Source organism: Streptomyces sp. NPDC088910 (genome assembly GCF_044749865.1).
GTDB lineage: Bacteria > Actinomycetota > Actinomycetes > Streptomycetales > Streptomycetaceae > Actinacidiphila.
On the sequence record NZ_JBIVIV010000003.1, the window covers coordinates 170,757 to 227,176 of the forward strand.

The 56,420-nt window shown below is 72.0% G+C and carries 50 protein-coding genes (2 of these 50 cut by a window edge); 13 read left to right on the forward strand and 37 right to left on the reverse strand.

Annotation, left to right across the window (positions count from 1 at the left end; all coding sequences use genetic code 11):
- Both ACIP4Z_RS09155 and ACIP4Z_RS09160 read right to left on the reverse strand, forming a co-directional pair.
- Positions 1–839: the 5' portion of a CoA ester lyase gene (locus ACIP4Z_RS09155; RefSeq protein ID WP_355349394.1), read on the reverse strand. The gene continues 31 nt to the left of window position 1, outside the view; 839 of the gene's 870 nt are visible here — the first part of the coding sequence; it begins with the start codon at positions 837–839; its stop codon lies beyond the left edge, outside the window.
- Complete coding sequence (locus ACIP4Z_RS09160; protein WP_401306165.1) at positions 836–1,954, reverse strand: HpcH/HpaI aldolase/citrate lyase family protein; 1,119 nt, start codon at positions 1,952–1,954, stop codon at positions 836–838. The genes ACIP4Z_RS09155 and ACIP4Z_RS09160 overlap by 4 nt, the downstream gene beginning before the upstream one ends.
- Before the next feature lie 211 nt (positions 1,955–2,165).
- Between ACIP4Z_RS09160 and ACIP4Z_RS09165 the strand changes: the two genes are divergently transcribed.
- A complete protein-coding gene (locus ACIP4Z_RS09165) occupies positions 2,166–2,381 on the forward strand; it encodes a type II toxin-antitoxin system VapB family antitoxin (RefSeq protein WP_355349388.1) in 216 nt (71 codons plus the stop codon).
- Positions 2,378–2,800 (forward strand): PIN domain nuclease, encoded by a 423-nt coding sequence (locus ACIP4Z_RS09170; RefSeq protein ID WP_401306167.1) that lies wholly within the window; start codon positions 2,378–2,380, stop codon positions 2,798–2,800. The genes ACIP4Z_RS09165 and ACIP4Z_RS09170 overlap by 4 nt, the downstream gene beginning before the upstream one ends.
- Positions 2,801–2,834: 34 nt before the next feature.
- On the opposite strand, the gene ACIP4Z_RS09175 is transcribed toward ACIP4Z_RS09170, so the two are convergent.
- From ACIP4Z_RS09175 to ACIP4Z_RS09185, 3 genes are read right to left on the reverse strand one after another with little or no spacing between them, the layout of a single operon-like run.
- Positions 2,835–3,875: a hypothetical protein gene (locus tag ACIP4Z_RS09175; protein ID WP_401306169.1), complete on the reverse strand. Its 1,041-nt coding sequence runs from the start codon at positions 3,873–3,875 to the stop codon at positions 2,835–2,837.
- Entirely contained in the window at positions 3,872–4,435 is a 564-nt protein-coding gene (locus tag ACIP4Z_RS09180) for a sigma factor-like helix-turn-helix DNA-binding protein (RefSeq protein ID WP_391161472.1), read from the reverse strand. The genes ACIP4Z_RS09175 and ACIP4Z_RS09180 overlap by 4 nt, the downstream gene beginning before the upstream one ends.
- Positions 4,432–4,683 (reverse strand): hypothetical protein, encoded by a 252-nt coding sequence (locus tag ACIP4Z_RS09185; protein ID WP_355349376.1) that lies wholly within the window; start codon positions 4,681–4,683, stop codon positions 4,432–4,434. Before ACIP4Z_RS09185 ends, ACIP4Z_RS09180 begins: the two co-directional genes overlap by 4 nt.
- A 140-nt stretch (positions 4,684–4,823) precedes the next feature.
- Here ACIP4Z_RS09185 and ACIP4Z_RS09190 point away from each other — a divergent pair, with 140 nt between their 5' ends.
- From ACIP4Z_RS09190 to ACIP4Z_RS09220, 7 genes are all read left to right on the forward strand, one after another.
- A complete protein-coding gene (locus tag ACIP4Z_RS09190) occupies positions 4,824–5,645 on the forward strand; it encodes a helix-turn-helix domain-containing protein (protein WP_401306171.1) in 822 nt (273 codons plus the stop codon).
- Positions 5,642–5,980, forward strand: a complete 339-nt coding sequence (locus ACIP4Z_RS09195; protein ID WP_401306173.1) for a DUF397 domain-containing protein — start codon at positions 5,642–5,644, stop codon at positions 5,978–5,980. The genes ACIP4Z_RS09190 and ACIP4Z_RS09195 overlap by 4 nt, the downstream gene beginning before the upstream one ends.
- A gap of 78 nt (positions 5,981–6,058) precedes the next feature.
- Positions 6,059–6,535 (forward strand): SRPBCC domain-containing protein, encoded by a 477-nt coding sequence (locus tag ACIP4Z_RS09200; protein ID WP_391050378.1) that lies wholly within the window; start codon positions 6,059–6,061, stop codon positions 6,533–6,535.
- Positions 6,536–6,617: 82 nt separating this feature from the next.
- Positions 6,618–7,196, forward strand: coding sequence for an RDD family protein (locus tag ACIP4Z_RS09205; RefSeq protein WP_355349367.1), 579 nt, complete (start codon positions 6,618–6,620; stop codon positions 7,194–7,196).
- A gap of 69 nt (positions 7,197–7,265) precedes the next feature.
- Positions 7,266–7,796 (forward strand): hypothetical protein, encoded by a 531-nt coding sequence (locus ACIP4Z_RS09210; RefSeq protein WP_401306175.1) that lies wholly within the window; start codon positions 7,266–7,268, stop codon positions 7,794–7,796.
- Positions 7,797–7,860: 64 nt separating this feature from the next.
- A complete protein-coding gene (locus tag ACIP4Z_RS09215) occupies positions 7,861–8,808 on the forward strand; it encodes an RHS repeat-associated core domain-containing protein (protein WP_391161480.1) in 948 nt (315 codons plus the stop codon).
- 26 nt (positions 8,809–8,834) lie between these two features.
- Positions 8,835–9,335 (forward strand): hypothetical protein, encoded by a 501-nt coding sequence (locus ACIP4Z_RS09220; RefSeq protein WP_401306177.1) that lies wholly within the window; start codon positions 8,835–8,837, stop codon positions 9,333–9,335.
- On the opposite strand, the gene ACIP4Z_RS09225 is transcribed toward ACIP4Z_RS09220, so the two are convergent.
- The 7 genes from ACIP4Z_RS09225 to ACIP4Z_RS09255 all read right to left on the reverse strand — a co-directional run bounded on the left by ACIP4Z_RS09225 (position 9,328) and on the right by ACIP4Z_RS09255 (position 16,906).
- Positions 9,328–9,831 carry a YfbM family protein gene (locus tag ACIP4Z_RS09225; protein WP_401306179.1) on the reverse strand — a complete coding sequence of 168 codons (504 nt, stop codon included), beginning with the start codon at positions 9,829–9,831 and terminating at the stop codon, positions 9,328–9,330. The genes ACIP4Z_RS09220 and ACIP4Z_RS09225 overlap by 8 nt on opposite strands.
- A 51-nt stretch (positions 9,832–9,882) precedes the next feature.
- Positions 9,883–10,341, reverse strand: coding sequence for a GNAT family N-acetyltransferase (locus ACIP4Z_RS09230; protein ID WP_355348151.1), 459 nt, complete (start codon positions 10,339–10,341; stop codon positions 9,883–9,885).
- 209 nt (positions 10,342–10,550) lie between these two features.
- Positions 10,551–11,489 (reverse strand): hypothetical protein, encoded by a 939-nt coding sequence (locus ACIP4Z_RS09235; protein ID WP_401306181.1) that lies wholly within the window; start codon positions 11,487–11,489, stop codon positions 10,551–10,553.
- 317 nt (positions 11,490–11,806) lie between these two features.
- Positions 11,807–12,325 (reverse strand): hypothetical protein, encoded by a 519-nt coding sequence (locus tag ACIP4Z_RS09240; RefSeq protein ID WP_355348146.1) that lies wholly within the window; start codon positions 12,323–12,325, stop codon positions 11,807–11,809.
- 229 nt (positions 12,326–12,554) lie between these two features.
- Entirely contained in the window at positions 12,555–14,168 is a 1,614-nt protein-coding gene (gene cimA, locus ACIP4Z_RS09245; protein ID WP_355348143.1) for a citramalate synthase, read from the reverse strand.
- Between the two features lie 362 nt (positions 14,169–14,530).
- Entirely contained in the window at positions 14,531–15,619 is a 1,089-nt protein-coding gene (locus tag ACIP4Z_RS09250; protein ID WP_355348140.1) for a branched-chain amino acid aminotransferase, read from the reverse strand.
- Between the two features lie 243 nt (positions 15,620–15,862).
- Positions 15,863–16,906: a 3-isopropylmalate dehydrogenase gene (locus ACIP4Z_RS09255; protein WP_401306184.1), complete on the reverse strand. Its 1,044-nt coding sequence runs from the start codon at positions 16,904–16,906 to the stop codon at positions 15,863–15,865.
- Positions 16,907–17,071: 165 nt separating this feature from the next.
- Between ACIP4Z_RS09255 and ACIP4Z_RS09260 the strand changes: the two genes are divergently transcribed.
- The gene (locus ACIP4Z_RS09260; protein WP_391161488.1) at positions 17,072–18,685 is read left to right on the forward strand and encodes a fibronectin type III domain-containing protein; all 1,614 of its coding nucleotides are present in this window, start codon (positions 17,072–17,074) and stop codon (positions 18,683–18,685) included.
- A gap of 87 nt (positions 18,686–18,772) precedes the next feature.
- On the opposite strand, the gene ACIP4Z_RS09265 is transcribed toward ACIP4Z_RS09260, so the two are convergent.
- The 3 genes from ACIP4Z_RS09265 to ACIP4Z_RS09275 all read right to left on the reverse strand — a co-directional run bounded on the left by ACIP4Z_RS09265 (position 18,773) and on the right by ACIP4Z_RS09275 (position 21,797).
- A complete protein-coding gene (locus tag ACIP4Z_RS09265) occupies positions 18,773–18,916 on the reverse strand; it encodes a hypothetical protein (RefSeq protein ID WP_188284990.1) in 144 nt (47 codons plus the stop codon).
- Between the two features lie 234 nt (positions 18,917–19,150).
- A complete protein-coding gene (gene pruA, locus ACIP4Z_RS09270) occupies positions 19,151–20,782 on the reverse strand; it encodes an L-glutamate gamma-semialdehyde dehydrogenase (RefSeq protein ID WP_391044767.1) in 1,632 nt (543 codons plus the stop codon).
- Between the two features lie 85 nt (positions 20,783–20,867).
- A complete protein-coding gene (locus ACIP4Z_RS09275) occupies positions 20,868–21,797 on the reverse strand; it encodes a proline dehydrogenase family protein (RefSeq protein WP_355348129.1) in 930 nt (309 codons plus the stop codon).
- A gap of 132 nt (positions 21,798–21,929) precedes the next feature.
- Here ACIP4Z_RS09275 and ACIP4Z_RS09280 point away from each other — a divergent pair, with 132 nt between their 5' ends.
- Complete coding sequence (locus ACIP4Z_RS09280) at positions 21,930–23,126, forward strand: helix-turn-helix domain-containing protein (RefSeq protein WP_355348126.1); 1,197 nt, start codon at positions 21,930–21,932, stop codon at positions 23,124–23,126.
- A 73-nt stretch (positions 23,127–23,199) separates the two neighbouring features.
- Here the strand turns inward: ACIP4Z_RS09280 and serA are convergent, their stop codons facing one another.
- From serA to ACIP4Z_RS09310, 6 genes are all read right to left on the reverse strand, one after another.
- On the reverse strand, positions 23,200–24,792 hold the full coding sequence (gene serA, locus ACIP4Z_RS09285; protein ID WP_355348123.1) for a phosphoglycerate dehydrogenase: 1,593 nt from the start codon (positions 24,790–24,792) through the stop codon (positions 23,200–23,202).
- A gap of 266 nt (positions 24,793–25,058) precedes the next feature.
- Positions 25,059–26,057, reverse strand: coding sequence for a ketol-acid reductoisomerase (gene ilvC, locus ACIP4Z_RS09290; protein ID WP_355348120.1), 999 nt, complete (start codon positions 26,055–26,057; stop codon positions 25,059–25,061).
- Between the two features lie 117 nt (positions 26,058–26,174).
- Positions 26,175–26,702 (reverse strand): acetolactate synthase small subunit, encoded by a 528-nt coding sequence (gene ilvN / locus ACIP4Z_RS09295; protein ID WP_188284938.1) that lies wholly within the window; start codon positions 26,700–26,702, stop codon positions 26,175–26,177.
- A 36-nt stretch (positions 26,703–26,738) separates the two neighbouring features.
- A complete protein-coding gene (locus ACIP4Z_RS09300; RefSeq protein ID WP_355348116.1) occupies positions 26,739–28,616 on the reverse strand; it encodes an acetolactate synthase large subunit in 1,878 nt (625 codons plus the stop codon).
- A 216-nt stretch (positions 28,617–28,832) separates the two neighbouring features.
- Complete coding sequence (locus ACIP4Z_RS09305; protein WP_401306189.1) at positions 28,833–31,661, reverse strand: putative bifunctional diguanylate cyclase/phosphodiesterase; 2,829 nt, start codon at positions 31,659–31,661, stop codon at positions 28,833–28,835.
- A gap of 419 nt (positions 31,662–32,080) precedes the next feature.
- Positions 32,081–33,025 carry an NAD(P)-dependent oxidoreductase gene (locus ACIP4Z_RS09310; RefSeq protein ID WP_391044844.1) on the reverse strand — a complete coding sequence of 315 codons (945 nt, stop codon included), beginning with the start codon at positions 33,023–33,025 and terminating at the stop codon, positions 32,081–32,083.
- A 92-nt stretch (positions 33,026–33,117) separates the two neighbouring features.
- Here ACIP4Z_RS09310 and ACIP4Z_RS09315 point away from each other — a divergent pair, with 92 nt between their 5' ends.
- On the forward strand, positions 33,118–34,110 hold the full coding sequence (locus tag ACIP4Z_RS09315) for an aldo/keto reductase (RefSeq protein WP_355348110.1): 993 nt from the start codon (positions 33,118–33,120) through the stop codon (positions 34,108–34,110).
- A gap of 163 nt (positions 34,111–34,273) precedes the next feature.
- Complete coding sequence (locus tag ACIP4Z_RS09320; RefSeq protein ID WP_401306191.1) at positions 34,274–35,428, forward strand: PQQ-dependent sugar dehydrogenase; 1,155 nt, start codon at positions 34,274–34,276, stop codon at positions 35,426–35,428.
- Between the two features lie 15 nt (positions 35,429–35,443).
- Here ACIP4Z_RS09320 and ACIP4Z_RS09325 read toward each other — a convergent pair whose 3' ends face one another.
- From ACIP4Z_RS09325 to ACIP4Z_RS09400, 16 genes are all read right to left on the reverse strand, one after another.
- Positions 35,444–38,455, reverse strand: a complete 3,012-nt coding sequence (locus ACIP4Z_RS09325) for an AAA family ATPase (protein ID WP_401306193.1) — start codon at positions 38,453–38,455, stop codon at positions 35,444–35,446.
- A gap of 544 nt (positions 38,456–38,999) precedes the next feature.
- A complete protein-coding gene (locus ACIP4Z_RS09330) occupies positions 39,000–39,626 on the reverse strand; it encodes a hypothetical protein (protein ID WP_401306195.1) in 627 nt (208 codons plus the stop codon).
- A gap of 219 nt (positions 39,627–39,845) precedes the next feature.
- A complete protein-coding gene (gene gatB, locus ACIP4Z_RS09335; protein ID WP_355348095.1) occupies positions 39,846–41,354 on the reverse strand; it encodes an Asp-tRNA(Asn)/Glu-tRNA(Gln) amidotransferase subunit GatB in 1,509 nt (502 codons plus the stop codon).
- Between the two features lie 29 nt (positions 41,355–41,383).
- Positions 41,384–41,608 carry a hypothetical protein gene (locus tag ACIP4Z_RS09340; RefSeq protein WP_355348092.1) on the reverse strand — a complete coding sequence of 75 codons (225 nt, stop codon included), beginning with the start codon at positions 41,606–41,608 and terminating at the stop codon, positions 41,384–41,386.
- Complete coding sequence (gene gatA, locus ACIP4Z_RS09345; protein WP_355348089.1) at positions 41,605–43,098, reverse strand: Asp-tRNA(Asn)/Glu-tRNA(Gln) amidotransferase subunit GatA; 1,494 nt, start codon at positions 43,096–43,098, stop codon at positions 41,605–41,607. Before gatA ends, ACIP4Z_RS09340 begins: the two co-directional genes overlap by 4 nt.
- A 4-nt stretch (positions 43,099–43,102) precedes the next feature.
- Positions 43,103–43,399 carry an Asp-tRNA(Asn)/Glu-tRNA(Gln) amidotransferase subunit GatC gene (gene gatC, locus ACIP4Z_RS09350; RefSeq protein ID WP_355348086.1) on the reverse strand — a complete coding sequence of 99 codons (297 nt, stop codon included), beginning with the start codon at positions 43,397–43,399 and terminating at the stop codon, positions 43,103–43,105.
- Positions 43,400–43,611: 212 nt separating this feature from the next.
- Positions 43,612–45,750, reverse strand: a complete 2,139-nt coding sequence (locus ACIP4Z_RS09355) for a putative bifunctional diguanylate cyclase/phosphodiesterase (protein WP_401306198.1) — start codon at positions 45,748–45,750, stop codon at positions 43,612–43,614.
- A gap of 222 nt (positions 45,751–45,972) precedes the next feature.
- Positions 45,973–48,279: an NAD-dependent DNA ligase LigA gene (gene ligA, locus ACIP4Z_RS09360; protein ID WP_401306200.1), complete on the reverse strand. Its 2,307-nt coding sequence runs from the start codon at positions 48,277–48,279 to the stop codon at positions 45,973–45,975.
- A gap of 25 nt (positions 48,280–48,304) precedes the next feature.
- Complete coding sequence (locus ACIP4Z_RS09365) at positions 48,305–49,315, reverse strand: methionine synthase (protein ID WP_355348077.1); 1,011 nt, start codon at positions 49,313–49,315, stop codon at positions 48,305–48,307.
- Between the two features lie 94 nt (positions 49,316–49,409).
- Positions 49,410–50,624, reverse strand: coding sequence for a hypothetical protein (locus ACIP4Z_RS09370; protein WP_401306202.1), 1,215 nt, complete (start codon positions 50,622–50,624; stop codon positions 49,410–49,412).
- Positions 50,625–50,996: 372 nt separating this feature from the next.
- Positions 50,997–51,686: an SDR family oxidoreductase gene (locus ACIP4Z_RS09375; RefSeq protein ID WP_355348071.1), complete on the reverse strand. Its 690-nt coding sequence runs from the start codon at positions 51,684–51,686 to the stop codon at positions 50,997–50,999.
- Positions 51,683–52,213, reverse strand: coding sequence for a TIGR00730 family Rossman fold protein (locus ACIP4Z_RS09380; protein ID WP_355348068.1), 531 nt, complete (start codon positions 52,211–52,213; stop codon positions 51,683–51,685). The genes ACIP4Z_RS09375 and ACIP4Z_RS09380 overlap by 4 nt, the downstream gene beginning before the upstream one ends.
- Complete coding sequence (mnmA, locus tag ACIP4Z_RS09385; protein ID WP_391044842.1) at positions 52,210–53,394, reverse strand: tRNA 2-thiouridine(34) synthase MnmA; 1,185 nt, start codon at positions 53,392–53,394, stop codon at positions 52,210–52,212. The genes ACIP4Z_RS09380 and mnmA overlap by 4 nt, the downstream gene beginning before the upstream one ends.
- An 83-nt stretch (positions 53,395–53,477) precedes the next feature.
- Entirely contained in the window at positions 53,478–54,644 is a 1,167-nt protein-coding gene (locus ACIP4Z_RS09390; RefSeq protein ID WP_401306205.1) for a cysteine desulfurase family protein, read from the reverse strand.
- 448 nt (positions 54,645–55,092) lie between these two features.
- Entirely contained in the window at positions 55,093–55,956 is an 864-nt protein-coding gene (locus tag ACIP4Z_RS09395) for a thioesterase family protein (RefSeq protein ID WP_401306207.1), read from the reverse strand.
- A gap of 222 nt (positions 55,957–56,178) precedes the next feature.
- Positions 56,179–56,420 carry the 3' portion of a trimeric intracellular cation channel family protein gene (locus ACIP4Z_RS09400; RefSeq protein ID WP_355348059.1) on the reverse strand. Its footprint extends 418 nt past the window's final position, so 242 of the gene's 660 nt are visible here — the last part of the coding sequence; its start codon lies beyond the right edge, outside the window — the gene reads right to left on this strand; it ends in the stop codon at positions 56,179–56,181.

A 56,420-nucleotide genomic window follows, 5' to 3' on the forward strand; every position in this document is an offset into this window, starting at 1 on the left:
AGGACCCTGCGGGCCTCTTCCACGTGCAGATTCTCGATCATCCTGCCGTCCACGGTGACCACGCCTCGCCCCTGTGACGTGGCCTCTTCGAAGGCTTCGACGATCCGGCGGGACCTGTCGATCTCCTCCTGCGCGGGGGCGAAGATCCGGTTGCACGGTTCGAGCTGTGTGGGGTGGATCAGCGTTTTGCCGTCGAAGCCGAGCTGCCTGGCTTGTCGGGTCTCGGCTTCGAAGCCGGGCAGATCACGTACGTCGTTGTAGACACCGTCCAAGACGGCCTTGCCGCTGGCGCGGGCCGCGAGCAGGGCGAGCGACAGACCGGTGAGCAGCGGGGCCCTGCCCGGTACGTGCTCGGCGCGTAGTTCCTTGGCGAGGTCGTTGGTGCCCATGACGAGGACGGTGAGCCGCGGGGAGGCCGCCGCGATGGCCGCGGCGGCGAAGACGGCCCGCGGGGTCTCGATCATCGCCCAGATCGCGGTGCGGTCCGGGGCCCCGGCCCTCACCAGGGCCTCCTCGACCTCCCGTACGGTCTCCGGGGAGTCGACCTTCGGTACGACGACGGCGTCCGGGGCCGCTTCCGCCGCGGCCTTCACGTCGTCGGCGTGCCAGGGGGTGCCGGGCGCGTTGACCCGGACGGTCACCTCGCGGTAGCCGTACTCGCCGCTCGCCGCGGCCTCGGCGACGCGCTTGCGGGCGTCGGCCTTGGCGTCGGGGGCGACGGAGTCCTCCAGGTCGAGGATGAGGGCGTCGGTGGGGAGGGTCTTGGCCTTCTCCAGGGCGCGGTCGTTGGCGCCGGGCATGTAGAGGACGGAGCGGCGGGGGGTGATCCGGTCGTTCATCGGGTGTCCTCCTTCTCGGCCTGCTCGGCCCTCTCCACTTGCTCGGCCTTCTCCACTTGCTCGGCCTTCTCCGCCGCCGCGTAGGCGTCGGCCAGCTCCGGGTCGCGGGCGGCGAGGGCGTCCGCCAGTTCCGACACCACCAGGCACTGCTTGTACGTGGCGTCGTCCTGCATCTTGCCGTCGATCATCACCGCGCCCGTACCGTCGCCCATGGCGTCGATCACCCGGCGCGCCCAGGCCACGTCCTCGGGGGCGGGCGAGAAGACCCGCTTGGCGACGGCGATCTGCACCGGGTGCAGCGACCACGCGCCGACGCACCCGAGCAGGAAGGCGTTGCGGAACTGGTCCTCGCAGGCCGTCACGTCCTGGATGTCCCCGAAGGGCCCGTAGTACGGCAGAATCCCGTGCGCGGCGCAGGCATCGACCATTCGGGCGATCGTGTAGTGCCACAGGTCCTGCTGGTACGTCGCCCGGGGCGCGCCGTCGCCCTTCGGGTCCTCCCGCACCAGGTAGCCGGGGTGTCCCCCGCCGACCCTGGTGGTCTTCATCCGGCGGCTCGCGGCGAGGTCGGCCGGGCCGAGCGACAGCCCCTGCATCCGGGGGCTCGCGCCCGCGATCTCCTCCACATTGGCCACGCCGGTCGCCGTCTCCAGGATCGCGTGCACCAGGATCGGCCGTTCGACGTGTGCCTTGGCCTCGAGCTGCGCCAGCAGCCGGTCCACGTAGTGGATGTCCGCCGCGCCCTCCACCTTCGGCACCATGATGACGTCGAGGCGGTCGCCGATCTCCGTCACCAGCGTCAGCAGGTCGTCCAGCGCCCACGGCGAGTCCAGGCTGTTGATCCGCGTCCACAACTGCGTGTCGCCGAAGTCGTTCGCCTTCGCGACCGCCACCAGGCCCTCGCGCGCCGCCACCTTGCGGTCCGCCTGTACGGCGTCCTCCAGATTGCCCAGCAGCACGTCGACCTGCGGCGCCAGCGTCGGCACCTTCGCCGCCATCTTCTCGTTGCCGGGATCAAAGAAGTGGATCATCCGCGAGGGCCGGAACGGCACCTCCCGCACGGGGGCCGGTGCCCCCACGGCCAACGGCCGAAAGAAGTCCTTCGCCGAGCGCATTCCATCTCCCGTTTCATCGATCGAGGGTGGGGAGCCTACGTCTGTGCCCGCACGTATGAGCCCGCCCGCGCCCATCCGTACGCCGCTCACCTTATGACCGCGCCCCTCTCCGGGTTACCCGACAGTACGTGTGCCGTTCGTCACCGGCCCATTTTCGATATCGAGCGAGATATACTCGACACCTGAGTTGATATCACCGGAGGTGCATCCTATGAGCCGGACCGTGATCGACCTGGACGACGAACTGCTCGCCGATGTGGCCCAGGCCCTTGGCACGGGCACGAAGAGAGAGACCGTCAACACAGCCCTGCGTGAGGTTTTGGAGAACCGGAGACGAGCGCTCGCCCTCACGCGTTTGCGTGCCCAAGCCGCCAACGGGGCCTTCGACTTGGAGATCTTCGAGGACAAGACGAACTACCGCCGGTGAGCGCGGCGCAGTTTCTGATCGACACCAGCGCCCTCGCACGGATCATGCGCGCCGACGCGGAGCAGTTCGGCTGGGACCAAGCGGCAGCGGCCGGTCTGATCGCCACCTGCCCGATCACCGAGTTGGAGTTCTTCTACAGCGCACGGTCGGCCGCCGACCGTGCGCAAGCCACCGCGGACATGCGCATGCTGTTCGGCTGGGTGCCCGTGGACGACCGCGCGTACGACCGCGCCTGGCAGGTGCAGGGCCTCCTCACGGAACGCGGAGAGCACCGCAGCACCGGCGCCGTGGACTTGGTGGTCGCCGCCACAGCGGAACTGCAGGGCCTCACCCTCCTGCACCGCGACCGCGACTTCGAGCGCGTCGCGGCCGTTACCGGCCAGGCACTCCAGTGGTACGGGCCTCCGGCCGGGAAGTAGTCGGCCCCAGGGCAAGCCGGGCGCTGGGGGCCTCCTACGGGTCCACGGAGTCGGAGACGGTGGCCGAGTCGCCTCGGACGACGTAGATGGCGCTGCCCGGCGGGGACTCGTCCGAGCGGGAGCGGAGGTCGGCGAGGTCGAAGCCGGGGGGCCAGCGGGTGCCGGTCTCGGTCCAGCGGACGGCGGTGAGGTCGGCACCGCGCAGGTCGACCGAGGTGAGGTCGGTGACGGTGAAGTCGTCCAGGAGCAGCGCCATCCGCTGGTCGTCGTGGGTGACCAGGTGAGTGGCGAACTGGCGCCGCACCAGGGCGATCCGGACCGCGTCGAGGATGCGGGCGGCGCGTTCGGCCAGGGCCCGGTCGAGGCCGGGGGCGGCGGCGATTTCGTAGGCCAGATCAGCCGTCCGCGACAGGTAGGAGTCTCCTCCGGCGGCCATCCCGTGCGTCGCCTCGCGGGCGAGTCGCAGAGCCTCCCTGAGATAGCCGTCCGCGGTCAGGGGCCGGCCGGGCGCCGGTTCAGCGCGCCCGAGGAAGGTCGCCGCACGGCGGAAAGCGCTGACGAACTCGGGTTCCCTGACCATATGCCGGGCGAAGTCGAGGACCGCCGCAAGCAGGTCGACGCGGTCGAGGGCGCGCCCCCAGTCTCCGCCGTCGTCGTCCGCGAGGCGCTGTGCCAGGAAGACGGCCCGCGTACCGGCGGCGATCTGCGGCTGGCTCCGCACTTCCATGCGCCCGACGGCCGGGGTCAGCGTGGATTCAGACTTGGCCATGCCAGCAGGGAAGTTGACGTGCAGCATCGCCTCCACGAGGTTCGGACTCCTGGGCGGGGCGTACTTCGTGGTCGGGGCGGGTGGCGGCGGCGCGCCGGGAATCCGGTCCGGGTCCGGCGCGGGGAGTACGGACGCGAGGCCCGCGTCGACGTCGAGGGGCACGTCCTGCGTGAGAGCCGCGTGGCGGGACTGGAGCAGCACCTCGGACAGACCCGCCTCGATGTCGAGGACGCCGTCGAGGTCCCCGGCGAGGGAGCGGGCGCGCTCCGCGAGCAGCCGCTCGTCGTGGTGGTGTTCAGCCGTCACCGGTCGTCCTCCTCGGCGAGGAGACGCACGGCGGCGCGCCGCGCCTTCTTCAGACTGGCGCGTACGGCCTCGGGAGTCATCGTCAGTTGCTCGGCGATCTCGGCGGGCGCGTATCCGTCCAACGTCCAGGCCAGGATCTGCCGTTGGCGCGGCGGAAGACTCCTGAGCAGGGCGAGCGTCACATGCCGCTCCTCCCAGTCGGCGTACGCGTCCGGACGCGGCAGCAGCGAGGTGGGTTCCGGCACCTCGTCCACCGGGTCCTCGCGGACCGCCGCCGTCTTGCGGGCGAGCGCGCGGGCGGCGACGGTGCGGACGTACGCGCGCGGAGTGCGGACCGTGGTCCAGTAGCGGTGGACCTGGATCATCGCCTCCTGCGCCATGTCGGCCGCGACGGCCAGCGCGGCCCCGTGGTGCAGCAGAAAGACGACGAGGCCGCGTATCTCGGCGCGGTAGAAGTCCGAGAACTCCTCGTCCACGGTGCCGCGTACGCGCTCGGGGGCGCCGGTCTCCCCCGGTAAGCGCTGTGCCGACGCGGTGGTCGGCGGTTCATGGTCGGTCACGTGCTCTCATCGTCCCTTCGGCCCGCCGCGCGGCTGATCGTCAGGTGGAGCCGGTGGCCGCCACCGCGTGCGTCGTCCAGTTCCAGCCGGTCCCCCGCCCCGAGGCCATTGACGGCCTCGGCGAGATACGCGGCGCGCGCGTGCTCGTAACGCGCCCGCCAGCGCAGCCGCAGCCAATACCCCAGCAGCGCGCACCCCTTGGCCGTGAGAACCGAGAGAACGGTGACGGCAAGCGTGGCCCGGTCCATGGTGTCCCTCCCCGAGGGGCCGTGGATTTCGGCCCGCTACAGAAGAAGAGGCGCGGGACCGTACCCCGCGTGAACCCGTACAACCGGACTGTACGAGCCGGACGAGGGTGGCGCGGGTTTGGGACGGAAATAGAGATCGCATGCCCTACGGAAAGCGACCACGAAAAAACTCAGCGTGGCGCGTCATCGGCGCCACGGTCGGCCAGTTCAGGCGTGCGAGCGGTATGTCGCAGCAGCGGCTCGCCGACGAGGTGAACCTCAGCCTGGACCAGATCGCATCGATCGAGCAGGGCCGCAGACCGCTCGGCCTGCGGCTGGCCCGCCAGCTCGACCAGTTGCTCCGCACGAGCCAGACGCTGGAGGTGGCCGTCGCCGAAGTCCCGCAGGCGGAGCGGTATCCGCTGTTCGCGCAGGACTACATGGAGGAGGAGCCGCTGGCGCTGAGCCTGATGTCGTACGAGACGGTCGTCGTCCCCGGCCTGCTCCAGACCGAGGAGTACGTCCGAGCGGTGATCAACCAGGTCTACCCGCCCCTGAGCCCGGACGAGATCGAGGAACGGATCGCGGACCGCTTGGCGCGGCTGAAGGTCTTCGACCGCAAGCCCCCGCCGAACATGACGCACGTCATCGAGGAGTCGATCCTTCACCGTCCGATCGGTGGAAGGACGACGCTGCGCCGCCAGATCCAGCACCTGCGGGCGCTGGCCGATTTACCCTTCGTCACGATCCAGATCATGGCGACTGACTGCGAGCATCATGCGGGGCTGGCCGGGCCCATGGTGCTGCTGGAGACGCCCGCACACGAACACTTGGCGTACATCGAGGGACAGCGCGTCAGCGTCCTCGTCGATGATCCAGATGAAGTCAGCGTGCTCCAGCAGAAATATGGGATGCTGCGTGCGCAGGCCCTCACTCCCGAGGAGAGCAAGCGCCTGCTGGACGATCTGCTAGGAGAGCAATGAACCGCGCAGCACGGCCGAGCCCCTCCCCCGACCTCGTCTGGGTCAAGTCCAGTTTCAGCAGCGACGAGGGCGGGAACTGCATCGAATTCGCCTACGACTGGCGCAAGTCCTCGTACAGCGGCAGCGAGGGCGGGAACTGCGTCGAGGTCGCGTGCGACTGGCACAAGTCCTCACACAGCACCGGCGAAGGCGGCAACTGCGTCGAGGTCGCCGCGCATCCGCAGGCGATTCACATCCGCGACTCGAAGGACCCCGAGGGCCCGGCGCTCACCGTCACGCCCGCCGCGTGGTCGGCGTTCGTGACGTTCGCCGCCGCGCAGCAGCCCGCGCTCTGACGTATCGGGCGACACGTCCGACGGATCGCCCGCACGGCGTGAGTGCGGGCGCCGCCGTTGCGGTCCTAGACTCGGCTCATGGGTAGGACCGACCGCGCCAGCCGGGTGATCGCGGCACCACCGGCGACCATCTACGGCGCCCTCATCGACCGCGACTCCCTCGAAGCCTGGCTGCCGCCTGACGGTATGCGCGGCCGGATCGAGCACTGGGACCCCCGCCCCGGCGGCGGCTTCCGTATGGTGCTCACGTATCTCGACGCGGCCGACAGCCCGGGCAAGTCCTCGGACGCGACGGACGTCGTCACGGTCGCCTTCACGCAATTGGTCCCGCACCGCCGCGTCGTCCAGCAGGCCGTCTTCGAGGCGGACGACCCTTTGTATGCGGGCACCATGACGATGACCTGGTCTCTCACGCCCACCGACGACGCCGGCGACGCCACCGAGGTCGCCGTCACCGCCACCGACGTACCGCCCGGTATCGACCAGGCCGACCACGAAACCGGCATCGCTTCCTCGCTCGCCAACCTCGCCACGTACGTCGAACCGATCGGCTGACCGGCCCCGGCTGGGCGAGTGGTACGCAATCGTTGCAGGTAGAGGGTTGTCTCCTGCCGGTAGGCCCTGTGTACTCGGCGGCATGAGTGACAGACAGCCACCTCCATACGACGGCGACAACGGCGGACAGTCCGGCCCCTGGGAGCACAACCCGCAGGGGCAGCAACAGCCCAACCCCTATGGCCAGCCCGGCCCTTACGGGCAGGGACCCATACCGTCCTACCCCGGCGGCGGCCAGCCTGACGTCGCGAACTACGGTCAACAGCCGACCGGAATGCCCCCGTTGGCCAACTGGGGGGCGCGGGCGGGTTCGTATCTCATCGACGCGCTCATCCTCGGTGTCCCGTACGCGATCCTGCGCTTCGGCATCGGCGGCACGGCCGGGGCCCTGCTGGGCGCGGTCGTCGCCCTGGCCGGTTCGATCTACTTCTCCTACATGGAGGGTACGACCGGGCAGACGCCGGGCAAGAAGGTCGTGGGCACCCGCACGCTGCGCGAGGCGGACGGCCAGGTCCTCGGCTTCGGTCTGGCCTTCGGCCGGCGCCTGCTGCACATCCTGGACGCTCTGCCCTGCTACCTCGGCTTCCTGTGGCCCGCCTGGGACGCCAAGAAGCAGACCTTCGCGGACAAGATCGTCCACTCCGTCGTCATCAAGCCCTGACCCGCACCCTGTTGTCCGTGTGCCCCGGCCCTGCCGCCGGGGCGCCCGGACACGGATAGGCCCGCCTCCATGGACTGGGACCGCGAACGTCCCTGGCGCGACAACATATGGGTCCGCCTCGCGCCCGCCGTGCTCTACGTCGCCGTGTGCCTGTTCTGGCTGCCCGCCCCCACCGTCCCGCTCGTCGGCGGCATGGCCGGCGGCTTGGCGTTTGCGTGGCGAGACCTGAGAAGCCGGCGGCGCATCGCCTCAGAGACCGGGCTCACCCCCCGGCAGGTCGCCGTGGCCGCCCGCCTCATGCGCAAGGAGGTCATCCCCTCCGACCCCGCGGCCCGCCACGCCATGACCCTCCTCCTGCACCGCCAACGCCGGGCAGCCCGCACCACCCGCCGCCTGGCGCTCGCCCTCGCCACCCTCTTCGCCGCCCTGGGCGCCGCCGTGCTCCTGTGGGGCCCCACCGCCAAGGACCTCGCCGCCATCTACCTGGCCCTCGCCGCCCTCCTTCTCCTCACCACCCTCCCCTCCACCCGCCGCACCACCCACCGCCTGGCCCGCACCGAAGCCCACCTCACCCCGCCCCCTCCCCTGCTGGAGCAGTGATCCGCAGGCCGCGACCACCTGTTCCGGTCATCGGGAACCCCGCCGCAGTTCCCACACGTCACTCATGACCGAGGTGAAACAATGCCCCGGAGCTGACGGGGACCACGGGGGGACGGGCGTCACCACGCCGGACGGCAGCGTCTGGCGCTATCTGTACGACGCGCTGGGCCGTCGGATCGCCAAGCAGCAGTGGGGCGACAGCGGCCTCATCGCGGAGACCGTGTTCGTCTGGGACGGCGCGCGCATGACGGAAGAGGTGACGGGGCAGGCCGCCACGACCTGGGAGTACGCGCCTGGCACACACCGTCCGCTGGCCCAGATCGACGAACGCTTCTACGCCATCGTCACCGATCTCATCGGTGCCCCCAGCGAACTCATCGGCTCCGACGGCGATGTGGCGTGGCGGAGCACGCGCACGGTATGGGACCGGCAACCAGCCGTCGACGGGCAGACCGACTGCCCGCTGCGCTTCCCCGGCCAGTACGCCGACGCCGAGACCGGACTCCACTACAACCATCTGCGGTATTACGACCCGGTCACCGCCCGCTACCAGAGCCCCGATCCCCTCGGCCTGGTCCCGGCTCCCAACCACCACACGTATGTGGAGAATCCATACGACGAGATCGACCCGTTCGGCCTGAGTCCCTGTACGGAACTGGGTCGCGCCCTCAAGCCGGGCGAGATCTTCATCTACCGTGCCGTCCAGGCCAAGGAGCTGGCACAGCTGCTCAAGACGCGGCGGTTCGAGAATGTCCTCGGCATCGAGACCAAGTACTTCTCGACGACGATGGAGGGCGCGGCGGCTTATGCCCGGGCCGCGTTCAAGGCGTACAAGGAAGAAGGTCCTTATACCCTGGTCAGATCGGTGATCCACAAGGACGCGATCAACCCCGAGAGCCTGATCGACCACCTGGCGGACGCGGGCGGCGGAATCGACGCTCTGGCCCTGTCCGTGGAAGAGATGGCCCACGCGGGACGAGTTCGCATCCTTCCCTTCATGCCCCTGCCCTGATGCACCCCTTCTGAGTGGAACGCGACGTGGACATCATCATCGTTTCGGACAACGCACGGCTTCTTGAGGTGTGGCGGCGGCATTTGGGGGATGGTCTGCCGGTGGAGTTGTGGGAGGCCGAGGCCCGGGATGTGGGCGCTGATGCCGTGGTGGTGGCCGGGGTGTTCGCGCACGGGCGGTACGGGGGGAGGCCGACGCCGGGGCGGGCGCAGATTTTGCGGAACGTGCGGGGGGACGGTTATCCGGGTCTTGTCGTGGTGCCCGCCACGCGCCCGGCGATGCTGGACGGCGAGGGGCGACCGGTGGTGCGGCCGGAGTACGCCGACGTCAGCCCCGCGTATTTCGGGGTGTCGCGGGCGCTCGAGGCGGTGCGGGAGTGGAACGCGGGCGGGGAGGTGCCGCGAGTGGACGTACTGCTGTTTCCGCTCGGGCTGTTGGGAATGGAGTCCGTCGAGGACACGGCTACGCCGGAGGCCGTGGGGAGGGCGGTGCGTGAGGGGAGGGAGGCGCTGGGAGGGGCTAGCTGAGCCAGAGGGCTATCGCGTCGCCTTCGGCGGCTGCCGCTTGGAAGAAGGGGACGAGGGCCTCGTAGTGCTGGGTCGCGTATTCGAGCGTTTCGAGGGCCTCGCCCTCGACGCTCGGGTAGAGGACGCCCTCTTCGACCTCGGCTTCGGTGAGGTCCTTGGTGAGGGCGGCGGCGGGGAGTGCGGTCAGGGCGGCAGCGGCCGTGCGGACCTGGTCGGGGGTGAGGTAACGGGGCGGGCCGTAGCCCCAGTCGCCGGCGCCGGGTATCGGCTGGCCGCCGTGGACGATGTCGAGCGGGAACTCGACCCGCCGGAACAGGAAGTCCAGGGCGTCCCACGCCTTGTCGATGTCGAGACAGCGCGGCTGACCCGCGCCCGTGGTCTCCTCCGACTCGGCGTACATCAGGTCGAAGACGAACTCCTGCGTCCAGTCCGGTTCCCGGACGGCGCGGTCGAGTTCGGCGGGTGTCAGACGTGCGTAGTTCTCGATCATGCCCATGCGTCGCATGCTAGCGCCGGGGTCTGACACCCGCCGCCCCTGGAAAGGGGGTTACGGCCAGCGCATGGAGAGGTCGGGCTCCTTCTCCATGTTGCGGGAGCCGTCGTTGGTGTCGACCAGCGTGAAGCCGTGGTGCTCGTAGAAGGCGCGGGCGTCGGTGTTGCGCTGGAAGGCGAAGAGGGTGAGGCCGGCGGGGCTGTGCGCCTTGGCGCGGGCGAGGAGGCGGCTGCCGATGCCCTGGCGGCGCACCTCCGCCAGGAGGTAGAGGGCGTCGAGGACCCCGTCCTCGACGGACGCGTAGCCGACGACGGCGCCGCCCTGCTCGGCCACCCACACCGCCGAGCCGGGCAGCACGATGTCCCGCACCCACGCCTCCACTTGGGCGTCCGTCCGCTTGCGCGGCGGCAGGTACGGCATGGTCACCTCGCGCGAGGTGACGTGGACGTGCGCGATGGCGGCGGCGTCGGCCGCCACCGCGTCCCTGACGATGGTCTCGGGGGTGTCTGTCACCCGCGTGACCTTACGTATCGGGGGCCGTGGGCTCGACCCATTTTCCGTCACCCCTGACAGGACGGCCCCGCCCGGGACGGCCCCGCCCGGGACGGCTGCCGCCGTGGGCGGGGCTCGGGGTGCTGGCCGCGTGGGCGGGGGCGGCCCTGCTCGGGGGCGGGGTGCTGCTGCGGGGACGGGACGCGTGACGGAGCAGGGGGGCGCGCTCCTCACAGGGCGGGCAGGTGCAGGCGGCCCCGGCCCTCCCGCACGTGGGGCAGGACGGTCGGGTCGCCGACCAGCGCGCCGTCCAGGTCCGTCGTCACGCGCAGGGCGTGTTTGCCCAGGTAGACGGGGCCCGGCTCGGGCTCGTCGCGGTAGAGGACGAAGCCGGTGACGCGGTCGACGCGGTTCGGGAGCAGCCGCCACACGCCGGTCGCGGAGCACACCGTCGCTTCCGGGACCGCCTCGGCCAGCCACGCGGCGGCGCTCGCCTCCACGGCGGCGGCGAAGCGCTGGCTGTCGTCGAAGGGGCGGACGAGGTCGAGGCGCCCCGAGCCGGGGACGGGGACGCCGTCGCGCCATTCGAACCAGGCGCGGTAGTACGGGCGTTGGCCGGACAGGGCGGCGAGCCGCCGTCTCGCGGTCACCCGCAGCAGCGTCGGGGCGCTCGGGTCGCGGTCCTTCAGGCCCGCCACCAGGTCGGGGTGGGCGATCAGTACGGTCGTGGGCGTGGCGCCGGACCAGCGGGTCAGGCACGCGGCGATACGGGTGAGGAGGTCGTCGACCGTTCCGTTACGGGGGTCGGCCGCGATCCACGGCTCGGCGACGACGTTGCCGAGGGCGTACACCTCGTAACCGCCTGCGCGGAACGCCGCGTCGAGGCCGCGCCAGGTCCGCGCCCGGTCCAGGGCGTCCGCCACCGCCTTGCGCAGCTCGTCCTCTTCCGGCTCCGCCCGGTCCACCCTCAGCCGCACGACGGCGTCCGGGTCGTCCGTCACCCGGAACATCACCTCGGCGCCGCCGGCCGCGGGGAAGCGGGAACGCGCGCCGTAGACGGCCAGTCGGCCGGGGAAGAGGCGGTCGCCCATGCGGGCCGCCGTGCGGCGCTGCCGCCGCGTGCCGAGCAGACCTGTCGCCGCTCCGAGCAGCATCACCAACCACAGCACGGGGGGCTCCTTTCGCCTACCCCGACGCTAGCCGTCCGCCTCCGGCGCGGGCCTGAGCATCCGTACTCATCCTTCCCGGGGCGCGGCCCCGTGCGGTTCCTCTGCTGTGGGGCGGTTCGCCGATCTTTTGAGGGGCACGGGGAACCGCGCGCTCAGCCGCCGACGGTGGCGCGGCCTTTTGAAGACCGGCGCCAGCGGGGCAGATGCCGTTGTCTTCGGGCTGACAGCCCGGTGGGGGCTGGTCGCGCGGTTCCCCGCGCCCCCGAGAACAAGGCCCCGCGCTGCGGCAGCGCACGTTCCCCGCGCCCCGGAGGGGGTCAGCAGCCGCCGCAGGTGTAGAAGAGGGCGTCCCAGTGGCTGCCCTCGTCGGCGTAGATGTTGCCGGAGGCAGCCTGGTACTGGGGGTAGCCGTCACCGCGGAGACCGATGTAGGTGAAGGCGCTGTGGATGTAGTTGGTGATGCAGGTGTTCTTGCCGAAGTCGAGCTTGTAGCCGTTCCAGTGGGAGTACGTGCCGCTGGCGTGGCCGGTCTCGGTGCCGCCGGTGATGTTGAGGGCGCAGCCGCTGGCGTGCTTGAGGGTGACGGCGCCCTGGGCGGTGGTGAGGTTGAGCTGGTCGAAGGACGTACACGTCGAGACGTTGCGGTTGGAGCAGCCGCCGGAGGACGACCAGGTGATGCCCGCGCCGCTGAACATGCTCGTCGCCTGGGCGTGGGTGAGCTTGGTGACGGCGAACGCGTCGGTGGAGCTGGCCAGTCCGATGCCGGGGGCGAACACCGCGGTGAGGACGAGAGTCAGGACACTGAGCACGGATCGGGCGCGCAGACGTAGCGTCATGCGATTCCTCCTGCTGTTTCCGCTGGGGTGGGTGGTGTGCGGGTGACCGGTGTGCAGGTGGCGCAGGAGGAGTGTGCCCGAGCTCTACGCGCGTCCGCCAGTGTCCGCACATGAACGGTCCCGGTCGCGGGGAACACGACCGGGACCCGGAGCACGGCAAAGACCGGTAAAGGCCGGTAAAGGCCGGTAAACGGCCCGCGAGGGGTGACGCCCAGGGGGCGAAATCCCGCTACTGCTCCTGGGGTTCGAGGCCCGCGCGCAGCAGCCCGTACGTGTACGCGTCGTCAAGTGCCGCCCAGGACGCGGCGATCACGTTGTCCGCGACGCCGACCGTGGACCACTCGGCGGCGCCGTCCGTGGTGGTGATCAGGACGCGGGTGGTGGAGTCGGTGCCCGAACGGCCTTCGAGGATACGGACCTTGTAGTCGACCAGCGCGAAGGCGGCGAGCTGCGGGTAGATCCGGCCGAGGGCCGCGAGCAGGGCGCGGTCCAGGGCGTTGACCGGGCCGTTGCCTTCGGCGGTGGCCACGATGCGCTCGCCCTTGGCCCACATCTTCACCGTCGCCTCGTTGGCGTGGGTGCCGTCAGGGCGGTCCTCGGTGATGACGCGCCAGGACTCGGTGCGGAAGAAGCGGCGCGGGCCGCCGTTCTCAGCGCGTTCCAGCTCCTCGCGCAGCAGCAGCGCGAACGACGCGTCGGCGGCCTCGTAGGTGTAGCCCTTCAGCTCGCGTTCCTTGACGCGCGCGACGACCCGGCCGACCAGCTCGCGGTCGCCGCCGAGGTCGATGCCGAGTTCCTTGCCCTTGAGCTCGATGGAGGCGCGGCCCGCCATGTCGGAGACCAGCATCCGCATGGTGTTGCCGACCTGCTCGGGGTCGATGTGCTGGTAGAGGTCGGGGTCGACCTTGATCGCGGAGGCGTGCAGACCGGCCTTGTGCGCGAAGGCGGAGACGCCGACGTAGGGCTGGTGGGTGGAGGGCGGCAGGTTGACGACCTCGGCGATGGCGTGCGAGATGCGGGTCATCTCGCCGAGCGTGCCGGGCGGCAGGACGCGGCGGCCGTGCTTGAGCTCCAGCGCGGCGACCACCGGGAAGAGGTTGGAGTTGCCGACGCGCTCGCCGTAGCCGTTGGCGGTGCACTGGACGTGGGTGGCGCCCGCGTCCACGGCGGCCAGGGTGTTGGCGACCGCGCAGCCGGTGTCGTCCTGCGCGTGGATGCCCAGGCGCGCGCCGGTGTCGGCCAGGACCAGCCCGGTGACGGCCTGGACCTGGGCGGGCAGCATCCCGCCGTTGGTGTCGCACAGGACGACGACGGACGCGCCCGCCTCGTGCGCGGCCCGTACGACGGCGGTGGCGTAGGCGGCGTTCGCCTTGTAGCCGTCGAAGAAGTGCTCGCAGTCGACGAAGACGCGGCGCCCTTGGGCGACGAGGTGGGAGACGGTGTCCGTCACCATCGCCAGGTTCTCTTCGAGAGTGGTGCGCAGGGCCAGTTCCACATGCCGGTCGTGGGACTTGGCGACCAGGGTGATCACCGGGGCGCCGGAGTCCAGCAGGGCCTTGACCTGCGGGTCCTGCGCGGCGACCGCGTTGGGGCGGCGGGTGGCGCCGAAGGCCACCAGCGTCGCGTGTTTCAGGTCCAGTTCGGTGGCGGCGCGGGCGAAGAACTCGGTGTCGCGGGGATTGGCGCCGGGCCAGCCGCCCTCGATGAACCCCACTCCGAAGTCGTCCAGGTGCCGGGCGATCGTCAGCTTGTCGGCGACGGTGAGGTTGATTCCCTCGCGCTGGGCGCCGTCGCGCAGCGTGGTGTCGAAGACGTGGAAGCTGTCGTCCAGTTCGGCGGTCATGGCTGTCGTAACTCCTGTCGGGTGAGTGGGTTCCCGTCCGGACATGCGGATATCGGGAGGATCCAGCTCCACTTGCCCCCATCGTCCCTCGCGCCCCGCCTCCCGGCGGTGGTGGGCCGGAAAACGAAAAAACCTCTCGCGGATGCGAGAGGTCTGCACGCGGGTCTGGGCGGGTGACGCTCCCCTGTGGTCAGGGGATCAGTCACTGCGGACCGGCGTGCCTGCGGCCAATAATCACGTTGGCGTACGGGTGCACGTTGGCAGTGTGCCACAAACCGGCCCGCTCGGGACGCCGGTCTCACCATTCGGTCGCTTCCCTGGTGGGCGGCGCCCGTGGTCCGACGCGCCGCCCCTGCCCGCGCTCAGCCGCCCAGCGGGTGCATCCAGCCGTACGGGTCGGCGGCCCGGCCGCCCTGGATGTCGAGAAGCGCCTCCCGTAGGCGCATGGTGACCGCGCCGGGCGCGCCGTCGGCCACCGGCCAGCTCGCGCGGGTGGACTTGACGGACCCGACCGGAGTGATCACGGCGGCGGTGCCGCACGCGAAGACCTCGGTGAGGGTGCCGTCCGCGGCGTCCCGCTTCCAGTCGTCCACGGAGATCCGGCCCTCGCCGACCTCGTAGCCGAGGTCCGCGGCGATGGTGAGGAGGGAGTCGCGCGTGATGCCCGGCAGGAGGGAGCCGGACAGCTCGGGGGTGACGATGCGGTTGCCGTACACGAAGTACAGGTTCATGCCGCCCATCTCCTCGATCCAGCGGCGCTCGATCGCGTCGAGCCAGACCACCTGGTCGCAGCCGTGCTCGATGGCCTGGGCCTGGGCGACGAGGGAGGCGGCGTAGTTGCCGCCCGCCTTCGCGGCGCCGGTGCCGCCGGGCGCGGCGCGCACGTACTCCTCGGACAGCCACACCGAGACCGGCTTGACGCCGCCGGAGAAGTAGGAACCGGCCGGGGAGGCGATCACCAGGAAGAGGTACTCGTTGGCCGGGCGCACCCCGAGGCCGACCTCGGTGGCGATCATGAAGGGCCGCAGGTAGAGGGACGCCTCGCCCGCGTCCGGCACCCACGCCTTCTCCTGCCTGACCAGCACGTCGCACGCCTCGATGAAGGTCTCGACCGGCAGCTCGGGCATCGACAGGCGGCGCGCGGAGGACTGGAAGCGCCGCGCGTTGGCCTCGGGCCTGAAGGTGGCCACGGTGCCGTCGGGCTGGCGGTACGCCTTCAGGCCCTCGAAGATCGTCTGCGCGTAGTGCAGCGTCATGTTCGCCGGGTCGATCGAGAGCGGGGCGTACGGCACGAGCTGGGCGTCGTGCCAGCCGCGGCCCTCGGTCCACTTGATGGTGACCATGTGATCGGTGAAGTACCGCCCGAAGCCGGGGTCGGCCAGGATCGCCTCGCGCTCGGCGGCGGCCAGCGGGTGGGCGGAGGGCTTCAGCTCGATCGTGGGTGTCGTCATGTCCGTGTCCTTCGCCGTGTTCGCTGTCGTTCGCCGTCGTTCGCCGTCGTGCGCTGGCGGGTGCTGTCAGCGCAGGTCAGCCGTTGTCGTTCGCCGTCGTGGCGGCGGGGACACCGGGACAGGTCCTAGGACGTCCGAGCATCCGGTCGCACCGCGGCCCCACCGCCGATTATCGCAGCGGTGGGGCCGGGTACCTACAGGTGGGGCCGGGGCAGCCCCTGGCCTCGAGGTCGGACCGCCGCGTCAGGCGGATACCCGGGCGGCCAGCGCGTCACCGATCGCGACCGTGCTGCGGGCGGGCTGTCCGGTGCGCTCGGACAGGTCGGCCTGGACGGCGGCGTCGATCCGCCCGGCCTCGGCCTCGTAACCGAGGTGCCGCAGGAGCAGGGCGACCGAGAGCACGGTGGCGGTCGGGTCGGCCTTGGACTGGCCCGCGATGTCGGGCGCGGAGCCGTGCACCGGCTCGAACATCGAGGGGAAGTCGCGGCTGGGGTTGATGTTGCCGCTGGCGGCCACGCCGATGCCGCCGGAGACGGCCGCGGCCAGGTCGGTGATGATGTCGCCGAAGAGGTTGTCGGTGACGATCACGTCGAACCGCTCGGGCTGCGTGACGAGGAAGATCGTCGCCGCGTCCACGTGCAGGTAGTCGGTGCTGACCTCGGGGAACTCGGCGCCGACCTGCTCGAAGATCCGGGTCCACAGGTGGCCCGCGTACACGAGCACGTTGTTCTTGTGCACGAGCGTGAGCTTCTTGCGGGGGCGGGCCTGGGCGCGGGCGTACGCGTCGCGCACCACGCGCTCGATGCCGAAGGCGGTGTTCAGGCTGACCTCGGTGGCCACCTCGTGCTCGGTGCCGGTCCTGATCGAGCCGCCGTTGCCGGTGTACGGGCCCTCGGTGCCCTCGCGGACCACGACGAAGTCGATCTCCGGGGTGCCCGCGAGCGGCGAGGCGACACCGGGGAACAGCTTGCTCGGCCGCAGGTTCACATGGTGGTCGAAGGCGAAGCGGAGCTTGAGCAGGAAGCCGCGCTCCAGCACGCCCGACGGCACCGACGGGTCGCCGATCGCGCCCAGCAGGATCGCGTCGTGCGCCTTGAGCCGGCCGAGGTCGTCGTCGGTCAGCGTCTGACCGGTGGCGTGGTAGCGCTTCGCGCCGAAGTCGAACTCCTCCGTCTCCAGCTTGACGTCCTGCGGAAGCACGGCGGCAAGGACCTTGAGGCCCTCCGTCACGACTTCCTGGCCGATTCCGTCACCGGGGATCACTGCGAGGCTGATGCTGCGAGACATGCCGTGCACCCTACTCCGCGTCCCAGCCCCTGACACGGCGTGTCCGCATGCCGGACGACCGGAGGTATCCGGCATCCTGGGCGTCAGCCGGTCGCCACGCCGCGTTCACCGCGCGGACGGACGCCAGTCGGGCCACGGTAGGACGGCGCTGGGAGATTGCGCGTCATGGACACACCACAGATGGGTATCGACGCCAGGCTCGCCGGTCGGATGAGCATGGCGGAGCAGCACGAATACCTGCGCGCCAAGCTGACCCGCCGCCGGGTCATCGGCGGCAGTGTCGCGGCCGCGGGCACGATCGCCGCCTCCGGCCTCCTCAGCGGCGTCGCCGCCGCGAGCACCCCGAGCCCCGGCGCGGGCCCGACGCTGCTCGGCCGGCCCGCCACCGGGCACCACGTCGACGGCGCGCTGGTCGCCCCGTTCGGCCGCCACCTCGCCTTCGGCCCCGACCCGAAGACCCAGTTCCGGGTCTCCTGGCAGGTGCCGCTCGCGGTCCGCAGGCCGTTCCTGCGGGTCGGTCTCCAGCCCTGGTCGCTCAGCCACAAGATCGAGGCGGAGGTGCGGGCGCTGCACACCCCGCAGCTCCTCAACAGCAAGCTGCCGCCGGTCGACCAGTTCTACCTGCACGTGGCGCTGGACAAGCTGCGTCCCGACACCACCTACTACTACGGCGTCGGCCACGAGGGCTTCGACCCGGCGGACGCCGCCGCCTTCGCGACCGTGGGTTCCTTCACCACCGCTCCCTCGCAGAGCAAGCGGGAGCGCTTCACCTTCACCGCCTTCGGCGACCAGGGCGTCAGCTACCACGCGCTGGCCAACGACTCGCTGATCCTGGCCCGCAACCCGGCCTTCCACCTGCACGCGGGTGACATCTGCTACGCCGACCCGGACGGCGCGGGCCTGCCCGCGGACGGCGCGGACTACGACGCGCGCACCTGGGACTCCTTCCTCGCGCAGACCGAGTCGGTGGCCGCGCGGGTGCCGTGGATGGTGACCACCGGCAACCACGACATGGAGGCCTGGTACTCGCCCAACGGCTACGGCGGCCAAGAGGCCCGCTGGGCGCTGCCCGGCAACGGCCACGACCCGAAGAACCAGCCGGGCTCGTACTCCTTCGTCTACGGCAACACCGCGGTGATCGCGCTGGACGCCAACGACGTCTCGTACGAGATCCCGGCCAACTACGGGATCACCGGCGGCAAGCAGACCGCGTGGCTGGACCGGACGCTCGGCCAGTACCGCAAGCAGCACGGCATCGACTTCCTGGTGGTCTTCTTCCACCACTGCGCGTACTCGACCACCAACGCGCACGCCTCGGACGGCGGTGTGCAGGCGCAGTGGGTGCCGCTGTTCGAGAAGCACCGGGTGGACCTGGTGATCAACGGCCACAACCACGTGTACGAGCGGACCGACGCGATCCGCGGCGGGCAGGTGTCCCGGCAGGTGGCGATCGGTGCGACGACCCGGCCGGAGACGGACGGCGTCGTCTATGTGACCGCGGGCGGCGCGGGCCGCAGCCTGTACGACTTCCCGGCGCCGGACTCGGTGGAGGGCGCGGAGCACCACGTGGACTCGGTCACGACGTGGCACTCCGCGAAGGGCGGCGGCAAGGTCGCCGACACCGTCGAGTGGTCGCGGGTCCGCTACACCGGCTACTCGTTCATCTCCGTGGACGTCGAGCCCGCGCGGCCGGGGCGGGAGTCGACCCTGACCGTGTCCGCGCTGGCGGAGACGGGTGCGCGGATCGACCACTTCACGGTGGCGCGGCGCGCGCGGTAGGGCCGGAACCGTGAGACCGGTGGTGTGGAGCCGGTCTCATGAGGCCGGGCCACGGGGCCGGCCGCGCGCCGCTCGTGCGGGGTGCGGTCAGCGGGCCTCGTGGCCCGTGCTGCCGCCGTTGTCGCGGCGGTCCATGCTGCGCTGGAGGGCGCGGAGGGCGTTCTGGCGGGCGGTCTCGTCCATGGTGATCAACTCCAGGGAAAACTTGAGGAGATGGATGGCGGTCGCCACGGAACGGGGCGGGGAGCGGGCGCCGCGGGGGTGACCCGCGCGAAGGGCGCTGCTCGCATCCGCCGCTCGCTCGATGGAGCGAGACGTTCGGCTTCTTACAAAGTTAGGTCAGCGTGGCCGTCCTGTCGCCACAATTACTCGGACTTCCTACTATCTGAGACGACCGTCACCCATGAGGAGGCCCCCGCCACCGGATGGGGACCGGTGACGGGGGCCGCTGAGGGCAGGGCGTGGTCAGCCCTGGTGCGGGTAGCGGTAGTCCGTCGGCGGGACCAGCGTCTCCTTGATGGAGCGCGTGGACGTCCAGCGCAGCAGATTCTGCGCGGCGCCCGCCTTGTCGTTGGTGCCCGACGCCCGGCCGCCGCCGAACGGCTGCTGGCCGACGACGGCGCCGGTCGACTTGTCGTTGATGTAGAAGTTGCCCGCGGCGAACCGCAGCTTCTCCATCACGTCGGCCACCGCGGCCCGGTCCTGCGCGATGACCGAACCGGTCAGGCCGTACGCCGAGACCGACTCCATCTGCGCGAGCATCGTCTCGAAGTCGGCGTCCTCGTAGACGTACACACCGAGCACCGGGCCGAAGTACTCCTCGCGGAAGATCTCGTTGGCCGGGTCGGTGGAGACCAGGACGGTCGGGCGGATGAAGTACCCGACCGAGTCGTCGTACGTGCCGCCCGCGACGACCTCGATCGTCGGGTCGGCCTTGGCGCGGTCGATGGCGGCCTTGTTCTTGGCGAAGGACCGCTCGTCGATGACGGCGCCGAGGAAGTTGGACAGGTCGGTGACGTCGCCCATGGTGATGCCGTCGACCTCGGCCGCGAACTCCTCCTTGAAGCCGCCGTCCCAGATCGAGCGCGGGATGTAGGCGCGGGAGGAGGCCGAGCACTTCTGGCCCTGGTACTCGAAGGAGCCGCGGGTCAGGGCGGTCTTCAGGATCGCGGGGTCGGCGGACGGGTGCGCGACTACGAAGTCCTTGCCGCCGGTCTCGCCGACGATCCGGGGGTAGGACTTGTAGCCCTCGATGTGCTCGCCGACCGTGCGCCACAGGTGCTGGAAGGTCTTGGTGGAGCCGGTGAAGTGGATACCGGCGAGGTCCGGGTGGGTCAGCGCGACCTCGGAGACGGCGATGCCGTTGCCGGTCACCAGGTTGATGACGCCGTCGGGCAGCCCGGCCTCGCGCAGCACCTTCATCAGCAGGACGGCCGAGTGGGTCTGCGTCGGCGACGGCTTCCACACCACGACGTTGCCCATCAGGGCGGGCGCGGTGGGCAGATTGCCCGCGATGGCCGTGAAGTTGAACGGCGTGATCGCGTAGACGAAGCCTTCGAGCGGGCGGTGGTCGAGGCGGTTCCAGACGCCGGGGGCGTTGGCGACCGGCTGCTCGGCGAGGATCTGCCGCGCGAAGTGGACGTTGAACCGCCAGAAGTCGACCAGTTCGCAGGGGCTGTCGATCTCGGCCTGCTGGGCGGTCTTGCCCTGGCCGAGCATCGTGGAGGCCACGATCGTCTCGCGCCAGGGTCCGGCGAGCAGCTCCGCGGCGCGCAGGATGATCGCGGCGCGGTCGTCGAAGGCCATCGCCCGCCAGGCGGGGGCGGCGGCCAGCGCGGCGTCGACCGCGTCCTGCGCGTCCTGCGCGGTGGCCTCGGCGTAGCTGCCGAGCACGGCGCCGTGGTTGTGCGGCTGCACGACGTCGGAGCGCTCGCCGCCGCCCATGCGCTGCTCGCCGCCGATGAACATCGGCAGGTCGACGGGGTTGCCCGCCAGTTCCTTGAGCTTCGCCTCCAGACGGGCGCGCTCCGGGCTGCCCGGCGCGTACGAGTGCACCGGCTCGTTGACCGGCGCGGGAACCTGGGTCACGGCGTCCATGAAGCGTTTCTCCTTCGGTGAAGAAAGGGGGATCAGCGGGCGGGAGTCGACGGGCGGATCAGGGGCCCGGGACCGGCGGGCCGGATCAGCGGGCGGGGAGGAAGGAGCGGAGGAAGAAGGCGAGGTTCGCCGGGCGCTCCGCGAGGCGGCGCATGAAGTATCCGTACCAGTCTGCGCCGTACGGCACATAGATGCGCATACGTTCGCCTTCGTCCGCGAGCCGCCGCTGCTCCGCGGCCCGGATGCCGTACAGCATCTGGAACTCGTACGACCCGGCCGGCCGGTGGTTGCGCGCCGCCAGGTCCTGAGCGATGGCGATCATGCGCGGGTCGTGCGAGCCGACCATCGGGTAGCCGTCGCCCGCGAAGAGGATGCGCAGCGCCCTGACGTACGCCTTGTCCACGTCGGCCTTGGCCTGGAAGGCGACCTCGGCGGGCTCCTTGTACGCGCCCTTGACCAGCCGTACGCGCGAGCCCGCGACCGCCAGCGCGCGGGCGTCGTCCTCGGTGCGGAAGAGATACGACTGGAGGACGGCGCCGGTGCCGGGGTGCTCGCGGCGCAGCTCGTGGAGTATCGCCAGCGTCGAGTCGACGGTGGTGTGGTCCTCCATGTCGAGGGTGACGGTGGTGCCGACCTCGGCGGCCAGTTCGGCGACCCGCCGTACGTTGGCCAGCGCGATGTCGTGGCCGCCGTCGGGCAGCGTCTGGCCGAAGGCGGACAGCTTCACCGACACCTCGGCGCGGCTGCCGAGGCCGTCGTTCCGCAGCGCTTCCAGCAGCCGCAGATACGCGTCCCTGGTGGCCTGCGCGGTGGCCCGGTCGGTGACGTCCTCACCGAGGTGGTCGAGGGTGACGTCGAGGCCGGAGGCGGTCAGCGACCGCACGGTGTCCATCGCGGGGCGCAGTTCGTCGCCCGCGATGAAGCGGTTCACCACGGGACGGGTGACGGGTGCGGCGGCGACGACGCGGCGCATACGGTCGCTGCGCGAGGCGGCGAGCAACACGGGACCGAGCACGGTGGCTCCTCCGGGACGAGGGCGGTACGGGGGAACGGCCGTCCCCGGCCGTCGCCCCGAATCTAGGATTCGCCTACCCGTTGGACCAGCGACACCTGTCACGCATCAGGGTGTGGTCCCTCATACAGATGTATGAGGGAGAATGGACGAGTGCGTAGTGACTACGGCGGCAGCGGCGGTTTCAGTGGCTTCGGCGGCGATCTCCAGGAGCTGGTCGACGAGGTGTCGGCGCTGCTGGGGGCGCCCGCGACCTTGGAGGACCGGGACTTCCGGCTGATCGCCTTCGGCGTGCACGACGGTGACGACGGCGCGACGGACCCGGTGCGTACCCGGTCGATCCTCACGCGCGGCTCCACCACCGAGGTCCGCGCCTGGTTCGAGCAGTTCGGCATCACCCGCGCCACCGGGCCGGTACGGATTCCGGCCGCGCCCTCGGCGGGCGTCTTCCGCGGCAGACTCTGCCTGCCCGTGCGGCACGGCGGCGTGGTGCACGGCTACGTCTGGCTGCTGGACGAGGCCGAGCACACCGCGACCCAGCTCGACGCGGCGATGGCGGTGGCCGCCAGGATCGGCGACCGGCTCGCGGTGACGGCCCGCGAGGGCGCGGGCACCGGCCGGGCGCTGCGCGACCTGCTGACCGCCCGCACCCGCGCCGCCCGCGACAACGCGGAGGACGCGCTGCGGACGGCGCTCGGCCCGGACGCCGACGAGCCGCACGCGCTGGTCTGCATCCGGCCGCCGTCCGGCGGCGAGGACGACCTGCCGGGGCCGCGGACGATCCCGTCGGCCGCCGCGCTCTGTTTCGTGCCGGGCCCGCGCGGCGACTGCGTCGCGCTGCTGGTGCGGCTGCGCACCGTACAACTGCTGGCCACGGCCAGGTCGGCGGCGGCGCGGGTGCTCGGGGAGGTGGCCTCGGAGGGCGCGGTGGCCGGGGTCAGCGACGGGCGCAAGTCGCTCGCGGAGCTGCCGGAGGCGTGGCGGGAGGCGGGGGACGCGGCGCGCGCCGCGCTCGCGCAGCCGCTGCACGGGCCGATCGCGAAGTGGTCGGGCATCGGCCCCTACCGTTTACTGACCGCGCTCCCGGCGGACGTCCCGCCGGACCCGGTGATCGCCCCCTTGCTCTCCCCCGCGCACCGCGAACTGGCCCACACCGCCGAGGCGTTCCTCGACAACGCCGGGCAGGCCGGCCGCACCGCCACCGCGCTGGCCATCCACCGCCAGACCCTCTACTACCGGCTCTCGCGCATCGAGCAGTTGACCGGCCTCGACCTGGCCGACGGCGAGTCGCGGCTGCTACTCCATATGGCCCTGAAGGCGGCGCGGCTGTAGGGCGGCCGGGACATACGACGGCGCCGCCCCCCACACCGGGTGGGAGGCGGCGCCGTCGTACGCGTGCGGACCGTCAGTCCGTCAGGTTCACCGCGCGGGCGGACGTCGCGCCGATCTCCGCCGCGATGTCGCTGAGGACACCGGCCGGGATCGTGGAGTCGACGGTGAGGGCGACCAGCGCGTCGCCGCCGGCGGCGGCGCGGGCGACCTGCATACCGGCGATGTTGACGCCGACCTCGCCGAGGATGCGGCCGAGGGTGCCGACCACGCCGGGGCGGTCGGTGTAGCGCAGGAAGGCCATGTGGTCGGCGAGCACCAGGTCGGTGTCGACGTCGCCGACCGCGACGATCTTCTGGATGTTCTTCGGCCCGGCCAGCGTGCCGGAGACCGAGACCTCGGTGCCGTCGGCGAGCGTGCCGCGCACCGTCACCAGATTGCGGTGGTTGGGCGACTCGGAGCTGGTGGTGAGGCGGACCTCGACCCCGCGCTCCTGCGCGAACAGCGGCGCGTTGACGTAGGAGACCGTCTCGGCGACGACGTCCTCGAACACGCCCTTGAGCGCGCTGAGTTCCAGCACCTTCACGTCGTGCTGGGTGATCTCGCCGGAGACCTCGACGTCGAGGCGGGCCGCGACCTCCCCGGCCAGCGCGGTGAAGATCCGGCCGAGCTTCTCGGCGAGCGGCAGAGCGGGCTTGACGTCCTCGGCGATGACGCCGCCCTGGACGTTGACCGCGTCCGGGACCAGCTCACCGGCGAGCGCGAGGCGCACCGAGCGGGCGACGGCGATGCCCGCCTTCTCCTGCGCCTCGTCGGTGGAGGCGCCCAGGTGCGGGGTGGCCACCACGTTGTCGAACTGGAACAGCGGGGAGTCGGTGCACGGCTCCTTGCTGTATACGTCCAGACCCGCGCCCGCGACCCGGCCCTCCTTGAGCGCCGAGGCCAGCGCCTCCTCGTCCACGATCCCGCCGCGCGCGGCGTTCACGATCCGGACCGACGGCTTGACCTTGTGCAGCGCCTCGTCACCGATCAGGCCGAGCGTCTCGGGCGTCTTGGGCAGGTGCACGGTGATGAAGTCCGCGGCTTCGAGCAGCTCGTCCAGCGTGAGCAGCTTGACGCCCATCTGCGCGGCGCGCGCGGGCTGCACATAGGGGTCGTACGCGACGATGTTCATCCCGAAGGCGGACATCCGCTGGGCGACCAGCACGCCGATCCGGCCGAGGCCGACGACGCCGAGGGTCTTCTCGCTCAGCTCGACGCCGGTGTACTTGTTCCGCTTCCACTCGCCGTTCTTGAGCGCGGCGTTGGCCGGGGCGATGTTGCGCGCGGTGGCGATGATCAGACCGCAGGCCAGCTCGGCGGCGGTCACGATGTTGGAGGTCGGCGCGTTGACGACCATGACGCCGGCCTTGGTGGCGGCGGAGACGTCGACGTTGTCGAGGCCGACGCCCGCGCGGGCGACGACCCGGAGTTTGCTCGCGGCGGCTACGGCTTCCGCGTCGACCTTGGTGGCGCTGCGGATCAAGATGGCGTCGACATCGGTGATCGCGGACAGCAGGTCGGCTCGGTCCGCCCCGTTGCAGTGCCGGATCTCGAAGTCCGGGCCGAGCGCGTCCACCGTGGCGGGCGACAGCTCTTCTGCGATGAGTACGACAGGCTTCTGGCTCACGTGGTCCTCACTTGTCCTTCGTGGGCGGCCGGTCCCGCGGTCGCTCCAGGGAGGGAGGGGATGGCATGCCGCGTGGAAGACGCACGACGCTGTGAGCCTGACGCGCTTGTTAAGGCAGTGTATCGGCGCGTTGACGGGCACCCTACGCCTTGGTGTAAGGATCACCCGAAGGTGGTTGTACGCCACGGCCAAGGGGCTTCTCACCCGCCGGACAGACCCCTTGGCCCGCCCGGCGGCCGAGAGCCCCCGAGACCGTGTGAGGGGTGTTACGCCTCTTCGTCGACCCAGCTCATCAGCTTGCGCAGCTTGCGGCCGGTCGTCTCCAGCAGGTGGTCCTCGTCGGCCTTCTTGTACTCGTTGTACTTCGGCAGACCGGCGTTGTACTCGGCGATCCAGTTGTTGGCGAAGGTGCCGTCCTGGATCTCGCCGAGGATCTTCTTCATCTCGGCCTTGGTGTTCTCGTTGATGATCCGCGGGCCGGAGACGTAGTCGCCCCACTCGGCGGTCTCGGAGACCGACCAGCGCATCTTCTCCAGGCCGCCCTCGTACATGAGGTCCACGATCAGCTTCAGCTCGTGGAGGCACTCGAAGTACGCGATCTCCGGCTGGTAGCCCGCCTCGACCAGGGTCTCGAAGCCGGCCTTGACCAGTGCGGAGGTGCCGCCGCACAGGACCGCCTGCTCACCGAAGAGGTCGGTCTCGGTCTCCTCGGTGAAGGTGGTCTTGATGACGCCGGCGCGGGTGCCGCCGATGCCCTTGGCGTACGACAGGGCCAGCGGGAAGCCCTTGCCGGTGGCGTCCTGCTCGACGGCGGCGATGCAGGGCACGCCGCGGCCTTCCTCGTACTGACGGCGGACCAGGTGGCCGGGGCCCTTGGGGGCGACCATGCACACGTCGACACCGGCCGGCGGCTTGATGAAGCCGAACCGGATGTTGAGGCCGTGGCCGAAGAAGAGGGCGTCGCCGTCCTTCAGGTTGTCCTTGATGGACTCCTCGTAGACCTTGGCCTGGATCGGGTCCGGGACCAGGATCATGATCACGTCGGCCTCGGCGGCGGCCTCGGCCACCGACACCACGCGCAGGCCCTGCTCCTCGGCCACGGTCTTGGACTTGGAGCCCTCGTGCAGACCGACGCGCACGTCGACGCCCGAGTCACGCAGCGACAGCGCGTGGGCGTGGCCCTGGCTGCCGTATCCGATGACCGCGACCTTGCGGCCCTGGATGATGGACAGGTCGGCGTCGTCGTCGTAGAACAGCTCGGCCACTTCGGGTCTCTCCTTGGATCGGGTTGTACGGTCCACCGTACGACGGGTGGGGACACGGGGGTTGCGGGGTCTCGCCATACGGATTCGGGCGAGGAGGCGTTACGTGACGCCGCGGTGCTACGCGGAGCGGTCCAGCGCGCGCAGGCTGCGGTCGGTGATGGAACGGGCGCCCCGGCCGACGGCGATGGTGCCGGACTGGACGAGTTCCTTGATGCCGAAGGGCTCCAGCATCTTGAGCATGGCCTCCAGCTTGTCGGCGCCGCCGGTGGCCTCGATGGTGACGGCCTCCGGGGAGACGTCCACGGTCTTGGCGCGGAAGAGCTGGACGATCTCCACGATCTGGGAGCGCGAGTCGTTGTCGGCCCGCACCTTCACCAGAACGAGTTCGCGCTGAACCGCCGACGCGGGGTCGAGTTCGACGATCTTCAGCACGTTGACGAGCTTGTTGAGCTGCTTGGTGACCTGCTCCAACGGCAGTTCGTCCAGCACGTTGACCACGATGGTGATGCGGGAGATCTCGGGGTGCTCGGTGGTGCCGACCGCGAGGGAGTCGATGTTGAAGCCGCGCCGGGAGAACAGCGCCGTGATCCGGGCGAGGACACCGGGCTTGTTCTCCACCAGGACGGAGAGGGTGTGCTTGGACATGGTCGGGATTCCTTCTCTCACGTGTCCGCGGTCGCTTCAGTCGTCCAGCTCGTCGCTGAAGTCCGGGCGGACGTCGCGGGCGGCCATGATCTCGTCGTTGGAGGTGCCTGCGGCGACCATCGGCCACACCATCGCGTCCTCGTGGACGATGAAGTCCACGACGACGGGGCGGTCGTTGATGGAGTTGGCCTTGGCGATGACCGCGTCCAGTTCCTCGGGGGTCTCGCAGCGCAAGCCCACGCAGCCCATCGCCTCGGACAGCTTCACGAAGTCCGGGACGCGAGTGCCGCGGTTCTGGATGGAGCCGACGCCCTGCGTGGAGCCGGGGACGTTCTCGGCGCCGGAGTGCAGCACGGTGTTGGAGAACCGCTCGCCGTAGAAGAGGTTCTGCCACTGGCGGACCATGCCCAGCGCGCCGTTGTTGATGATCGCGATCTTGATCGGGATGTTGTTGAGCGCGCAGGTGACCAGTTCCTGGTTGGTCATCTGGAAGCAGCCGTCGCCGTCGATCGCCCAGACCGTGGCGTCGGGGCGGCCGGCCTTGGCGCCCATGGCGGCCGGGACCGCGTAGCCCATGGTGCCCGCGCCGCCGGAGTTGAACCAGGTGGAGGGCTTCTCGTACTTGATGAACTGGGCGGCCCACATCTGGTGCTGGCCGACGCCCGCGGCGAACAGCGTGCCCTCCGGGGCGAGTTGGCCGATCCGCTCGATGACCTGCTGCGGGGACAGGCTGCCGTCGGAGGGCAGGTCGTAGCCGAGCGGGTAGGTGTTGCGCCAGAAGTTCAGGTGCTCCCACCAGCCGGTGTAGTCGCCCTTGTGACCGGCCTCGTGGTCGGCCTGGACGGCGACGATCAGATCGGCGAGCACCTCGCGGGCGTCACCGACGATCGGGACGTCCGCGACGCGGTTCTTGGAGATCTCGGCCGGGTCGATGTCGGCGTGCACGACCTTGGCGTACGGCGCGAAGGTGTCGAGGCGGCCGGTGACGCGGTCGTCGAAGCGGGCGCCGAGGGCGACGATCAGGTCGGCCTTCTGGAGCGCGGTGACCGCGGCGACGTCGCCGTGCATGCCGGGCATGCCGACGTGCTGCGGGTGGCTGTCGGGGAAGGAGCCGAGCGCCATCAAGGTGGTGGTGACGGGCGCGCCGGTCAGTTCCGCGAGGATGCGCAGCTCGCCGGTGGCGCGGGCCTTCATGACGCCGCCGCCGACGTAGAGCACGGGGCGCTTGGCCTCGTTGATCAGCCGGGCGGCCTCGCGGATCTGCTTGGCGTGCGGCTTGGTCACCGGGCGGTAGCCGGGCAGGTCCTGCTGCGGCGGCCAGGAGAACGTCGTCTCGTTCTGCATCGCGTCCTTGGCGATGTCGACCAGGACCGGGCCGGGGCGGCCGGTGGAGGCGATGTGGAACGCCTCGGCGATGGTGCGCGGGATGTCGGCCGCGTCGGTGACCAGGAAGTTGTGCTTGGTGATCGGCATGGTGATGCCGCAGATGTCCGCCTCCTGGAAGGCGTCGGTCCCGATGGCCTTGGCGGCGACCTGCCCGGTGATGGCGACGATCGGCACCGAGTCCATGTGGGCGTCGGCGATCGGCGTCACGAGGTTGGTCGCGCCGGGGCCCGAGGTGGCCATGCACACGCCGACCTTGCCGGTGGCCTGCGCGTAGCCGGTGGCGGCGTGTCCGGCGCCCTGCTCGTGCCTGACCAGGATGTGCCGGACCTTCGCGGAGTCCATGAGCGGGTCGTACGCGGGCAGGATCGCGCCCCCGGGAATGCCGAATACCGTGTCGGCGCCAACGGCCTCGAGGGAGCGGATGAGCGACTGCGCGCCCGTCATGCGCTCGGGGGTGGCTGCTGCGGCGGGAGCCGCGCTGCGGGTCCGCGGCTGCGGATGGTGGGACCCGTTGGCCTGCTCGGTCATCTGCGTTCTCTTCTCTCGAAGATGGGGGTGATGAGGGTTTTGTGGGGGTGTCCGACGGGGGCCGGACAACAAAAAACCCCTCGTGCCGTGAGGCAAGCGAGGGGAGCGCGTCGGTGCGTGTGCGAGGCTGTACGGCCTCGGTCAGCCGACGCGCTTTCCAAGTACGAGAATTCGGGTGCGCATGGCCTTGACCTTCCTCCCGGACCCCGGCGGGTGTCAAGCCGGTGGGACACGCGTCTCAGTATTTGAGCGACGCGAGGGCAGCGGAAGTCCGTTCGATGTGACCTGTTCACGGGGTGTTTCCCGCGGTACGGGATAGCCGCCGCGGGTCAGCGAGCCGCGCAGCCGGTGCTCGTCCAGCGGCCCCGAGAAGGCCATGCCCTGGCCGTGCGTACAGCCCATGTCGCGCAGGACGTGCAGTTGCTCGGGGCGGTCCACGCCGTCGGCGACGCTGCCCACGCCCAGGTCGTGGGCGATCCGCAGCAGACCGCGGGTGATCTTGTGCAGCCGGGCCGACTCCACGACGCCCTCCACGAAGCAGCGGTCGAGCTTGACGAGGTCGACGGGGAGTCTGCGCAGCGCGATGAGCGAGGCGTAGCCGCCGCCGAAGCCGCCGAGCGCGATCCGTACGCCCATCCTGCGCAGCGCCGACAGCCGCCGCTCCAGGTCGTCCAGGGCGATCCGGGGGTCGCCGCCCGCCAGCTCCAGGACGAGGCCGCCGGGGGGCAGTCCGTGCCGGGTGAGCATGGTCTCGATGCCGGACACGGGGAGGTCGCGGTGGAGCAGGCGGTGGGCGGGGAGCCGGACGGCGACGGGGACGGTGTGACCGGCCCCGTACCGCAGCGCCGCCTGCTCCACCGCCTGTTCCAGCAGCCACCGCCCCAGCTCTAAGGAACGGTCGGTGTCCTCGGTGGCGCGCAGGAATTCGGCGGGGGTGAAGAGGATGCCCTGCGCGGACCGCCAGCGGGCCTGCGCCTCGACGGAGGTGACCCGGCCGCTGTCCAGTTCCACCACGGGCTGGTGGAGCAGGGTGAACTCGCCGTCGTGCAGCGCCTTGCGGAGCCGGCCGGCCAGTTCGGTGCGGCGGACGACGTCGGCCTGCATCTGCGGTGCGTAGACCTCGACGCGGCCCTTGCCCGCCTGCTTGGCGCGGTACATCGCCAGGTCCGCGTTGCGCATCAGCTCGCCGGGGGTGGCGCCGGGTTCGGCGAAGGCGATGCCGATGCTGGCGGCGACCCGTACCTCGCCGCCCTCCACGCGGTACGGCTCGCAGAGCACCGACCGCAGGCGTTCCGCGATGTCGAGGATCTGGAACTCGCGCTCACGCGGGTCGGCGCTGGCGCCGCAGACCAGGGCGGCGAACTCGTCGCCGCCGAGCCGGGCCGCGGTGTCGCCGGAGCGCAGCGCGTCCCGTATCCGCCGGGCGGCCTGGACCAGCAGTTCGTCGCCCGCCTGGTGGCCGACCGTGTCGTTGACGGCCTTGAAGCCGTCGAGGTCGACGAAGAGCAGGGCGGCGTGGGCGTCACCGGCCCTCCGGCCGCTCAGGGCGCGGGTGACGCGCTCGGTGAACAGCGCGCGGTTGGGCAGGTCGGTGAGCGGGTCGTGCGAGGCGTTGTGCTGCAACTGGGCCTGGAGCCTGACGCGTTCGGTGACGTCCCGGCTGTTGAAGATCAGGCCGCCCTGGTAGCGGTTGACGCTGGACTCGACGCTGAGCCAGCAGTCGTCGGCCATCGAGCCGTCCTGGTTGCGGGTGTGGCCGGAGCGGATGCGGCACTCGATCCTGGTGGCGGGTTCGTCGCCGGGCGGCGCGGCGAGGAATCTGCGGACCTCGTGGACGACGCGTCCCAGGTCGTCGGGGTGGATGTGCGCGGCCAGTTCGGTGCCGACCAGTTCCTCCGGGTCGCGGCCGTAGACGCCCTGCGCGGCGGGGCTGACGTAGCGCAGCACTCCGGTGGGCGCGGCGATCATGATGACGTCGCTCGACCCCTGGACCAGGGAGCGGAAGTGATTCTCCTTCTGGGCCAGTTCCTGGGTGAGCGAGATGTTGTCGAGCAGCATGATGCCCTGGCGTACGACGAGGGCGAGGACGACGGTGCAACCGGTGAAGAGGACGACGCGGTCGCACTTCTGGCCGGTGATCACGTTGTAGAGGATGCCGAGGGTGCAGACGGCGGCGGCCAGATACGGCGTGAGGGCGGCGAGCGAGCCGGTGACCTTGCGGGTCGCGGTGGCGGTGCGCCGCACCGGGTCGGTGCGGGTGCCGGTCCACGGCGCGTACGCCAGCAGCATGCTGCCCGCGAACCAGCCCGCGTCGAGGATCTGGCCCGAGCGGTAGTGCTCGCGCAGGATCGGCGAGGTGAACAGGGCGTCGCACAGCACGGTCATGGCGAGCGCGGCGATGGCGGTGTTGACCGCGGCGCGGTTGGCGGCCGAGCGCCGGAAGTGCAGGGCGAGCACCATGCTGACCAGGACGATGTCCAGCAGCGGGTAGGCCAGCGAGAGCGCCATGCGCGCGGTGCTCGGGCCGTCCCAGGCCGCGGTGTGGGCGAGCGCCAGGCTCCACGACAAGGTGAGCAGCGAGCCGCCGATCAGCGACGCGTCCAGCGCCAGGCAGACCCAACCGGCTCTGGTGACCGGGCGTTTGGCCAGGACGAGCAGGCCGATGATGGCGGGCGGCGCGAACATCAGGAAGCAGAAGTCGGCGGCGGAGGTCTGCGGCACCGGGCGGCGCAGCACCACCTCGTACCAGCCCCAGATGCCGTTGCCGAGCGCGACCATCGCGGAGGAGACCGCGAACAGCAGCCAGGCGGGGCGGTGTTGGCCGCAGACCTTGCGCGCGTAGACCAGCGAGGAGACGGTGGCGGTGGCCGCGGCGGCGGAGAGTCCGAAGTCGCCCATGACCAGGGCGACTTCGCTGGAGCCCCAGCCGAGCACGGCGCCGGTGGTGTAGCCGCCGCACAGGACCGCGACCAGGAGTTGGGGCAGCAGGCCCGCCCGGCCGCCGCGCGCCGAAGGGCGGGCGAGCACCGCCCCGGTGGAGCTCACCGTGCGGTCCGGTGTCGTCGGCGCGGGCCGAACGGCCGCGGTGTGCTGCTCAGTACGGCGCTCTGGGCCCGCGCGCTGGAGTGACCGGAGTGAATCCATCGGCCGTGCATCGCCCGTCGCCCCCCTTCACTTGCTCGTCGTTCACATCACCGTGGCCGTCCCTCCCGGCCCCGGTGAGTCCCCCGATCGGGACGATACACCAGATCCGTCACTCAGGGACATAGTTCCTCTACTCAGCGTAACCACAGGGAAGATGGCGGACGCGCGTGCGGTCGCCGCGTGCCGAAGGGCCGTCCTCCCCCGTGCTGTAGGCGTGCCCGTCCCGCCTCACGCATACGCGTCGGCCGCGTCCCGACGGCCGTGCGCGGGACGTCTCGGTCCGCCCATCGGCCGGTCGGCCGGTCGCTCGGCCAGCCGGGTCAGCTCGTCGCGACGACGTTCTCCAGCGGTTCACCGGCCGCGAAGCGTACGAGCTGCTCGCGGATCAGCCGCTGGGCGCGCGGCATGAAGGCCGAGGTGCTGCCGCCCACGTGCGGGCTGATCAGCACGCCCGGCGCGTGCCACAACGGGTGCCCCGCGGGCAGCGGTTCGGGGTCGGTGACGTCGAGCGCCGCGGTCAGCCGCCCCGCCCCGGTCTCGGCGAGCAGCGCCTCGGTGTCGACGACCGGGCCGCGCGCCATGTTCACCAGCAGCGCGCCGTCCTTCATCCGGGCCAGGAACTCCGCGCCGGCCAGGCCGCGGGTCTGCTCGGTCAGCGGAGTGGTGAGCACCACCACGTCGGCGGACGGAAGGAGGCGCGGCAGCTCGGAGAGGGCGTGCACCGGTCCGCGCGGCGCGTTCCTGGCGCCGCGCGCCACCCGCACCACCTCGCACTCGAACGGGATCAGCCGCTCCTCGACGGCCGCGCCGATCGAGCCGTACCCGACGATCAGCACCTCGCGGTCGGCGAGCGCCGGGTAGAAACCGCCGTGCCACTCCTCGGCGTCCTGGCCGCGCACGAAGCGCGGGATGCCGCGCAGCGAGGCGAGGACGAGCGCGAGGGCGAGTTCCGCGGTGCTCGCCTCGTGCACCCCGCGCGCGTTGCACAGGCTCACGCCGGGCGGCAGTCGCTCCAGGTGCGGCAGGATGTGGTCCACTCCGGCGCTGAGCGTCTGCACGGCGCGCACCCCGGTCATCCGCGGCAGCGGCAGCGCTCCCGCGGTCGCGCCCTTCATGTAGGGGACGACGTAGAAGGCGGCGTCCGCCGGGTCGGCGGGGAAGTCGCCGTCACCGTCCCAGAAGACGTACTCGAAGGCGTCCGGCAGTCCGTCCACGCCCTCGGGCGGCACGGAGAGCCACACCTGGGGACGGCGGTCTCGGGTCATGTCGTTCATGGTCAGGAGGCTATGACACAGTGGGGCGGCGGCTGGGATCGGTCCGGCGGATCACGAACGGCCCTTTGAGGGAGGACGGTCGGGTGGAGCGCAGGACAATCGGTGCAGCAGCTCTCGAAGTGGGCGCCGTGGGCCTGGGATGCATGCCGATGAGCTGGGCGTACAGCACCTCGCGCCAGGACGGCGAGACGTCGCTGCGGGCCGTGCACACCGCGCTCGACACGGGTTCGACGCTGCTGGACACCGCCGACATGTACGGCCCGTTCACCAACGAGCTGCTGCTGGGGCGGGTGTTGAGGGAGCGGCGGCGCGACGCGTTCGTCTCCACCAAGTGCGGGCTGCTCGTCGGCGAGCAGCACATCGTCGCCAACGGCCGCCCCGGGTACGTCAAACGCGCCTGCGACGCGTCGCTGCGCCGCCTCCAGACCGACGTCATCGACCTCTACCAGCTCCACCGGGTGGACGCCGAGGTGCCCATCGAGGAGACCTGGGGTGCGATGGCGGAACTGGTCGCGGCGGGCAAGGTGCGGGCGCTCGGCCTGTGCGCGGTCGGCGCGCGCGGCAACCGCCGCACCGGCGCGCACCTGCACGACGAGACGATCCGGCACCTCGTACGCGCCCAGCAGGTCTTCCCGGTCAGCTGTGTGCAGGCCGAGCTGTCGGTGTGGGCGGCCGAGGCCCTGGAGTCGCTGCTGCCGTGGTGCGCGGCGCGCGGGATCGGCTTCATGGCCGCGATGCCGCTGGGCAACGGCTTCCTCACCGGCACGCTGACGCCCGGCGGCGGTTTCGAGCCGGACGACCTGCGCGCCCGGCATCCGCGCTTCACCGCCGAGATGATGGCCGCCAACCAGCCCGTGGTGGCCGGACTGCGCCGGGTGGCCCAGCGGCACGACGCGACCGCCGCCCAGGTCGCCCTGGCCTGGGTCCTCGCCCAGGGGCCGCACGTCGTGCCGGTCCCCGGCGCCAAGTCGGCCCGCTGGACGGCCGAGAACGCCGGGGCCGCGCGGCTGCGGCTGACCTCGGAGGACCTGTCGGAGATCGCGGAGCTGCCCGCCGCGCGCGGCTCGTGGGACTGACGCGGGTCTGCCGTGCGGCCCCGGCGGGTACGGGTGATCGGCGGGCGGGACGCCGCTCGCGTGTGATGTGCTGGGGCGAAACGAGGGAGTGAGCGCCGTGAGGTCTTGGAGCGCAGTGCGCCGCGGGCGGGTCCGCCGGACGGCGGCCGGGACTGTGGCCGCCGTGGCCGTACTCGTCCTCGGCGGCTGCTCGTCGGACGGCCCGAATCTCGTCACTCCCCGGCCGTCGGGCAGTGGCGCCTCGCCGTCCGCGCCCTCCCCGAGCGGCGGCACGGCCGGGACCACCGCGCCGCCCGCCAGCCCGTCGGAGTCCGCCGCGCCCGCCAAGGGCACCGCGAAGGTGACCGGCACCGTCGCCTCCGGGCTCGACACCCCGTGGGGCGTCGCGACGCTGCCGGACGGCACCATGCTGGTCGGCTCCCGCGACACCGGCCGGATCGTCCGCGTGGACCCGGTCAAGAAGACCACCAGCGCGGTCGGCACCGTGCCCGGCGTCCAGGCGGGCGGCGAGGGCGGTCTGCTCGGCCTCGCGGTCTCCCCCGACTTCGGCTCCGACCGGCTGGTCTACGCGTACTTCACGACCGCGTCGGACAACCGCATCGTCCGGATGCTGTACGACACCTCGCACGCCGAGGGCCAGCAGCTCGGCGCCCCCGACACGATCCTGCGGGGCATCCCCAGCGGCACCATCCACAACGGCGGGCGGATCGCCTTCGGCCCCGACAAGATGCTGTACGCCGGGACCGGTGAGACCAACCAGCGCGGGCTCGCGCAGGACAAGTCCTCGCTCGCCGGGAAGATCCTGCGGATGACGCCCGACGGGCAGCCGCCGAAGGACAACCCCACGCCCGGTTCCCTCGACTACTCCGACGGCCACCGCAATGTGCAGGGCCTGGCCTGGGACGACAAGGGCCGCCTGTGGGCCTCGGAGTTCGGCCAGGACACCTGGGACGAGCTGAATCTCATCGAGCCCGGCAAGAACTACGGCTGGCCGGTCGTCGAGGGCATCGCGCACCGCGCGGGGTACGTCGACCCCGTCGTCCAGTGGCACACCGACCAGGCGTCGCCCAGCGGGATCGCCTACGCCGCCGGGTCCATCTGGATGGCCGCCCTCCACGGCGCCCGCCTGTGGCGCATCCCCCTCGACGGCGTCCACGCCGCCGCCGCCCCGCAGTCCTTCTTCACCGGCGTCTACGGCCGCCTGCGCACCGTCGTCGCCGCCGACGACGGCACCTTGTACCTGACGACCAGTAACACCGACGGCCGCGGCACTCCCGCCAAGGGCGACGACCGCATCCTGCACCTCACGGTGAGCTGACCCGCGCGGGCGGCGTCAGGACGCCGCCGGGGCGAAGAGGTTCAGCCGGTGGGCCAGCGCGGCGGCCTCACCGCGGGTGGACAGCGAGAGCTTGGCGAGGATGTTGGAGACGTGGACGCTCGCCGTCTTGGGTGAGATGAACAGGACTTCGGCGACCTGACGGTTGGTGAGGCCGTCGGCGACCAGGCGGAGCACGTCGCGTTCACGGGCGGTGAGCCCGAGGGATTCGACGGGGTCCGCGGCGGGGGGCGCGGGGCTGTCCAGGGGCAGGCGACCGCGCTGGGCCAGTCGGGTGATCCGGTCGCGCAGGGGGCGCGCGGCGAAGGCGTCCGCCGTCGCGTACGCCTGCGCGAGCAGGCACCCGGCCTCCTCACGGCCCTCGGGTCCCGCGGCAAGCAGCGCCTCGGCGTGCCGGTGGCGTACGGCGGCCAGTTCGTACGGCCGTTCCTGGCGGGCGAAGGCGAGCGCGGCGGCGGCCCACAGGTCGGGCTCCGTACGGCCTTCGGCGCGGGCCAGTTCGGCGTCGACCACCAGGGCGTACGCCTCGGCGAGCGGCGTCGGCCGGGACAGCTCGCGGGCGGCGGCGCGGATACGTTCCAGGACGCGCGGTTCGGCGGCGCCGTCGGCCTCGGCGGCGGCTCCCGCGGCGAGCAGGGGCCAGGCGAAGCGGGTGGTCCCGGTGGCGAAGCCGCTGTCGATCGCGCCGAGGAGTTCGCGGCGCGCGTCGTCGAACCGGCCCTGGGCCGAGGCCAGTTGGAGCGCGAGGGTGCGGCTCGGGATGAGGTGCTGCGGCTGCGTGTCGTGGAGGAGACCGGACCGGGCGGCGGCCTGGTAACGGACGGCGGCCTCGGTGTCGCCGAGCAGCAGGGCGAGGAATCCGTGGTGCATCTCGATGCCCGCGCGCGGATACGAGCCGTCGGCGTACCGCAGCGCCTCGGCGAGGGCGACGGCGGCCTCCGCGTACCGGCCGAGCGAGATCAGCGACTCCCCCTCGTTGGTGAGCAGCCACGAGCGGATGCCGAGCGAGACGCGCGCGCCGATCAGCCGCTGGCCCTCGCGGGCGACGGCGACGGCCTCGCGGGAGCGGCCCGCGCCCTCCAGGACGGAGGACAGATTGCCGTAGGTGCGGGCGATGGCGCCGGGCACCGCGTGGTCGCCGCTGAGCAGCCGCCGTACCTCCTCGACCTCCGCGATGCCGCCGTCGATGTCACCGCCGTCGGCCTGGAGCAGGCCGAGGGTGACGCGGGCGTGCAGTTCGGTGTCGCGGGCGCCGGCCTGCCGGGCGTACTCGACGGCGCGGCGCCCGATGTCGATGCCCTCGGCGCCGGATTTGTGCACCATGATCCAGCTCGCGATCATCGTGAGGACCTCGGCGTGCGCGGCGGACGGCGGCTGGCCGCGGACCAGTTCGCGGGCGCGCGACAGCTCGTCCCAGCCGTCGCCGCGGCCGAGCGCCTCGGTGACGCGGGAGCGCTGCGCCCAGAACCAGGCGGCGCGCAGCGGGTCGTCGCCGCTGTCGTCGCGGTCCATCAGCCGCAGTGCCCGCTTGGCCATCGCGTGCGCGCGTTCCCGCTCGCCGCCGAGCCGGGCGGCGACGGTGACCTCGGCGAGCAGGTCGAGCAGGCTCAGCGGGGTGTCGGGGTGGCAGCCGCACGCCGGGTACGCCTCCGCGTAGTCGGCGGGCCGCAGCTCGGCGCGGGTCTCCTCGGGGGCGTCGTCCCACAGTTCGAGCGCGCGTTCCAGCAGCCGGTACTGCTCGGCGTACGCGTGCCGCCGCCTGGCCTCGACGGAGGCGCGCAGGACGGCGGGCAGCGCCTTGGCCGGGTCGTGGGCGGCGTACCAGTAACTGGCGAGCCGCGCGGCCCGCTCGTCGGCGCGGACGAGCGTCGGGTCGGCCTCGACGGCCCGCGCGTACCGCCGGTTGATCCGGCTGCGCTCGCCGGGCAACAGGTCGTCGCCGACGGCCTCGCGGACCAGGGAGTGCCGGAAGCGGTAGCCCTCACCGCTGTCGGAGGGCAGCAGGATGTTGGCGCCCACGGCGGTGCGCAGCGCGTCCAGCAGGGCGTCCTCGTCCAGTCCCGTGATGGCTTCGAGCAGCCGGTACTCCACCGTGCTGCCGCCTTCCGCGACGAATTTCGCCACCCGCTGGGCGTCGTCGGACAGCGCCTCGACGCGGACCAGCAGCAGGTCGCGGAGGGATTCGCTGATGCCGGTGGCGCAGCCGCGGGTGATGCTGCACGCCAGCTCCTCGACGAAGAAGGGGTTGCCGTCCGAGCGGGTGAAGACCTCGTCCACGACGGCGTCCGCGGGCTCCGCGCCGAGGATCGACGCGAGCTGACGGCGCACTTCGGCGCGGCTGAAGCGGGGCAGCTCGATGCGCTTGACGGTCCGCAGCCGGTCGGTCTCGGCGAGGAAGGGCCGCAGCGGGTGCCTGCGGTGGATGTCGTCGGCGCGGTAGGTGCCCGCGATCAGCACGCGGGCGCGCTGGAGGGAGCGGAAGAGATACGCCAGCAGCTCGCGGGTGGAGCGGTCGGCCCAGTGCAGGTCCTCCAGGACGACGACGAGCGTACGGTCGGCGCCGAGCCGTTCCAGCAGGCGGGCGGTGAGCTCGAAGAGGCGGACCCGGCCGTCCTCGTCGTGCGGGTCGCGCGGCAGGCCGCCGCCGGATTCGGCCAGCTCGGGCAGCAGCCGGGCCAGCTCGGCCTCCTGCCCGGCCGCGGCGGCCGTCAGCTCGGCGCCGAGCGCCCGGTACAGGGCGCGCAGCGCCGTCGAGATCGGGGCGAACGGCAGTCCGTCCGCGCCGATCTCCACGCAGCCGCCGACCGCGGTGACCGCGCCGGCCGCCCGCGCGGCGGCCACGAATTCCTCGGTCAGCCGGGTCTTGCCGACCCCCGCCTCCCCGCCGATCAGCACCGCCTGCGGCTCCCCCGCCGCCGCGGCGGCCAGCGCGGCGCCGAGCTTCGCCAGCTCGGCGTCACGGCCAATGAACTCGGGACTCAGCGACTGCGTCTGCACGCTGCCGAGCATCGCACGCCCACGCCTTCTCCCGACACCGATTACCCGGGCGGCGCCTTGCCCGTCCCTCCCGCCGGGCGCGGGAGAGGGGCCGCCCGCCGGGGGCGGCCCCTGCGCCCGCGCACCCGGCAGCGCGGTCGCGGTGGTCCGGGCCGGCGCCGGGTGCGGCGCAGTCATGCGGCTTGGTGGCGGGCTCGGCCGCGGGACGGGCGCGGGGAGGCGGGGGCCTCCGCGGCCGAGTCCGCCTCGGTGCCGGTGCGGGCGGCGGTCCTAGTGGTCCTGCGGTTCCTGCGGGCGGCGTCGCGGGCGGCCTTGGCGTCCCGGGCCAGCCGCCAGGCGTCGGCGCGGTGCTGGAGGTCGTCACGGCGGGCCTGCTGGAGTTCGTAAGCGAACATCGGTCTCTCCCCTTGGATGATGTGCTTGTTCCGATGCCACAAGCTTCGTCTCCAAGGGGGTCCCGCCACATCGGGCAGTTGCCGCAACTCTCGGCCCCAGGGGGCCTTAGACGGCCGCCCCGTACGGGGTGCGGGTGCCTTAGACGCTCACCGCGCGGAGGTCAGGACGCGGGGACCGTAGGGAGGTCGGCGAACACGTCGAACCACATGGCGCCCGCGATGAGCAGGCCGATGAAGGCCAGGACGACACCGCCCCAGGCCAGCGCCTGGCTCCAGTGGCCGCGGGCGGCGCGGGCCCGGGAGGCCGGGTGCAGCAGCACTCCGCCGCAGACGATCAGCGCGACGACCGCGAAGATGCCGTTGACCAGGGCGATCGCGTGCCAGGGCGTGCCGTATCCGGCGGCGATCTGCTGCTTGGCGGTGCCGCTGGACGTCTTGATCTGGCCGATCAGGCCCTGCCGCTGGGAGACGACGTTGCTGAGCCAGGTGCCGGTGAGCGAGGACAGCGCGAGCGCGGCGCCCGCGACGGCGGCGGCGCCGGTCACGATGGCGGAGGCGGCGGACGGCGCCGCGGGCTCCGCGGCGAGGGCGTCGTCCTCCTCGTCGGCGTCGGCTCCGTCGCCGATCACCTCGTAGTCGGTCTCGTCCACGACTTCGAGGTCGGCCGCGGTCTCCGCGGCGGGGGTGCCGGGCTTCTCCTGCGCGGACGCGGTCCCGGTCCCGGTCCCGCTCTCCATCCCGCTCTCGTTCTCGGCGTCGGTCACTGTGGGGGGCTTGGTGGTCTCCATGGTCCGCACCGTAGGGATGCTTTCTGAGAGCGGACTGAGAGTCGTCTGAGAGTGCCCGCCTCAACCTGTGAGATCCACTGTCCACATCCCGGCCGACTCACGTCGCCGGGCACGGCCGAGGCCACCCTCCGGCGACGTGGGCCGCCCACGGCCGAGGGCGGCCCCCGCCACCGGGAACCGCCCTCGTATAACCGTCCGGCACGCGCGGGCGGCCTGGCCTCAGCCCTGCACGCCCAGCTTCTCCAGCACCAGCTCACGGACCCGCTTCGCGTCCGCCTGCCCGCGCGTGAGCTTCATGACGGCGCCGATCAGCGCGCCCGCCGCGGCCAGGTTGCCGCCACGGATCTTGTCCGCGATCGCCGCGTTGGCCGCGATGGCCTCGTCCACGGCCGCGCCCAGGGCGCCGTCGTCGGACACGACCTTCAGGCCGCGCTTGTCGACCACCTGGTCGGGGTCGCCCTCGCCCGCGAGAACGCCCTCGATGACCTGGCGGGCCAGCTTGTCGTTGAGGTCGCCCGCCGAGACCAGCGCCGCGACCCTGGCCACCTGGGCCGGGGTGATCGGCACATCGGCCAGCTCGGTGCCGGACTCGTTGGCGTGCCGGGCCAGCTCGCCCATCCACCACTTACGGGCCGCCGCCGCGTCCGCGCCCTCGTCGATGGTGGCGAGGATCAGGTCGAGCGCGCCCGCGTTGAGCACCGACTGCATCTCGTGGTCGGCGATGCCCCAGCTCTCCTGGAGCCGCTTGCGGCGCAGCCGCGGCAGCTCGGGCAGGCCGGCGCGCAGCTCCTCGACCCAGTCACGGGCCGGGGCGACCGGCACCAGGTCGGGCTCGGGGAAGTACCGGTAGTCCTCGGCCTCCTCCTTGATCCGGCCGGAGGTCGTCGACCCGTCCTCCTCGTGGAAGTGCCGGGTCTCCTGGAGGATCGTGCCGCCGGAGGACAGCACCGCCGCGTGCCGCTGGATCTCGAAGCGGGCCGCCCGCTCCACACTGCGCAGCGAGTTGACGTTCTTGGTCTCGCTGCGGGTGCCGAACTTCTCCCGCCCGTGCGGGCGCAGCGACAAGTTGACGTCGCAGCGCATCTGGCCCTGCTCCATCCGGGCCTCGGACACGCCCAGCGCCTTGATCAGCTCGCGCAGCTCGGCGACGTACGCCTTGGCGACCTCGGGGGCGCGCGCGCCCGCTCCCTCGATCGGCTTGGTGACGATCTCGATCAGCGGGATGCCCGCGCGGTTGTAGTCCAGCAGCGAGTGCGAGGCGCCGTGGATCCGCCCGGTGGCGCCGCCGACGTGCAGCGACTTGCCGGTGTCCTCCTCCATGTGGGCGCGTTCGATCTGCACCCGGAAGACCTCGCCGTCCTCCAACTGGACGTCCAGATAGCCGTTGTACGCGATCGGCTCGTCGTACTGCGAGGTCTGGAAGTTCTTCGGCATGTCCGGGTAGAAGTAGTTCTTCCGGGCGAAGCGGCACCACTGCGCGATGTCGCAGTTGAGCGCGAGGCCGATCTTGATCGCGGACTCCACGCCGACCGCGTTGACCACCGGCAGCGCGCCGGGCAGGCCAAGACAGGTCGGGCAGGTCTGCGAGTTGGGGTCGGCGCCCAGTTCGGTCGAGCAGCCGCAGAACATCTTGGTCCTGGTGCCCAGCTCGACATGGACCTCGAGGCCCATCACCGGGTCGTACGACGCCAGCGCGTCCTCGTAGGACAGCAGCTCCGTGACGGTCACAGTTCCCTCTACCTTCTCAGTCCGTCCGGTCAGCCGGTCAGGATGTCGTCGTCGTTCGCCTGGCGCAGCTCGCGGATGAGCAGGGCGACGCCGGTGGCCACCGCGGCCACCCGGATCAGGCCGTCGACCAACTGGAGGGTGTCCTGCTCGCCGCGGGCGGTGCGGACCTTCTTGATGTTGCTGAAGGCCGCGAAGAGCGTGCTGCCGATGGCCAGGTACGTGCCCGGCTTGCCCTTCTTCTTCACGGTGCTCATAGCTGGGGTGCCTCCTCTAGCAAGGGGTGGCCCCACTTCTTCACGAAGGCGGCCTCGACGGCGGCGCCGACCCGGTAGAGCCGGTCGTCCTTGAGTGCGGGTGCGATGATCTGGAGTCCCACCGGCAGCCCGTCCTCGGGGGCCAGTCCGCAGGGCAGCGACATCGCCGCGTTGCCCGCGAGGTTCGCGGGGATGGTGCACAGGTCCGCGAGGTACATCGCCATCGGGTCGTCGGCGCGCTCGCCGATCGGGAAGGCGGTGGTCGGCGTCGTCGGCGAGACGATCACGTCGACGCTCTCGAATGCCTTCTCGAAGTCCCGGGTGATCAGCGTGCGGACCTTCTGCGCCGAGCCGTAGTACGCGTCGTAGTAGCCGGAGCTGAGCGCGTACGTGCCGAGCATGATGCGGCGCTTGACCTCGGGGCCGAAGCCCGCGTCACGGGTCAGCGCGGTGACCTCCTCGGCCGACTTCGTGCCGTCGTCGCCGACCCGCAGGCCGTAGCGCATGGCGTCGAAGCGGGCCAGGTTGCTGGAGCACTCCGACGGCGCGATCAGGTAGTACGCGGCGAGCGCGTACGTGAACGACGGGCAGGAGATCTCCACGATCTCGGCGCCCAGGTCGCGCAGCAGCTCCACCGACTCGTTGAACCGCTGGACGACACCGGCCTGGTAGCCCTCGCCGCCGAACTCCTTGACGACGCCGACCCGCAGGCCCGCCACGCCGCCGTTGCGCGCGGCCTCGACGACCGGCGGCACCGGCGCGTCGACGGAGGTGGAGTCGAGCGGGTCGTGCCCGGCCATCACCTCGTGCAGCAGCGCGGCGTCCAGCACCGTACGGGCGCAGGGGCCGCCCTGGTCGAGCGAGGACGAGAAGGCGACCATGCCGTACCGCGAGACGCCGCCGTAGGTGGGCTTCACGCCGACCGTCGCGGTCACCGCGGCGGGCTGCCTGATGGAGCCGCCGGTGTCGGTGCCGATGGCCAGCGGGGCCTGGTACGAGGCGAGCGCCGCGGCCGAACCGCCGCCGGAGCCGCCGGGGATACGGGTCAGGTCCCACGGGTTGCCGGTCGGGCCGTACGCGCTGTTCTCCGTCGAGGAGCCCATCGCGAACTCGTCCATGTTGGTCTTGCCGAGGATCACCACGTCGGCGGCCTTCAGCCGCTTCGTGACGGTCGCGTCGTACGGCGGGATCCACCCTTCGAGGATCTTCGAGCCCACGGTGGTGGGCACGCCCTCGGTGGTGAAGATGTCCTTCATCGCCAGCGGCACACCCGCCAGCGGGCCGAGCGGCTCGCCCGCCGCGCGCTTGGCGTCCACGGCGCGGGCCTGCTTGAGCGCGCCCTCGCGGTCGACGTGCAGGAAGGCGTGCACCTTCTCGTCGACGGCCTCGATCCTGGCCAGGTGCGCCTCGGTGACCTCGACCGCGGTCAGTTCGCCGGACGCGATCTTCTCCGCCGTCTGAGCGGCGGTCAGCCTGATGATGTCCGTCATGGTCTTAGTCCTCCCCCAGGATCTGCGGCACCTTGAAGCGCTGCTGCTCCTGCGCCGGGGCGCCCGACAGGGCCTGCTCCGGGGTCAGCGACGGCCGGACGTCGTCCGGGCGCATGACGTTGGTCAGGGGCAGCGGGTGCGAGGTCGGCGGTACGTCCTCGCCGGCCACCTCGGACACGCGGGCTACCGCGCCGATGATGTCGTCGAGCTGTCCGGCGAAGTGGTCCAGCTCGTCGGCGGACAGTTCCAGCCGTGCCAGCTTGCCGAGGTGGGCGACCTCCTCGCGCGTGATGCCAGGCATGCGATTGCGATCCTCTGCGGGGTGAGATGTCGGTGGACCCCTCATCCTACGGGCCCGGGGGCACGCCCCCAGACCCCATTTCCCTCCCGCGCGCGGCAACCCGATCTTTTCGGGGGCGCGGCCCCGGTACGGTGCGCTGACGCGGGGCCCTGCTTTTCAGGGGCGCGCCCACCTGCGCAAGCGGACGCACAAGGGCCGTGCCCATGGGCGCGTCAGGGTCGGCGGATCTCCGGCAGAGCCGAATGCTCGGGCTCGGGCTCGGGCGTCGCCGCCAGCGCGGCGACAGGCCGCTGCCACCCTCGTTCACCGCGGGCGCGCAGCCACGCCGTGGCTTCCTCGGGAGGCATGGCGGCGGCGACGAGCCACCCCTGGACGGCGTCGCACCGCAGGTCACGAAGGCGTTCCCAGGTCTCGTCGTCCTCGACGCCCTCGGCGACGACGAGGAGGCCGAGGGAGTGGGCGAGGTCGATGGTGCAGCGCACGATCTCGGCGTCCTCGTTGTCGATGACCAGGCGGGCGACGAAGGAGCGGTCGATCTTGAGTTCGCTGACGGGGAGCCGTCGCAGGTGGACCAGGGAGGAGTAGCCGGTGCCGAAGTCGTCGAGGGACATCTTGACGCCGTGTCCGGTGAGCCCGTTGAGGGTGTCGGCGGCGCGCTGCGGGTCTTCGAGCAGGACGTGCTCGGTGATCTCCAACTGGAGCGAGCCCGGCGGGACCTGGTGCCGGGCGAGGCGGGCGGCGACGGCGCCCGCGAAGCCGGGGCTGTGGACGTCGCGGGGCGAGACGTTGACGGCGACGGGGACTTCGAGGCCCATCCGGCGCCAGCGGGCGACCTGTGCGAGGGCGGTGTCGAGGACGTACTCGGTGAGCTGCGGCATGAGCCCGGACGTCTCGGCCATCGTGATGAACTCTTCGGGGTTCACCCGGCCGCGCTCCGGGTGTTCCCACCGCACCAGCGCTTCGAGTCCGGCGACCTGGCCGTCGAAGCGGACCTTGGGCTGGTAGTGGAGCTGGACGTCCCCGGCGTCCAGGGCGCGGCGCAGGTCGCCGAGCAGGCCGAGCCGGTCGGGGGTGTTGCCGTCGCGCTTGGCCTCGTAGACCTCGACGCCGCTGCGGTCCAGCTTGGCCTGGTACATCGCGACGTCGGCGCGGCGCAGCAGCCCTTCGGCGTCCACCGCGTGGTCGGGGAAGACGGCGACCCCGGCGCTGGCCTCCAGCACCAGGGTCAGGCCGTCCAGGCTGATCGGGGAGCCGAGCGCCAGGGCCAGCGCGCGGGCGACGCGCTGGGCGCGGGTCGGCGAGTCGCAGATGGGCAGCAGAACGGCGAATTCGTCGCCGCCGAGCCGGGCGGCCTCGGCGCCGCGCGGCAGCGCGAGCCGCAGCCGGTCGGCGACCTGGAGGAGCAGCCGGTCGCCCGCGAGGTGCCCGAGCGTGTCGTTGACCGAGCGGAATTTGTCGAGGTCGATGAGGATCAGGGCGCTGCGCTCGCCGCGTCCCTGGGCGATGTCGAGCGCCGACCGGACGCGTTCCAGGAGCCATTGACGGTTCGGCAGGCCGGTGAGCGGGTCGCGGAGCTGTTCCTCGGCGCGCGCGTGCGCGATCCACAAGGTGGAGTCCAGCGCGATCAGCGGGACGGAGAACAGCGGCAGCAGGACGGGCATGTCGCAGGCGACGACCAGGATCAGCGGGGAGATGCCGAGCAGGGCGACGCCGACCATGCCCTGCCGGATGAGCGCGGTGCGCGCGACCGTGGGCAGGCCGCCGCCGCGCGGGGCGAACGCGAGCCACAGCAGCAGCCGGGTCGCGGTCAGATAGGCCAACGCGGTGACGAGGATGGCCGGGGCGGCGGACAGCGTCCAGGCGGCGGGCCGCCAGGGGCCCTCGACGGAGGGGTGGTCGCCGAAGCAGTAGAGGGTGAGCGCGCCCGCGCCGATGCCGAGGATGTCGATGGCACCGTGCAGGGCGGCCTCCCGCCAGCGGTGCCTGCGGGCGGCCCCGACCAGGACGACCACGGCGAGGCTGACGAGGACGGCGGGCACCCAGCCGTAGAGCAGGAGCATGGCGAGGGTGAGGGCGGCGCCGGATCCGGTGCCGCCCCACCAGCGGTCGCGGCCCATCGCGACCAGGTGGCCGACAACGATGCCGGTGAGTACGGCCAGGGCCCAGCCGATGGTGCCGCCGGGGAACAGCGCGTGGCCGCTGACGACCATGCGGACGACGCCCGCGACGAGCGCGGCACCGGCCACCGCCGGCACCCCTATCCGGATCGACGGCCGGGTCGCGCACGGGAGCGGTGTCGCGGCCTGGCTGCTGGGCAGCGGCGCCGCTACGACGCCCTCCGTCGTTTCCATGCCCGTCCCTCTCGCAGCCTGGTGTGGCAAGCAGGTCCACCGCGCCGGTGCCCGCGGTGGGACCCGCTGAGGCCGCTGGAAGGTTCATGCCCGGCGGGCGCGCTTCTCAACAGTAGGCCGTGACACGCCACCTCGGGCACCGATCGGCAGGGGTTCCCGGAATGCGACCTGGGCGATCGCCGTATTCTGATATAGGCCGAACGGGTGACATCCCAGGGCCATTCAGCCGGATTCGGCGGCCGTTTCTGTGCCGTCGGCGTCCGCCGCTTCCGCGTCTTCGGCCACCGGCTCGTCCGCGGCACCTTCCTCCGTTTCCGCCGCCTCCGGCGGATTCACCGCCACGGCTCTGGCGGCTTCGGCCCCCTGTTCGAGCAGGACGGCGAAGCCCGGCTCGTCCAGCACCGGCACCTTCACTTGGAGCGCCTTGTCGTACTTGGAACCGGGGTTGTCGCCGACGACGACGAAACTCGTCTTCTTGGAGACCGAGCCGGTGACCTTCGCACCGCGGCTGACCAGGGCCTCCTTGGCGCCGTCCCGGGTGTGTCCGGCCAGTGTTCCGGTCACGACGACGGTGAGTCCTTCGAGGGGACGCGGTCCCTCGTCCGAGCCCTCCTCGGTGAACTTGACGCCCGCGGCCCGCCACTTCTCGATGATCTCCAGGTGCCAGTCCTCGGCGAACCACTGCTTCACCGACGCGGCGATGGTCGGGCCGACGCCGTCGACTGCGGCCAGTTCCTCCTCTGCGGCGTCCTTGATCCGGTCCAGGTCGCGGAATTCGCGGGCCAGCGCCTCGGCTGCCACCGGGCCGACATGACGGATCGACAGACCGGTGAGGATGCGGGCCAGCGGGCGCTCCTTGGCCGCGGCGATGTGCTCCAGCATCGCCAGCGCGTTCTTCTTCGGCTCGCCCTTCTGGTTGGCGAAGAAGGTGACGATCTTCTCGTCGCCGCTGTCGGCGTCCCGCTTGGGCAGGCCGGTGTCCTGGTCGAGTACGTAGGAGCGGATCGGCAGCAGCTCCTCGATCTCCAGGCCGAACAGGTCGCCCTCGTCCTTCAGCGGCGGCTCGGAAGGCTCCAGCGGCTGCGTCAGGGCGGTCGCGGCGACGTATCCGAAGTTCTCGATGTCGAGGCACTTGCGGCCCGCGAGGTAGTAGATCCGCTCGCGCAACTGGGCAGGGCAGTAGCGGGCGTTGGGGCACCGCAGGTCGATGTCCCCTTCCTTCATGGGCTGGAGGGCGGTGCCGCAGTCCGGGCACTCGGCGGGCATCACGAACTCCCGCTCGCTGCCGTCCCGCAGGTCCGCGACCGGCCCGAGGATCTCCGGGATGACGTCGCCCGCCTTGCGCAGCACGACGGTGTCGCCGATCAGGACGCCCTTCTTCTTCACCACGTCCTGGTTGTGCAGCGTCGCGAACTCGACCTCGGAGCCCGCCACCGTCACCGGCTCGACGACCGCGTACGGCGTCACGCGCCCGGTGCGGCCGACGCCGACGCGGATGTCCACCAGCTTGGTGTTGACCTCCTCGGGCGGGTACTTCCAGGCGATCGCCCAGCGCGGCGCCCGCGAGGTGGAGCCGAGCCGTCCCTGGAGCGGGATCTCGTCCACCTTGACCACGACGCCGTCGATCTCGTGCTCGACGTCGTGCCGGTGCTCGCCGTAGTACGCGATGACGTCGGAGACCTCGGCGAGCGAGTCGACCACCTTGTTGTAGCGGGCGGTCGGCAGGCCCCACTCGCGCAGCAGCTCGTACGCGTGCGACTGGCAGTCGATGTCGAAGCCCTGGCGGGCGCCGATGCCGTGCACCACCATGCGCAGCGGGCGGCTCGCGGTGATCCGCGGGTCCTTCTGCCGCAGTGAACCGGCCGCCGCGTTGCGCGGGTTGGCGAAGGGCTTGTCGCCCGCCTCGACCAGCCGCTCGTTCAGCTCCTCGAACTTCTCGCCGGGGAAGTACACCTCGCCGCGGATCTCCACCAGTTCGGGCACGCGGTCGCCCGCGAGCCGGTCGGGGATGTCGGCGATCGTCCGCACGTTGGGCGTGATGTCCTCGCCGGTCCTGCCGTCGCCGCGCGTGGCGGCGCGGGTGAGGCGGCCCTGTTCGTACGTCAGATTGACCGCGAGGCCGTCGACCTTCAGCTCGCACAGGAAGTGGTACGGGCTGTGCGTGTTGTCCGGCGGGCCCAGCTCCGCGGCGACGCGCTCGGCCCAGGTGGCCAGCTCCTCCGGCGCGAAGGCGTTGTCGAGCGACAGCATCCGCTCGCGGTGCTGGACGGAGGTGAACTCCGTCTCGTACGCGCCCGCGACCTTCTGGGTCGGCGAGTCGGGGGTGCGCAGGCCCGGGTGCTCCTCCTCGACCGCTTCGAGTCGGCGCAGCAGCGTGTCGAATTCGGCGTCGCTGACGACGGGCGCGTCGTTGACGTAGTAGCGGAAGCGGTGCTCCTCGATCTGCTCGGCGAGGCGTGCGTGCTCCTCGCGTGCCTCGGCGGGGATCTCCGCCGCGCTCGCCTCGCCCCGGCTTGCGTCGTCGTCCACGGCTGCCACGAAACTGTCCCTTCCCTCACTCAGGGTTGTCGACGAGCGATCGCGCCGCCTTCGCGCAGTGCACCAGGGCGGCACGGGCATAGGCCGGAGAGGCCCCCGCCAGACCGCAGGAAGGGGTGACCGCGACCGAGGAGCCCAATGCCCCCGGAGCCAGCCCCAGCCTGCGCCACAGCGCCCGAACACCACTGACGCTACCGCCAGGGTCCGACAATGGGGCATCCTTGCCGGCGACGACACCGGCGAAGAGCGCGGTGCCGCCTTCCGCGGCCTCCCCGAAGTCGTCCCAGTCACGCTCGGTGAGCAGGTCGAAGTCGAAGGAGATGCCGACGACCCCGGCGCGCCGCAGCAGACCGAAGGGCACCTCGGGGGCGCAGGAGTGGACGACGGCCGGTGCGCCGACCGCCGCGATCAGGTCGCGCAGCGTCGACTCGATGACGGCGCGGTCCACCGCGCGGTAGGTCTGGTAGCCGCTGGCCGTCCTGATCCTGCCGTGCAGCACGGAGGTGAGCGACGGCTCGTCGAGCTGGAGCACGATCTGGGCGCCGGGGACCCGGCGGCGCGCCTCCTCGACGTGCAGCCGCAGGCCCTCGGCGAGCGATCCCGCCAGGTCGCGTACGGCCCCGTGGTCGCGCAGCGCGGCCTCGCCGTTGCGGGTCTCGACCCCGGCGGCCAGCGTCCACGGGCCGACCGCCTGGATCTTGAGCGGCCCTTCGTAGCCCTGGGTGAACTCCTCCAGCGCGTCCAGGTCCTCGCCGAGCCAGGACGTGGCCCGCTTCGAGTCCCGTCCCGGCCGGTCGCCGAAGCGCCAGCCGCTGGGCTCCACGCGGGCGTAGAGGTCCACGAGCATGCCGAGGGTCCGGCCGATCATGTCGGCGCCGGGGCCCCGGCCGGGCAGCTCGGGCAGGAAGGCCATGCCCGCCGTGGCCTCCACGGCCACCCGCGCCGCCTCCCGGGCGTCGCCGCCCGGCATGGACCCGACACCGGTCGCGGTGCCCGCGGGCAGGGAGAAGTCAGTCTGGGTACTCACGTCCGAAAGCGTATGCGCTCCGCGGCCGGTCGCTTTCCCTCGCGGCGGTCGCCCTCTCCTCCGGCGGTCGTCCTCTCCTGCCGGCCGCCCTCCCCTACGGCGGGCCGTTCCACACCAGCGACAGGTGGACTCCGTAGATCGCGGAGGCGACGGCGGCGAAGGAGAGGGTGCAGGCGATGGTGCGCGGGTGGGTGCGGGCGAGGACGCGGGCCAGCGGGATCAGCAGGGGGAAGCCGGGGAGCAGGAAACGGGCGCGGGCGATGTAGACGCCCGCGCCGAGGGTGAGGACGGCGAGGAGCGCGCCGCTGAAGAGCAGCAGCGGCAGCGGCTGGCGCTGCACGAGGCTGAAGGCGAAGAGCGCGAAGCAGGCCACGACGACGAGGGTGACGACGACGAAGGCGACGGGGACGTCGCTGCCGCGCGGGCCGAGGAAGACCCAGCGGAAGCGCCGCAGCAGGTAGCCGCCCTTGCTGAAGCGGTTGCCCCAGGCTTCCTGGACGGCGAAGTAGCCGTCGGCGCGGTGCACGCGCACGCCCACCCAGACGACGAAGGCCAGCCATCCGGCGGGCGCGAGCAGCATGCCGAGCGCGGGCCGCCAGACCGGCCCCCACCAGGGTCCCTCGCGCGGCTGCCGCAGTGCCCGGACCGCGGCGAGCCCGGCGGTGAGGCCGACGGCCGCGGCGATGGCGACGCCGGTGGGCCGGGTGAGTCCGGCCAGCGCGGCGAACGTCCCGGCCCACACCCAGCGTTTGGCCAGGGTGGCGTAGAGGGCGGCGGCGCAGAGCGCGGTGAACAGCGACTCGGTGTACGCCATGCTCTCGACCAGCGCGTGCGGCAGGCAGCCCCACAGCACCGCGAGGATGACGCCGGTACGCCGCCGGTGGAGGCGGTTGCCGACCAGGAAGATCAGCCAGGCCGCGGCCATCGAGGCGGTCAGCGAGACCAGCCAGGACGCCTTGGCGTCGCCGACCGGCAGGACCGCGTCCGCGACGCGGCAGAGCGCCGGGTACAGCGGGAAGAACGCGAGGTTGCTCCAGCCGTGCCAGGCGTTGGGCATCCCGGTGACCGTACGGTCGTAGCCGTGCTCGACCACGTCCTGGTACCAGCGCGAGTCCCAGGACCCGTACAGCACCGTGCCGGGTGAACGGCCGCGCCGCTCGGCGAAGTAGCAGAGCAGGACGATGCCGAGGGCGCGGGCGGCGCCGTAGCCGAGCAGCGCGGGGGCGGCGAGCCGCAGGGCGGCCTCGGCGCGGGTCCGTACGTCCCGCCCGGCGCTGCTCGGCCGGGGTACTGCGGTGGCAGAGGCCATGGTCGGTCCGCTCCCTCGGATCGGGGTGGGGCGCGGATGACCTTAAGGTGCGGAAGTGACGAAAGCGGTCGGATATCGGCTGCGCCGGAGCAATCGACCGGCATAAGTACACGGTTGGGCGACCGCCCCCTGCGGGAAGCCCACCGAAACCGGCGGGGCGGGGGGGCCGCCCGCCCGAAACGTGACGCGCCCCCGGCCGCCGAGACGCGACGCGCCGGTCCGGGGCCGACGCATGACCGGGCACCGGGCGGCCTCACGCGCGGCGCGCGCCACCCGCCACAGCCCGCACCCCGCCGTCGCCGTCAGCCGTCAGCCGTCGCCGTCAGCCGTGCCGGAGGCGGCACACCGCCGCCGTCAGGCGCGCCCGAGGCGTTACCGGCCCGGTCGGACCGTCAGGTCGGTGATCTCCGCGTCCCGGGGCAGGTCGATCGCGGTGAGGACCGTGGTGGCGACCGACTCGGGCGCGATCCAGCGCTCGGCGTCGTACTGCTTGCCCTCCTGCTGGTGCACCTTGGCCTGCATGGGCGTGGCGGTGCGGCCGGGGAAGACGGAGGTGACGCGCAGGCCGTTGGCGTGCTCCTCGCGGCGCAGGGCGTCCGCGAGGGCCTTGAGGCCGTGCTTGCTGGCCGCGTACGGGCCCCACTGCGCGTGCGCGTCGAGTCCGGCGCCGGAGTTGACGAAGACCACATGGCCGCGGGAGAGCCGCAGTTGGGGCAGGAACAGCCGGGTCAGCTCGGCGGGGCCGACGAGGTTGACCGCGAGCGTCTCGTTCCACACCTTCGGGGTGAGGTCGCCGATGTCGCCCAGTTCGACCACGCCCGCGATGTGCAGCAGCGAGTCCAGCCGGTCGGGCGGCGACTGGTGGCCGAGCGCCCAGGACAGCCGGGACGGCTCGGCGAGGTCGCCGACCAGGGTCCGCGCGCCGGGGAAGGCGGCGGCCAGTGCCTTGGCCCGGCCCGCGTCCCTGGCCAGCAGCCACAGTTCGTCGCCGCGCTCCAGCAGCCCGCGCGCGACCGCGGCGCCGATGCCGGAGCCGGCTCCGGTGACCAGGTGGATGCTCACACGTTCTCCGTCAGGTAGGTCATGGCCTCTTCGCCGGTGTCGGCGAAGGCCACCAGATCGGCCAGCGGGAGCGGCAGGAAGCCCTCCGCGTCCATCCGGTGCAGTTGTTCCCTGAGCCCGTCGTAGAAACCGGCGCTGTTGAGCAGCACGACGGGCTTGGCGTGCAGCCCGTGCTTCTTCAGCTCCAGGATCTCGGTGGCCTCGTCCAGTGTGCCGGTGCCGCCGACCATGATGACGATCGCGTCCGCGCGCCGCAGCAGTTCCGCCTTGCGCTCGGCGAGGTCGACCGCGGTCACCATCTCGTCCGCGTTCTCCCGCGCCTTGGACCGGAGGAATTCCACCGACACCCCGACCAGCCGGCCGCCGCTCTCCTGGACGCCGTCCGCGACGACCTTCATCAGGCCGACGTCCGAGCCGCCCCAGACCAGGGTGTGGCCGCCGCGCCCGATCAGCTCGGCGAATTCACGGGCAGGGGCCGTATACCGCTCGTCGAGATCGGCGGCGGAGAGGAAGACACAGATGTTCATACGGTCACGGTATCGGCGCCCGCGCGCGCTCCTGCGGCCTGATCGGCGTTCACGGCGGCGGTCCGTTCCGGCCGCGGGTCCGTCCGGTCGCCGGTGGCCCGGTCCGCGGCCGAACCCGCCCGGTCCGTCGTGGCGATCGTCGCCGAGCCGACGACGCGCGTGCCGTCGTACAGCACGACGGCCTGGCCCGGCGCGATGCCGCGCACCGGCGCGCCGAAGCCGACCCGCAGCTCGCCGTCCACCAGCTCCGCCGTCACCGGTACGTCCTCGCCGTGCGCCCGCAGTTGCGCGGTGTACGCGGCGGGGCCGGCCGGCGGGGTGCCGCACCAGCGCGGCTTGATCGCGGTGAGCGATGTCACGTCGAGAGCGTCGAGGGGGCCGACCGTCACGGTGTTGTCGACCGGCGAGATGTCCAGGACGTAGCGCGGCTTGCCGTCGTCCGCGGGGACGCCGATCCGCAGGCCCTTGCGCTGGCCGATGGTGAAGCCGTAGGCGCCCGTGTGCGTGCCGACCCGCGCGCCGTCCTCGTCCACGATCGCGCCCTCCGCGGTGCCGAGGCGCTTGGCCAGGAAGCCCTGGGTGTCGCCGTCCGCGATGAAGCAGATGTCGTGGCTGTCGGGCTTGCGCGCCACCGCGAGCCCGCGCCGCTCGGCCTCCGCGCGGATCTCGTCCTTGGTGGTCAGGGTGTCCCCCAGCGGGAACATCGCGTGCGCGAGCTGCCGCTCGTCCAGGACGCCGAGCACGTACGACTGGTCCTTGGCCGCGTCGCTCGCCCGGTGCAGCTCGCGCGTGCCGTCGTCCTTGACCAGCACGGTCGCGTAGTGCCCGGTGCAGACCGCGTCGAAGCCCAGCGCCAGCGCCTTGTCCAGCAGCGCGGCGAATTTGATCTTCTCGTTGCAGCGCAGGCAGGGATTCGGCGTCCGGCCCGCCGCGTACTCCGCGACGAAGTCCTCGACCACGTCCTCCCGGAAGCGCTCCGCGAGGTCCCACACGTAGAACGGGATGCCGATCACGTCGGCCGCCCGCCGCGCGTCCCGCGAGTCCTCCACCGTGCAGCAGCCCCGCGCGCCCGTCCTGAAGCTCTGCGGATTCGCCGACAGCGCCAGGTGCACGCCGGTCACGTCGTGCCCCGCCTCGGCGGCGCGCGCCGCCGCCACGGCGGAGTCCACACCGCCGCTCATCGCGGCCAGTACGCGCAGCTTCTTGCGATCGGCGTCAGGGAAGTCATTCACTCCCCCAGAGTAACGGCCTCCCGGCCCGGCCCTCAGGTCTGGCCCGCGGCCCTGGCGCGTTCGACGGCCGGGCCGATGGCGGCGGTGAGGGTGGCGATCTCGGCGGGGGTGGTGGTGTGGCCCAGGGAGAAGCGCAGGGTGGCGCGGGCGTGGGTGGGGGGCTGGTGCATGGCGAGCAGGACGTGGCTGGGCTGGGCGACGCCCGCGGTGCAGGCGGAGCCGGTGGAGCAGGCGATGCCCTGGGCGTCGAGGAGGAGCAGCAGGGCGTCGCCCTCGCAGCCGGGGAAGGTGAAGTGGGCGTTGCCGGGGAGGCGGCCCGCGGGGTCGGGGTCGCCGTTGAGGATGGCGTCGGGCACGGTGGCGAGCACGTCGCGGACGAGGGTGTCGCGCAGGGCGCCGATGCCGCGGGTGAAGGCGGTGCGGCGCTCGGCGGCGAGGGTGCCTGCGGTCGCGAAGGCGGCGATGGCCGGTACGTCGAGGGTGCCGGAGCGGCTGCGCTCCTGGCCGCCGCCGTGCAGCAGCGGTACGGGGGTGTCCTCGCGCCGCAGCACGAGCGCGCCGACGCCGTACGGGCCGCCGATCTTGTGGCCGGTCACCGTCATCGCGTCGAGGCCGCTCGCGGTGAAGTCCACCTCGGCCTGGCCGAACGCCTGCACGGCGTCGGAGTGCATCGGAACGCCGAACTCCCGTGCCACCTCGGCCAGTTCGGCGACCGGCAGCACCGTACCGACCTCGTTGTTCGCCCACATCACGGTGATCACGGCCACGTCGTCGGGGTCACGCTCGATCGCGGCGCGCAGTGTCTCGGGGTGGACCCGGCCGTAGCCGTCGACGTCCAGCCACTCGACGACGGCGCCCTCGTGCTCCGCGAGCCAGTGGACGGCGTCCAGCACCGCGTGGTGCTCGACCGGGCTGGCCAGTACGCGGACCCTGCGCGGGTCGGCGTCCCTGCGCGCCCAGAACAGGCCCTTCACCGCCAGGTTGTCCGACTCGGTGCCGCCGCCGGTGAAGACGATCTCGCTGGGGCGCGCGCCAAGTGCCGCGGCGAGCGCTTCCCGTGACTCCTCGACGGTCCGCCGGGCCTGCCGCCCGGCGGCATGCAGTGCGGACGCGTTCCCGGTCACCGTGAGGTGGGCGGTCATCGCCTGGACCGCCTCCGGGAGCATGGGCGTGGTGGCGGCGTGGTCGAAGTAGGCCATGGTGCCCCGATTCTACGTTCGCCGGAGCAACCTTCCGACCCCCACCCGCGTCCGCCCACCCCACAAGGCGCCTCACCCCGGCGACCAACGCCCCCGGCGCGAGGCAACCGATTGGCCGGAGCGATGGATGGCGGATGCTCATGGCTACCGTCTTTCGCGGTGCGGGCGCCCACCGGCCGCCTTGTCGCGCCGATGGCGGAATACCTCGGAAACCACTCCGCACATGAGGAATCCGTACCAGATGGCACCCGCCAATGTGGCGTCGGCCACCCCCGAACGCCGCATCGCGAAAGCCGTCAATCCTCCAGCCGCGCAGAACGCGAAGACCTTCGCGAACGTGGGAAACAGGTGTGTCCTCACCGCTCCATGCCCCCTCTCCGGGTGGGACCCGGCGCCTCACCGTATGGCCAATGGCACCGGCGTGGTGGCCGACCGCGGCGGGAGGGGGTCAGGGGCGGGGGGCGCGGGCGAGTTGGCGGGACTGGGCCACGAGGCGGTTGGCGGTGTCCCAGACTTCGGCGTCCTCTTCGAGGAGGCCGCCGGCGAGATTGCGGGTGGTGAGGGCGATGCGGAGGGGGCCGGGGGCCGGGCGGGCGCGGAGGTGGACGGTGAGTTCGAGGGTGGGGACCCAGCCCTTGAGGCCGATGTCGAAGGCGGTGGGGGGCAGGGCGTCCACGGCCAGGAGGAGCGAGAGGACGTCGTGGTCGCGGCCGTCGGCCAGGCCGAACCAGCCGCGCATGTCACCGCGCCCCGAGGGCACGCCGACGGCCCAGCCCGCGGTGGCCGGATCGAGCCGGAGCGCGATGCGGTCGAGGAGGGCGCTGGAGCCGGGCAGCGGCGCGCCGCCCTCGGGGGCGTCCTCGGGGCCGACGCAGTCCGCGTACTCCGGCATCGACGGCTCGGGCGCGGTGGTGCGTACGTCGTCGGGCAGCGCGCCCAGGTCGCCGTAAGCGGCGATGACCCGCATCCGCTCGACCTCGCGGCCCTGCTCGTCGGTCTGGTAGAGCGACGCCTGCCCGCTGGAGAGGGTCCGGCCCGCCCGTACCGTCTCGGTCCTGATCACGGCGGGGCCGGGGCCTGAGGCGGTCAGGTAATGGGCGGTGATGGTGAAGGGGTCGTCGTGCGGCAGCGCGTCGCGCAGGGCGCGGGCGACGACGGCGAGCAGATACCCGCCGTTGACGGCCGCGGCGATGGTCCAGCCCGGTGACAGGTCGATGTCGTACGTGCCGGGCTCGCCCGGCCGGGCCGTCACCGTCGTGTCGCGGTCGAATTCGCTGTCGCCGAGGGTCGCGCGGGCTGTCGCATGTGCCATGCCCCGATGTTACCCAGCGGTAGAGACTCCGCGTCCACCGCTGGCGGGTTCCCGCCGCGGCGACCGGCCGCGCGACCCCGCCGTTCATACGCACGGCCCGGCACACGCACAGCCCGCGTACGCGCGGCCCGCGTACGCGCGGCCCGCGTACGCGCGGCCCGCGTACGCGCGGCCCGCGTCCGTACGACCGGCATACGCACGGCCCGGCCCGGACGGAGTCCGCTACTCCCCCTCCGCCGCCGCGCTCCTGCGGTGCCACGCCCGCGGCGCCCGCCAGTGGAACCGCAGCGCCAGCAGCCGCAGGACGAAGGCGACCAGCGCCGCGAGCCCCGCGGTCACACCGCCCAGCACGTCGAAGTGGATCAGCAGCGCGACCGTACTCGCGCCGACCAGGGCCGGGACGGCGTACAGATCGCGGTCCCAGCGCAGCAGCGACGGCACCTCGTTCGCCAGCAGGTCGCGCA

What these genes read in the sequence shown, in the direction of transcription:
- ACIP4Z_RS09160 (WP_401306165.1), bottom strand. Translation starts at nt 1,954, where the DNA reads ATGCGCTCGGCGAAGGACTTCTTTCGGCCGTTGGCCGTGGGGGCACCG.
- ACIP4Z_RS09165 (WP_355349388.1), top strand. Translation starts at nt 2,166, where the DNA reads ATGAGCCGGACCGTGATCGACCTGGACGACGAACTGCTCGCCGATGTG.
- ACIP4Z_RS09185 (WP_355349376.1), bottom strand. Translation starts at nt 4,683, where the DNA reads ATGGACCGGGCCACGCTTGCCGTCACCGTTCTCTCGGTTCTCACGGCC.
- ACIP4Z_RS09190 (WP_401306171.1), top strand. Translation starts at nt 4,824, where the DNA reads ATGCCCTACGGAAAGCGACCACGAAAAAACTCAGCGTGGCGCGTCATC.
- ACIP4Z_RS09195 (WP_401306173.1), top strand. Translation starts at nt 5,642, where the DNA reads ATGAACCGCGCAGCACGGCCGAGCCCCTCCCCCGACCTCGTCTGGGTC.
- ACIP4Z_RS09200 (WP_391050378.1), top strand. Translation starts at nt 6,059, where the DNA reads ATGGGTAGGACCGACCGCGCCAGCCGGGTGATCGCGGCACCACCGGCG.
- ACIP4Z_RS09205 (WP_355349367.1), top strand. Translation starts at nt 6,618, where the DNA reads ATGAGTGACAGACAGCCACCTCCATACGACGGCGACAACGGCGGACAG.
- ACIP4Z_RS09210 (WP_401306175.1), top strand. Translation starts at nt 7,266, where the DNA reads ATGGACTGGGACCGCGAACGTCCCTGGCGCGACAACATATGGGTCCGC.
- ACIP4Z_RS09215 (WP_391161480.1), top strand. Translation starts at nt 7,861, where the DNA reads ATGACCGAGGTGAAACAATGCCCCGGAGCTGACGGGGACCACGGGGGG.
- ACIP4Z_RS09225 (WP_401306179.1), bottom strand. Translation starts at nt 9,831, where the DNA reads ATGGGCATGATCGAGAACTACGCACGTCTGACACCCGCCGAACTCGAC.
- ACIP4Z_RS09240 (WP_355348146.1), bottom strand. Translation starts at nt 12,325, where the DNA reads ATGACGCTACGTCTGCGCGCCCGATCCGTGCTCAGTGTCCTGACTCTC.
- cimA (WP_355348143.1), bottom strand. Translation starts at nt 14,168, where the DNA reads ATGACCGCCGAACTGGACGACAGCTTCCACGTCTTCGACACCACGCTG.
- ACIP4Z_RS09250 (WP_355348140.1), bottom strand. Translation starts at nt 15,619, where the DNA reads ATGACGACACCCACGATCGAGCTGAAGCCCTCCGCCCACCCGCTGGCC.
- ACIP4Z_RS09255 (WP_401306184.1), bottom strand. Translation starts at nt 16,906, where the DNA reads ATGTCTCGCAGCATCAGCCTCGCAGTGATCCCCGGTGACGGAATCGGC.
- ACIP4Z_RS09260 (WP_391161488.1), top strand. Translation starts at nt 17,072, where the DNA reads ATGGACACACCACAGATGGGTATCGACGCCAGGCTCGCCGGTCGGATG.
- pruA (WP_391044767.1), bottom strand. Translation starts at nt 20,782, where the DNA reads ATGGACGCCGTGACCCAGGTTCCCGCGCCGGTCAACGAGCCGGTGCAC.
- ACIP4Z_RS09280 (WP_355348126.1), top strand. Translation starts at nt 21,930, where the DNA reads ATGAGGGAGAATGGACGAGTGCGTAGTGACTACGGCGGCAGCGGCGGT.
- ilvN (WP_188284938.1), bottom strand. Translation starts at nt 26,702, where the DNA reads ATGTCCAAGCACACCCTCTCCGTCCTGGTGGAGAACAAGCCCGGTGTC.
- ACIP4Z_RS09300 (WP_355348116.1), bottom strand. Translation starts at nt 28,616, where the DNA reads ATGACCGAGCAGGCCAACGGGTCCCACCATCCGCAGCCGCGGACCCGC.
- ACIP4Z_RS09310 (WP_391044844.1), bottom strand. Translation starts at nt 33,025, where the DNA reads ATGACCCGAGACCGCCGTCCCCAGGTGTGGCTCTCCGTGCCGCCCGAG.
- ACIP4Z_RS09325 (WP_401306193.1), bottom strand. Translation starts at nt 38,455, where the DNA reads ATGCTCGGCAGCGTGCAGACGCAGTCGCTGAGTCCCGAGTTCATTGGC.
- ACIP4Z_RS09330 (WP_401306195.1), bottom strand. Translation starts at nt 39,626, where the DNA reads ATGGAGACCACCAAGCCCCCCACAGTGACCGACGCCGAGAACGAGAGC.
- ACIP4Z_RS09340 (WP_355348092.1), bottom strand. Translation starts at nt 41,608, where the DNA reads ATGAGCACCGTGAAGAAGAAGGGCAAGCCGGGCACGTACCTGGCCATC.
- gatA (WP_355348089.1), bottom strand. Translation starts at nt 43,098, where the DNA reads ATGACGGACATCATCAGGCTGACCGCCGCTCAGACGGCGGAGAAGATC.
- gatC (WP_355348086.1), bottom strand. Translation starts at nt 43,399, where the DNA reads ATGCCTGGCATCACGCGCGAGGAGGTCGCCCACCTCGGCAAGCTGGCA.
- ACIP4Z_RS09355 (WP_401306198.1), bottom strand. Translation starts at nt 45,750, where the DNA reads ATGGAAACGACGGAGGGCGTCGTAGCGGCGCCGCTGCCCAGCAGCCAG.
- ACIP4Z_RS09370 (WP_401306202.1), bottom strand. Translation starts at nt 50,624, where the DNA reads ATGGCCTCTGCCACCGCAGTACCCCGGCCGAGCAGCGCCGGGCGGGAC.
- ACIP4Z_RS09380 (WP_355348068.1), bottom strand. Translation starts at nt 52,213, where the DNA reads ATGAACATCTGTGTCTTCCTCTCCGCCGCCGATCTCGACGAGCGGTAT.
- mnmA (WP_391044842.1), bottom strand. Translation starts at nt 53,394, where the DNA reads ATGAGCGGCGGTGTGGACTCCGCCGTGGCGGCGGCGCGCGCCGCCGAG.
- ACIP4Z_RS09390 (WP_401306205.1), bottom strand. Translation starts at nt 54,644, where the DNA reads ATGGCCTACTTCGACCACGCCGCCACCACGCCCATGCTCCCGGAGGCG.
- ACIP4Z_RS09395 (WP_401306207.1), bottom strand. Translation starts at nt 55,956, where the DNA reads ATGGCACATGCGACAGCCCGCGCGACCCTCGGCGACAGCGAATTCGAC.